At 37.4% G+C, this 57,671-nt stretch carries 60 protein-coding genes and 1 other RNA gene (1 of these 61 running past the window's edge); 52 read left to right on the top strand and 9 right to left on the bottom strand.

All coding sequences use genetic code 11. The features are described from left to right. The 5 genes from dhaL to KUA55_RS16810 all read left to right on the top strand — a co-directional run. A protein-coding gene (dhaL, locus tag KUA55_RS16830; protein ID WP_218327562.1) for a dihydroxyacetone kinase subunit DhaL crosses the window boundary here: on the top strand, window positions 1–110 show its 3' end. The gene continues 1,006 nt to the left of window position 1, outside the view; the window shows 110 of its 1,116 coding nt (coding positions 1,007–1,116); its start codon lies beyond the left edge, outside the window; it ends in the stop codon at window positions 108–110. Between the two features lie 15 nt (window positions 111–125). Continuing rightward, on the top strand, window positions 126–902 hold the full coding sequence (locus KUA55_RS16825) for a triose-phosphate isomerase family protein (protein WP_218327561.1): 777 nt from the start codon (window positions 126–128) through the stop codon (window positions 900–902). A gap of 27 nt (window positions 903–929) precedes the next feature. Beyond that, on the top strand, window positions 930–1,967 hold the full coding sequence (locus KUA55_RS16820; protein ID WP_218327560.1) for an aldose epimerase family protein: 1,038 nt from the start codon (window positions 930–932) through the stop codon (window positions 1,965–1,967). A 14-nt stretch (window positions 1,968–1,981) separates the two neighbouring features. After that, entirely contained in the window at window positions 1,982–3,478 is a 1,497-nt protein-coding gene (xylB, locus tag KUA55_RS16815) for a xylulokinase (protein ID WP_218327559.1), read from the top strand. A gap of 104 nt (window positions 3,479–3,582) precedes the next feature. Continuing rightward, complete coding sequence (locus KUA55_RS16810; protein WP_218327558.1) at window positions 3,583–4,056, top strand: S-ribosylhomocysteine lyase; 474 nt, start codon at window positions 3,583–3,585, stop codon at window positions 4,054–4,056. A gap of 229 nt (window positions 4,057–4,285) precedes the next feature. On the opposite strand, the gene KUA55_RS16805 is transcribed toward KUA55_RS16810, so the two are convergent. Continuing rightward, on the bottom strand, window positions 4,286–5,104 hold the full coding sequence (locus tag KUA55_RS16805; protein ID WP_218327557.1) for a PrsW family glutamic-type intramembrane protease: 819 nt from the start codon (window positions 5,102–5,104) through the stop codon (window positions 4,286–4,288). Beyond that, window positions 5,101–5,967 carry an RluA family pseudouridine synthase gene (locus tag KUA55_RS16800; protein ID WP_218327556.1) on the bottom strand — a complete coding sequence of 289 codons (867 nt, stop codon included), beginning with the start codon at window positions 5,965–5,967 and terminating at the stop codon, window positions 5,101–5,103. The genes KUA55_RS16805 and KUA55_RS16800 overlap by 4 nt, the downstream gene beginning before the upstream one ends. Before the next feature lie 183 nt (window positions 5,968–6,150). On the opposite strand from KUA55_RS16800, the gene KUA55_RS16795 reads away from it, so the two are divergent. From KUA55_RS16795 to KUA55_RS16695, 21 genes are all read left to right on the top strand, one after another. After that, window positions 6,151–8,331, top strand: a complete 2,181-nt coding sequence (locus KUA55_RS16795) for a PBP1A family penicillin-binding protein (RefSeq protein ID WP_218327555.1) — start codon at window positions 6,151–6,153, stop codon at window positions 8,329–8,331. Window positions 8,332–8,394: 63 nt separating this feature from the next. Further along, window positions 8,395–8,736 carry a YlbF/YmcA family competence regulator gene (locus tag KUA55_RS16790; protein WP_218327554.1) on the top strand — a complete coding sequence of 114 codons (342 nt, stop codon included), beginning with the start codon at window positions 8,395–8,397 and terminating at the stop codon, window positions 8,734–8,736. Between the two features lie 140 nt (window positions 8,737–8,876). Further along, a complete protein-coding gene (locus tag KUA55_RS16785) occupies window positions 8,877–9,317 on the top strand; it encodes a LytTR family DNA-binding domain-containing protein (RefSeq protein WP_218327553.1) in 441 nt (146 codons plus the stop codon). After that, window positions 9,314–9,721, top strand: coding sequence for a hypothetical protein (locus KUA55_RS16780; protein WP_218327552.1), 408 nt, complete (start codon window positions 9,314–9,316; stop codon window positions 9,719–9,721). Before KUA55_RS16785 ends, KUA55_RS16780 begins: the two co-directional genes overlap by 4 nt. 104 nt (window positions 9,722–9,825) lie before the next feature. Then, complete coding sequence (locus KUA55_RS16775) at window positions 9,826–10,773, top strand: sugar-binding transcriptional regulator (protein ID WP_218327551.1); 948 nt, start codon at window positions 9,826–9,828, stop codon at window positions 10,771–10,773. Window positions 10,774–10,937: 164 nt separating this feature from the next. Further along, window positions 10,938–11,738, top strand: a complete 801-nt coding sequence (locus KUA55_RS16770; RefSeq protein ID WP_218327550.1) for an SDR family oxidoreductase — start codon at window positions 10,938–10,940, stop codon at window positions 11,736–11,738. Window positions 11,739–11,749: 11 nt separating this feature from the next. Further along, a complete protein-coding gene (locus tag KUA55_RS16765; RefSeq protein WP_218327549.1) occupies window positions 11,750–12,163 on the top strand; it encodes a PTS sugar transporter subunit IIA in 414 nt (137 codons plus the stop codon). Between the two features lie 2 nt (window positions 12,164–12,165). After that, the gene (locus KUA55_RS16760; RefSeq protein WP_218327548.1) at window positions 12,166–12,654 is read left to right on the top strand and encodes a mannose/fructose/sorbose PTS transporter subunit IIB; all 489 of its coding nucleotides are present in this window, start codon (window positions 12,166–12,168) and stop codon (window positions 12,652–12,654) included. A gap of 18 nt (window positions 12,655–12,672) precedes the next feature. Continuing rightward, window positions 12,673–13,485, top strand: coding sequence for a PTS mannose/fructose/sorbose transporter subunit IIC (locus tag KUA55_RS16755; protein ID WP_218327547.1), 813 nt, complete (start codon window positions 12,673–12,675; stop codon window positions 13,483–13,485). A gap of 12 nt (window positions 13,486–13,497) precedes the next feature. Further along, complete coding sequence (locus tag KUA55_RS16750) at window positions 13,498–14,361, top strand: mannose/fructose/sorbose PTS transporter subunit IID (RefSeq protein WP_218327546.1); 864 nt, start codon at window positions 13,498–13,500, stop codon at window positions 14,359–14,361. Window positions 14,362–14,380: 19 nt separating this feature from the next. Beyond that, entirely contained in the window at window positions 14,381–15,607 is a 1,227-nt protein-coding gene (locus tag KUA55_RS16745; protein ID WP_218327545.1) for a zinc-binding dehydrogenase, read from the top strand. A 124-nt stretch (window positions 15,608–15,731) separates the two neighbouring features. After that, entirely contained in the window at window positions 15,732–16,859 is a 1,128-nt protein-coding gene (locus KUA55_RS16740; protein WP_218327544.1) for a serine hydrolase domain-containing protein, read from the top strand. 81 nt (window positions 16,860–16,940) lie between these two features. Beyond that, entirely contained in the window at window positions 16,941–18,116 is a 1,176-nt protein-coding gene (locus KUA55_RS16735; RefSeq protein ID WP_218327543.1) for a metallophosphoesterase family protein, read from the top strand. After that, a complete protein-coding gene (locus KUA55_RS16730; protein ID WP_218327542.1) occupies window positions 18,106–20,721 on the top strand; it encodes an ATP-binding protein in 2,616 nt (871 codons plus the stop codon). The genes KUA55_RS16735 and KUA55_RS16730 overlap by 11 nt, the downstream gene beginning before the upstream one ends. 1 nt (window position 20,722) lies before the next feature. Beyond that, window positions 20,723–21,667, top strand: a complete 945-nt coding sequence (locus tag KUA55_RS16725) for a 3'-5' exoribonuclease YhaM family protein (RefSeq protein ID WP_218327541.1) — start codon at window positions 20,723–20,725, stop codon at window positions 21,665–21,667. A gap of 18 nt (window positions 21,668–21,685) precedes the next feature. Then, complete coding sequence (locus tag KUA55_RS16720) at window positions 21,686–24,082, top strand: HAD-IC family P-type ATPase (protein WP_246601583.1); 2,397 nt, start codon at window positions 21,686–21,688, stop codon at window positions 24,080–24,082. Window positions 24,083–24,170: 88 nt separating this feature from the next. Then, window positions 24,171–25,670: a phosphohexomutase domain-containing protein gene (locus KUA55_RS16715; RefSeq protein ID WP_218327539.1), complete on the top strand. Its 1,500-nt coding sequence runs from the start codon at window positions 24,171–24,173 to the stop codon at window positions 25,668–25,670. Window positions 25,671–25,733: 63 nt separating this feature from the next. Next, a complete protein-coding gene (locus KUA55_RS16710) occupies window positions 25,734–26,087 on the top strand; it encodes an iron-sulfur cluster biosynthesis family protein (protein WP_218327538.1) in 354 nt (117 codons plus the stop codon). A 77-nt stretch (window positions 26,088–26,164) separates the two neighbouring features. Next, complete coding sequence (sapR, locus tag KUA55_RS16705; RefSeq protein ID WP_218327537.1) at window positions 26,165–26,836, top strand: two-component system response regulator SapR; 672 nt, start codon at window positions 26,165–26,167, stop codon at window positions 26,834–26,836. A gap of 9 nt (window positions 26,837–26,845) precedes the next feature. Beyond that, on the top strand, window positions 26,846–27,862 hold the full coding sequence (locus tag KUA55_RS16700; protein ID WP_218327536.1) for a sensor histidine kinase: 1,017 nt from the start codon (window positions 26,846–26,848) through the stop codon (window positions 27,860–27,862). An 11-nt stretch (window positions 27,863–27,873) separates the two neighbouring features. After that, entirely contained in the window at window positions 27,874–28,737 is an 864-nt protein-coding gene (locus KUA55_RS16695) for a GRP family sugar transporter (protein WP_218327535.1), read from the top strand. Between the two features lie 36 nt (window positions 28,738–28,773). Here the strand turns inward: KUA55_RS16695 and KUA55_RS16690 are convergent, their stop codons facing one another. Further along, window positions 28,774–29,808 (bottom strand): lyase family protein, encoded by a 1,035-nt coding sequence (locus tag KUA55_RS16690; protein ID WP_218327534.1) that lies wholly within the window; start codon window positions 29,806–29,808, stop codon window positions 28,774–28,776. A 146-nt stretch (window positions 29,809–29,954) separates the two neighbouring features. Between KUA55_RS16690 and KUA55_RS16685 the strand changes: the two genes are divergently transcribed. After that, the gene (locus KUA55_RS16685; protein WP_218327533.1) at window positions 29,955–30,392 is read left to right on the top strand and encodes an Lrp/AsnC family transcriptional regulator; all 438 of its coding nucleotides are present in this window, start codon (window positions 29,955–29,957) and stop codon (window positions 30,390–30,392) included. Window positions 30,393–30,432: 40 nt separating this feature from the next. Here the strand turns inward: KUA55_RS16685 and KUA55_RS16680 are convergent, their stop codons facing one another. After that, window positions 30,433–31,674, bottom strand: coding sequence for an aspartate aminotransferase family protein (locus KUA55_RS16680; RefSeq protein ID WP_218327532.1), 1,242 nt, complete (start codon window positions 31,672–31,674; stop codon window positions 30,433–30,435). 282 nt (window positions 31,675–31,956) lie between these two features. On the opposite strand from KUA55_RS16680, the gene KUA55_RS16675 reads away from it, so the two are divergent. From KUA55_RS16675 to KUA55_RS16665, 3 genes are read left to right on the top strand one after another with little or no spacing between them, the layout of a single operon-like run. Further along, entirely contained in the window at window positions 31,957–32,784 is an 828-nt protein-coding gene (locus tag KUA55_RS16675) for a substrate-binding periplasmic protein (protein WP_218327531.1), read from the top strand. Between the two features lie 11 nt (window positions 32,785–32,795). Next, the gene (locus KUA55_RS16670) at window positions 32,796–33,515 is read left to right on the top strand and encodes an amino acid ABC transporter permease (RefSeq protein ID WP_218327530.1); all 720 of its coding nucleotides are present in this window, start codon (window positions 32,796–32,798) and stop codon (window positions 33,513–33,515) included. Beyond that, window positions 33,502–34,236: an amino acid ABC transporter ATP-binding protein gene (locus KUA55_RS16665; RefSeq protein ID WP_246601582.1), complete on the top strand. Its 735-nt coding sequence runs from the start codon at window positions 33,502–33,504 to the stop codon at window positions 34,234–34,236. Before KUA55_RS16670 ends, KUA55_RS16665 begins: the two co-directional genes overlap by 14 nt. Before the next feature lie 42 nt (window positions 34,237–34,278). Here the strand turns inward: KUA55_RS16665 and treR are convergent, their stop codons facing one another. Then, a complete protein-coding gene (treR, locus tag KUA55_RS16660; protein ID WP_218327529.1) occupies window positions 34,279–35,001 on the bottom strand; it encodes a trehalose operon repressor in 723 nt (240 codons plus the stop codon). A 314-nt stretch (window positions 35,002–35,315) separates the two neighbouring features. Here treR and treP point away from each other — a divergent pair, with 314 nt between their 5' ends. The 12 genes from treP (at window position 35,316) to KUA55_RS16600 (ending at window position 46,696) form a co-directional block, all read left to right on the top strand. Next, the gene (gene treP, locus KUA55_RS16655; protein ID WP_218327528.1) at window positions 35,316–37,262 is read left to right on the top strand and encodes a PTS system trehalose-specific EIIBC component; all 1,947 of its coding nucleotides are present in this window, start codon (window positions 35,316–35,318) and stop codon (window positions 37,260–37,262) included. A gap of 15 nt (window positions 37,263–37,277) precedes the next feature. Further along, window positions 37,278–38,900 carry an alpha,alpha-phosphotrehalase gene (gene treC / locus KUA55_RS16650; RefSeq protein ID WP_218327527.1) on the top strand — a complete coding sequence of 541 codons (1,623 nt, stop codon included), beginning with the start codon at window positions 37,278–37,280 and terminating at the stop codon, window positions 38,898–38,900. Window positions 38,901–39,018: 118 nt separating this feature from the next. After that, a complete protein-coding gene (locus KUA55_RS16645; protein ID WP_218327526.1) occupies window positions 39,019–40,452 on the top strand; it encodes an MFS transporter in 1,434 nt (477 codons plus the stop codon). Then, window positions 40,442–40,903 (top strand): YbaK/EbsC family protein, encoded by a 462-nt coding sequence (locus KUA55_RS16640; RefSeq protein WP_218327525.1) that lies wholly within the window; start codon window positions 40,442–40,444, stop codon window positions 40,901–40,903. The genes KUA55_RS16645 and KUA55_RS16640 overlap by 11 nt, the downstream gene beginning before the upstream one ends. A 116-nt stretch (window positions 40,904–41,019) precedes the next feature. Then, entirely contained in the window at window positions 41,020–42,351 is a 1,332-nt protein-coding gene (locus KUA55_RS16635) for a DRTGG domain-containing protein (RefSeq protein ID WP_218327524.1), read from the top strand. Window positions 42,352–42,378: 27 nt separating this feature from the next. Beyond that, window positions 42,379–43,332 (top strand): DHH family phosphoesterase, encoded by a 954-nt coding sequence (locus tag KUA55_RS16630; protein WP_218327582.1) that lies wholly within the window; start codon window positions 42,379–42,381, stop codon window positions 43,330–43,332. Between the two features lie 80 nt (window positions 43,333–43,412). Beyond that, window positions 43,413–44,126 carry a zinc metallopeptidase gene (locus KUA55_RS16625; protein ID WP_218327523.1) on the top strand — a complete coding sequence of 238 codons (714 nt, stop codon included), beginning with the start codon at window positions 43,413–43,415 and terminating at the stop codon, window positions 44,124–44,126. A 59-nt stretch (window positions 44,127–44,185) separates the two neighbouring features. Then, window positions 44,186–44,521, top strand: coding sequence for a hypothetical protein (locus tag KUA55_RS16620; RefSeq protein WP_218327522.1), 336 nt, complete (start codon window positions 44,186–44,188; stop codon window positions 44,519–44,521). Window positions 44,522–44,592: 71 nt separating this feature from the next. After that, the gene (gene tadA, locus KUA55_RS16615; RefSeq protein ID WP_218327521.1) at window positions 44,593–45,096 is read left to right on the top strand and encodes a tRNA adenosine(34) deaminase TadA; all 504 of its coding nucleotides are present in this window, start codon (window positions 44,593–44,595) and stop codon (window positions 45,094–45,096) included. A 21-nt stretch (window positions 45,097–45,117) separates the two neighbouring features. Next, window positions 45,118–45,216, top strand: an RNA gene (gene ffs, locus KUA55_RS16610) — signal recognition particle sRNA small type. Window positions 45,217–45,317: 101 nt separating this feature from the next. After that, window positions 45,318–46,184: an SPFH domain-containing protein gene (locus KUA55_RS16605; protein ID WP_218327520.1), complete on the top strand. Its 867-nt coding sequence runs from the start codon at window positions 45,318–45,320 to the stop codon at window positions 46,182–46,184. Window positions 46,185–46,195: 11 nt separating this feature from the next. Next, a complete protein-coding gene (locus tag KUA55_RS16600) occupies window positions 46,196–46,696 on the top strand; it encodes an LURP-one-related/scramblase family protein (RefSeq protein ID WP_218327519.1) in 501 nt (166 codons plus the stop codon). Between the two features lie 18 nt (window positions 46,697–46,714). On the opposite strand, the gene KUA55_RS16595 is transcribed toward KUA55_RS16600, so the two are convergent. Continuing rightward, window positions 46,715–47,179 (bottom strand): methylated-DNA--[protein]-cysteine S-methyltransferase, encoded by a 465-nt coding sequence (locus KUA55_RS16595; protein WP_218327518.1) that lies wholly within the window; start codon window positions 47,177–47,179, stop codon window positions 46,715–46,717. A gap of 82 nt (window positions 47,180–47,261) precedes the next feature. Here KUA55_RS16595 and KUA55_RS16590 point away from each other — a divergent pair, with 82 nt between their 5' ends. From KUA55_RS16590 to KUA55_RS16560, 7 genes are all read left to right on the top strand, one after another. Next, on the top strand, window positions 47,262–48,641 hold the full coding sequence (locus KUA55_RS16590) for a bifunctional metallophosphatase/5'-nucleotidase (protein WP_218327517.1): 1,380 nt from the start codon (window positions 47,262–47,264) through the stop codon (window positions 48,639–48,641). Window positions 48,642–48,675: 34 nt separating this feature from the next. Then, a complete protein-coding gene (locus KUA55_RS16585) occupies window positions 48,676–49,281 on the top strand; it encodes a YutD family protein (protein ID WP_218327516.1) in 606 nt (201 codons plus the stop codon). A gap of 4 nt (window positions 49,282–49,285) precedes the next feature. After that, on the top strand, window positions 49,286–50,053 hold the full coding sequence (locus tag KUA55_RS16580) for a TIGR01457 family HAD-type hydrolase (protein WP_218327515.1): 768 nt from the start codon (window positions 49,286–49,288) through the stop codon (window positions 50,051–50,053). Next, complete coding sequence (locus tag KUA55_RS16575) at window positions 50,034–50,687, top strand: TIGR01906 family membrane protein (RefSeq protein WP_218327514.1); 654 nt, start codon at window positions 50,034–50,036, stop codon at window positions 50,685–50,687. The genes KUA55_RS16580 and KUA55_RS16575 overlap by 20 nt, the downstream gene beginning before the upstream one ends. 94 nt (window positions 50,688–50,781) lie before the next feature. Beyond that, entirely contained in the window at window positions 50,782–51,504 is a 723-nt protein-coding gene (locus KUA55_RS16570; RefSeq protein ID WP_218327513.1) for an ABC transporter ATP-binding protein, read from the top strand. Further along, window positions 51,497–52,237 (top strand): ABC transporter permease, encoded by a 741-nt coding sequence (locus KUA55_RS16565; protein WP_218327512.1) that lies wholly within the window; start codon window positions 51,497–51,499, stop codon window positions 52,235–52,237. The genes KUA55_RS16570 and KUA55_RS16565 overlap by 8 nt, the downstream gene beginning before the upstream one ends. 5 nt (window positions 52,238–52,242) lie before the next feature. Further along, window positions 52,243–53,049: a MerR family transcriptional regulator gene (locus KUA55_RS16560; RefSeq protein WP_218327511.1), complete on the top strand. Its 807-nt coding sequence runs from the start codon at window positions 52,243–52,245 to the stop codon at window positions 53,047–53,049. Window positions 53,050–53,090: 41 nt separating this feature from the next. On the opposite strand, the gene KUA55_RS16555 is transcribed toward KUA55_RS16560, so the two are convergent. Beyond that, the gene (locus tag KUA55_RS16555) at window positions 53,091–53,600 is read right to left on the bottom strand and encodes a phosphatidylglycerophosphatase A family protein (RefSeq protein WP_218327510.1); all 510 of its coding nucleotides are present in this window, start codon (window positions 53,598–53,600) and stop codon (window positions 53,091–53,093) included. Window position 53,601: 1 nt separating this feature from the next. Then, window positions 53,602–54,600, bottom strand: a complete 999-nt coding sequence (locus KUA55_RS16550) for an NAD(P)/FAD-dependent oxidoreductase (protein ID WP_218327509.1) — start codon at window positions 54,598–54,600, stop codon at window positions 53,602–53,604. Window positions 54,601–54,710: 110 nt separating this feature from the next. Here KUA55_RS16550 and KUA55_RS16545 point away from each other — a divergent pair, with 110 nt between their 5' ends. Further along, a complete protein-coding gene (locus KUA55_RS16545) occupies window positions 54,711–55,295 on the top strand; it encodes a peptidylprolyl isomerase (RefSeq protein ID WP_343214738.1) in 585 nt (194 codons plus the stop codon). A 71-nt stretch (window positions 55,296–55,366) separates the two neighbouring features. Here the strand turns inward: KUA55_RS16545 and KUA55_RS16540 are convergent, their stop codons facing one another. Beyond that, window positions 55,367–56,527, bottom strand: a complete 1,161-nt coding sequence (locus KUA55_RS16540; protein ID WP_218327508.1) for a MalY/PatB family protein — start codon at window positions 56,525–56,527, stop codon at window positions 55,367–55,369. A 150-nt stretch (window positions 56,528–56,677) separates the two neighbouring features. On the opposite strand from KUA55_RS16540, the gene KUA55_RS16535 reads away from it, so the two are divergent. Both KUA55_RS16535 and KUA55_RS16530 read left to right on the top strand, forming a co-directional pair. Next, complete coding sequence (locus tag KUA55_RS16535; RefSeq protein ID WP_218327507.1) at window positions 56,678–57,076, top strand: CvfD/Ygs/GSP13 family RNA-binding post-transcriptional regulator; 399 nt, start codon at window positions 56,678–56,680, stop codon at window positions 57,074–57,076. A gap of 78 nt (window positions 57,077–57,154) precedes the next feature. Next, a complete protein-coding gene (locus KUA55_RS16530) occupies window positions 57,155–57,511 on the top strand; it encodes a hypothetical protein (protein ID WP_218327506.1) in 357 nt (118 codons plus the stop codon). Window positions 57,512–57,671 lie beyond the last annotated feature (160 nt).

Below are 57,671 nucleotides of genomic sequence, written 5' to 3'. Positions count from 1 at the left end.
TTGACTCAGCTAAATTATTGTTAGCAGAGTACCTATCTCACACCTTTGAACCAGGGACACGATCAGAACCAAAGATTAATCAAATCAGTCAATATGAAGCAAAAAAATAAATGTGAGGTAAATTTATGCGGAAACCTGCGATTGGCATTAGTTTTAAAATATACAAAAATAAAAAAACGGACATGGAGACATATCTGGGCGAGTTAAAAAAATCGTGTGTTGGAACCATTGAGGCGGATTTATTTGTTTTTCCAAGCATGGGAACATTAGCTGTAGCTAGTGATTATCTAGTTAATACAGAAATCCATTTTGGTGCACAAAATATTGCACCGATTGCTAATGGTGCATTGACAGGAGAATTATCAATCGAGTCTTTAATTGATTGGCAAGCCGATTTTGTTGAAGTCGGTCATGCTGAAAGACGCCAAGAGCTAGGCGAAACAGATAAGTGTATTGCTAAAAAAATTAAATTGGCTTTAGCTAATCAAGTTACACCAGTAGTATGTATTGGTGAAGACGAAACACAAAAAAAACGATTACGAGAACAACTAAATAGACAATTAAGGGCCGATTTGTCAGACATTCCTGAAGAACAGTTAAAAAAAGTTATTCTAGCTTATGAGCCAATTTGGGCGATTGGTCAAAAAGAGGCTGCTTCAGCAGATTATGTGCACCAAGCCCATCGAATTATTCGTGAAGAAATGATTGATTTGTTCAGTGATGAAGTTGCTCAAGCAGTTAGAATTATTTATGGTGGCTCGGTAAGTAAAGAGAATACTGAAGCGATCGTAAAAGATGAAAATGTTGATGGTGTTTTTGTTGGGCGTTTTGGTCATGATCCACAAAATTTTAAAGAAATTGTTGACTTAGTTTTGAAAATTAAAAATGAAGTGAAGGAATAAGCTAATTTCCAGAAACGGAGAATAAAAATGACGATTTTTCAAAAACAAATAAATGACGACTTAGTGGAATACATCATAGACAACGGCTGGATGAGTATCTCTGTTTTAAACTATGGTGCAGTCATTACACGTATTAAGGTTCCTGATAAAAATGGCGACAAGTTTAATTGTGTACTCAATTATGCTGACTATTCAAATTATTACGAAAATCCTTTATTTCTTGGTGCGGTCATAGGCCCTGTAGCTGGCAGAATTGCAGCTGGCACTTTCGAATTAGATGGTACTAGCTATCAACTAGAAAAAAACGAAGGTGATAATCATTTGCATGGTGGCTTTAGTGGTTACCATAAACAATTTTATCAAGTAGAAACAGTAACAAATGAACAGGAGGATCATTTGATTCTTTACTTAACTAACCATCAAACAAAAGGCTATCCTGGAAAAATTGATTTTTCAGTGACTTATTCACTAGATTGTAACAATTCTTTTAAAATTTTATATCAAGCAAAAGCCGATGCAAAAACAATTTTTAATCCGACAAATCATACCTATTTTAATCTTAATCCGAGAACCGAATCTGTCAAAAATCACAGCTTAAAAATAAATGCAGAGAAAGTTCAGGAAATTAAACAAGGAACATTACCGACAGGTCATTTATTAAATCTCACGGTTGAAGGGAATCAAAGGTTACAGTTGCAAGGTGGAAGACTTGAAGAGACATTTAATGATGAGCATGAACAATTGACACTTGGTTCTCAAGGAATTGATTTAGCCTACCTGATAAATACTGATTCTCCTGAAGGGGCAATCTTAGAAAATGAAGAAACGGGAATAATGATTAAATTAACAACTTCAGAAGAAAGTATTGTAGTCTATACGGGAAATAAGCTACCGAATCAGATATTTTTAGCAGAGAATGGTTGGCTGTCTAAACACAGCGGTGTGACCCTAGAAACACAAAACCTGCCAGATGCTATTCATCAAGCTGATCCAAAAATAATTTTAGAACCAAATAAAACATATTCTAGCAAAACTGTGTTTGAATTTTTAAATACAAATAAATAATAGGGGAGAGCACATTGACATATGTATTAGGTTTAGATCTTGGAACAAGTAGCTTGAAAGGATTATTAGTGAATCAACAGGGAGAAATGATTGTTTCAGCTAGTGCAGATTATCCTTTGAGTAATCCTCATGCTGGATATAGCGAACAAAATCCTTTAGGATGGGTTGCTGCAGCTAAAACAGTGATTCAAAAACTTATTTCTGAAAAACCGCAAGCCATGGATAAAATTAGTGCAATTAGTTTTTCAGGACAAATGCATAGCTTAGTTTTATTAGACAAAAAACAAAATATTCTAAGACCTGCTATTTTATGGAATGATGTTCGCACAACAAAGGAATGTCAATACATTATGGAGCATGCGGGGGAACTTGTTTTAGAACAAACTAAGAATCGCCCATTAGAAGGATTTACCTTACCTAAAATGTTATGGGTTAAAGAGCACGAGCCAGATATTTGGGAACAAGTAGCAACCTTTTTACTACCAAAAGATTATCTAGGTTATTGGATGACTGGCAATATTCAAACCGATTTTTCTGATGCTGCAGGTACATTGCTACTGGACGTGATTCATCAGACATGGGACTGGAAAATTGCAGATATTTTTGAGTTACCTAAAAATATTTTTCCTAAACTTGTAGATGCTACAGAAATTATTGGTACAATTCGTCAAGATTTAGCTAAAGAATTAGGATTGTCTCCTAAGATTAAAATAGTTGCAGGAGGAGCAGATAACGCTTGTGCAGCTCTTGGTGCAGGGATAGATTCTGAAGATAAAGGTCTAGTGAGTGTCGGCACATCGGGTGTATTCCTTACATTTGAAGGCGAGAATATTCGCGACTATCAAGGGAAATTACATTTTTTTAATCATGTTATACCAAACGCTTACTATTCAATGGGTGTTACTTTAGCAGCTGGTCAGAGTTTAAATTGGTTTAAACAAAACTTTGCAAAAAAAGAAATCTTCACTGATTTTTTAGCTGAAATTGAAAATGTTCCAGCAGGATCTGAGGGGTTATTGTTTGCTCCCTACATCATGGGAGAGAGAACACCTTATGTGGATAGTCAAATTCGTGGAAGTTTTATTGGATTAGATAATCGGCATCATCAGGAGCACTTTGTTCGTGCCGTTATTGAAGGGATAACATTTTCTTTGAAAGATAGTCAAATGATTATGGAAAGCATCCAACAAAAACGTTTAAAAAAAATCGTTTCAATTGGTGGTGGTGCTAAAAATAAAGTATGGCTACAAATCCAAGCGGATATTTTTGAAACAGAAATTATCACCCTGCAAACGGAACAAGGACCAGGTCTAGGTGCAGCAATGCTAGCAGCTTTGGGATGTGGCTGGTTTAATTCAGTTAATGAAATGATTCAAACTTTTGTTCAATATGGTCCAAGTTATTTTCCAACTGAAACAGCCAATGTTTATAAAAAGTATTATGTACTTTATAAAAAAATTTATCATGCCACAAAAGAATTGAGCCATGAGCTTCAAAATCTTAATACCTAAAAGAATCAAATAACTATTTGTTGAATGCATAAAATAAATTACTTGAAAGAATCTCTAAATCATGAGAAATTATAAATTAAAGATTGATGAGGAGGTATCGGCAAATGGCAGAAGTTGAAAGTTTTGGTTTGGATCATACAAAAGTTAAAGCACCTTATGTTCGTCTGATTACGGTGTCGCAAGGAAAAGAAGGAGATAAAATTTCTAATTTTGACCTACGATTGACGCAACCGAATGAAACAGCATTACCAACAGCGGCGATTCATACGATTGAACATTTATTGGCAGATTTATTACGGGAAAGATTATCAGGTGTGATCGATTGTTCACCATTTGGCTGTCGGACAGGCTTTCATCTAATTACTTGGGGAGAACCGACTGCGCAAGAAGTGGCGTTGGCATTTAAAGCAGCTTTGATTGAAATTGCCGACAAAGTGACTTGGGATGACGTGCAAGGCGTAGATATCAGAAGTTGTGGCAATTATCGGGATCATTCGCTCTTTTCGGCTAAAGAATGGTCTAAAAAAGTTTTAGCAGAAGGTATTTCTGAAGATGCTTTTGAAAGAAAAGTCATTTAAAAACAGCTGTAACGGGGACAGAAGAATCTGTTTCGTTACAGCTGTTTTATTTTAGTGGGTTAAGTAAGCATAAAATACATCAATTACAGCAATGGAACCAGTGCTAAGTAAGAGCCATTTACGTTCCTGCCATTTTTCTAGTAGTCGTTGTTTCATGTAAAACCATTCCCTTATTACTTTATTAATTTGTCATACAGAATAAAAATAATAACGGGAAGTGCCAGTTCTGTCAACCAATTAAACTGCTTTTTTCTTGTTGCCAAAGCTGATAGATAATCTGAAAAATTAAAAATAAACTAAAGGCGGTTAAACTGTCAGCAACGATAGAAAGTTCACCAAGTTGGAAATCATTTATTGGTGTATCCCAAACAAAGTGTAGCAATACGGCTGCGATTACCCAGAAAAAGCCCCATTTTTTACTAAACAGACGATTTTTACTATAGATAGTGAATACACCTAAAGAGACGAGTCCGGTATAAATCCAGTGAGAAGCTAAGGCACCAGAAAGGCGTGAAAAGGCAACGGCAAAAATTTGCGAAAAATCCTGACTAGCTTGATTAACTAAATAAGAAACATCTTCTGAAAACTGAAAGCCTAATCCGACTGCCATACCTAAAACAAAGACAGCTGCCGAACGTCTAACTTTTAACAATTTCAATAAAAGAAAGACCACTAAAAATTTAACACTTTCTTCTACTATCGGTGCAGTTAGTGCATCTTGCCAAGCTTTAATAAACTCTCCATTACCAAAAACCAGATGCAAAATTTCGACACCAGCTTGATTGCCGTAAGCTGCCAACCAACCAGGCATGAAATAGCCACAAACAAAAGCTAGTGGAAAAAAATAATAAGGTAATTTAAATTTCTTTTCTAGCCGGTAAAATAAATAAGTCGCCGGAATTAAAAAAAGTGCCACTAATAGAAAGGAGACGAGCAAAATCAAATATTGTTGATTCTTAATTGGTAAGGCAGCTAACCCTAATAATTCATAATCAAAACCGACGGCGAATAGGAACAGTGCAATCACTAAAATTAGCTTATTTTTCATGTGCTTTCCTCCGTGAAAATACCTGGTTTCGCCGTAACAGAAATTTTTTCTTGTGTAAAAGGGTGAGTCAAATGAAGTTGCCAGGCGTGTAGCATTAAACGACCAGTGGCGTCTTTACTGTATAGCGGATCCCCAACTAAAGGATGCCCGATACTAGCCAAATGCACGCGAATTTGATGAGTGCGACCAGTTTCTAACTGGCAATAAATTGCAGTTTGTTTTTTTAAATGTTGGGCGACTGTGACGTGGGTAATGGCTGGTTGTCCATTTTTTTGATCAATTCGGCGTTTCCGACGGTCGTGACGATCACGCCCAATTTTTTGGTTGATTGTTAAATCATTGGTGATGTTTCCCCAAACAAGCGCTTGGTAGCGACGATAAATTTGTTTGCTTTCTAATAATCGCCCCAAAATTGGTAGTACGAATTGATTTTTTGCAAATAAGATAGCGCCACTAGTTTCTTTATCTAAGCGATGGACCACATGGGGCTGGAAATCTGGCGCTAAATAAGCAGCTAAATGATTCAATAAAGTATCTTGTTCTGCTGGCTGATTAGGATGAGTTTTCATACCAGCAGGTTTATTTACAATGATGAAATGTTGATTTTCATATAAAGGCTGCACTAGTTTGGCATCGCCTAATAAAATGTTACGGACAGGATAATCGCTGTCAGCAATTTCTAAATCAATTTGGTCGTGGGCTTTTACTTGGTCTTGGAAATGCACTGGTTGTCCATTGACTAAAATACTTTTTCGAGTTCGGATAAAATGACGGACTTTTCTAGGAACCAGCCATTCTTCTTCCAATAATTCTTTGACCGTCATAGTTTTAAAATCTTCTGCTAATGTCATAGTAAATTCCATTTTATTTCACCTCATATCTTGGATATTGTATCATTTAACGATTATTTAAGGAAAATATTAATTTTTTCTACTTTTCTCGTGGTAAAATCGTGTCATTATGACTCTCGGTCTTAAGACTCAGGTCAAACAAAATATAAATATGCTACACTTTTGAATAGAATTTATAGAAATGGAGATCGATTGATGGATTTTCAAACGATTTTAGACAAACTAAAAGCTTTTTTTAGCTCTATCGGACGTGGTCTAGGGATTTTTTGGCGCTGGTTGAAACCACATTTAATTACTTTTCACCACTGGCGCAAACGAATTTGGAAAAAGTTTTATATCAATAAAATCTTGCTGCTTTTAGCATTGGTAGGGATTTTGGTTACCAGTATTTACCTTTTTGTTTTAGCCAAGTCAGTTGATGTAGAAACTTTGGAGTCTAGCTTAAAACAGTCCACGGTGATTTATGATCAGGATAGTCAAAAGGCGGGGACTTTATACGGTCAAAAAGGAACCTATGTTGAAGCAGATCAAATATCTGACTCAGTAAAAAATGCGGTGGTTTCGACTGAAGACCGAAGATTTTACGAGCATCATGGATTTGATATTAAAGGGATCGCCCGAGCGGCCTTAGGAATTGTGACTAGTGGTCGGATTACCGGCGGTGGTTCCACCATTACGCAGCAGTTGGCTAAGAATGCCTATCTCAGTCAAGATCAAACTTTTCAGCGAAAAGCCAAAGAATTATTCATGGCACTGGAAATCGAAAAAAAATACAGCAAAGATGAAATTCTGACGATGTATTTAAATAATTCTTATTTTGGTAACGGAGTCTGGGGTGTCCAAGATGCAGCCCACAAATATTTTGGTGTAGATGCTAGTCAATTAACTGTGGGAGAATCCGCGACAATTGCCGGGATGTTGAAGGGACCAAGTATTTACAATCCGATCGATAATTTAGAAAATGCCACCAATCGCCGCAATACGGTCTTAAGTTTAATGGCAGAAAACGGCAAAATTAGTGCCGAAGAACAAACTCAGCAAGCTAGTGTTGATTTAGGCAGTTTGTTAAATGATACTTATTCATCGGAAGAAGCCGGATATACTTACCCATCTTATTTTGATGCGGTTATTAATGAAGCTGTTGATCGATATGGCATTAGCGAAAAAGCATTATTAAACAACGGTTATCAAGTTTATACTGCGTTGGATCAAGATTATCAAAAACAAATGGAAAGTACTTATGATAATGATTATAACTTTCCTGCCGCTGCTGATGATGGTGTTGCACCACAATCCGCTTCAGTTGCCTTAAATCCGCAAAACGGAGGCGTTCAAGCATTAGTTGGTCGTCGTGGCGAGCACGTCTTTAGAGAATTTAACTTTGCTACTCAAATGCGCCGTTCACCAGGTTCAACTTTGAAACCACTGAGTGTTTATGCGCCAGCTTTAGAATCTGGTTATACTCCTAGCAGTACTTTACAAGACTCACCATTAGATTATTATGATGTGAAAAATTATGATGGCACCTATTCTGGGGAAGCCGCTATGTATCAAGCGGTAGCTCAAAGTTTGAATATTCCAGCCGTTTGGTTGCTGCATGAAATGGGGATTGAGAAGGGCTTTAATAAAGTTGAAGAATTTGGGATTGATTTAGATGATTCCGATAAATATTATGGCTTGGCTTTAGGTGGATTAAAAACTGGTGCTTCGCCCCTTGAAATGGCTCGAGCTTATGGTGCTTTTGCGAATGAAGGAAAAATGTATGATCCTTATTTAATTACTAAAATTATTGATTCGACCGGCGCAGTGATTGTTGATAATACGAAACCGAAATATGAACAAGTGGTGTCGAAAAAAGTAGCTAATGAAATGACCAGTATGTTGTTGGGTGTCTTTAGTAACGGAACCGGCGTAGAGGCTGCACCGTATGGTTATACTGTGGCAGGAAAAACGGGTACGACAGAAACAAACTTTGATGCCACTAAAGTTAACGACCAATGGATTGTCGGTTATACACCGAATGTGGTGATTTCGACTTGGTTAGGCTATGAAAATGTTAGTGAATCCCATTACTTAACCGGTACAAGTGGACAACAAGTCGGTCAAATTTTCAAATCAGAAGCAGAAGGCATCTTACCTCATGTCGAGACAGCCAATTTTGAAGTAGCAGATGCATACGTGACTGGCGGTGAAGTAATGACACCTGATGAAGTCAATGAACAAGCCGTTGATCCAAATACTACTGATGGTGGAACGACTGATTGGGAAAACAAAATAAAAGAATTCGGCGATAAAGCTAGTGAAGGGATTGATTCGGCTGTCGACAAGGCTCGTCAAGGAATCAATAATTTTTGGCAAAGGATACAAGGAAATTAGCCGATAAAGCAGTTTCATGTTACAATCAAGTGTAAATTTCTTTAAGAAAAGGTGGATATAAGCATGGCAAACATTTATGATTCAGCAAATGGATTAGAACAAGAATTACGAGAATTAGACGAATTTAAAGCATTAGAAGCAGCTTTTGCAACATTACAAGCAGACGAAGCAGCTTTCGCTTTATTCAAAGAATTCCAAGAAATGCAACAAATTTTACAAGAAAAACAAATGAATGGTGAAACTTTCACTGATGAAGATGCAGACAAAGCGCAAGAAATCGCAATGAAAGTCCAACAAGAAGCATTAATCAACAGCTTGATGGAAAAAGAACAAGCATTCAGCGTAATTATCAACGACTTAAATCGCATCATTATGACACCGATTCGTGATCTTTACCAAGGCTAAGCAAAACTTTTGTAAGACTAGGACATTTTTGTTCTAGTCTTTTTTTGTTGCAACAAAGGAAGCATCTTTTGCAACAAACTAAAAAACAGAAGCTTCTGGTTTAGTTTAATGCTAAATTATCAATACAGAGGGGGAGCAAGATGAAAATTAATTGGTTGTGGGATAAAAATTATCCAAAAGAAGAACTGGGAGTAACGTTACATCCAGTCAATGAAAAGTTGACCAACAAACTTCAGTCATTGTTTACAAAAACGGTTGAATTAGAAGTCATTCAACCAGTAAATGAACGACGCTTTAAAATAGATTCTCAAATGATCTTTATGATTGAAGCGATGGACCAGTTATCAAAAGTTTATACAAATGATGATCAAGTGTTTTATTTGAAAGGTCGTTTGAAAGATTTTACTGATTTACAAGCAGTTCAACTTTTTCGGATTAATAACTCAGTCATTTTAAATTTGGCGCAAGTGACTAGTTTCAAAAATGGTCAGTATGCCAGGCTAGAAGTATTTACTAAAAATGGACAAACTTTTTCAGTCAGTCGCCATTACGCAAAACAAATCAAGGAGGCATTACAATGAAAAATTTAAAAAATCAGTTTATGCAAGCAGCGTTTTTAACTACGGTATGGTTATTAATCATCATCAATCTCGGCTTTGGCAATCCACAAGTACAATTTTCCTATTTTTGGCATATTATTGTTATCGCAATAATTATCGGTGGTGTTTTTGGCGTAATTTATCCTTATCTTTGGAATTTTGGGACATGGTCGGCACCGGTGAATATTGTGATTACAACTTTGATAAATTTTGCTGCTGGTTATTTAGCAGTTTATCTATTCTCAGTGGAAATGTTTCAAATTATCTTGCCATTTTGGGGATTATTTTTATTGATTAATCTAGTTTTACACGTAATTGGTTTTTATTTTTACCGTAAATTTCAAAATAAAAAGATAGTGGAAGAATTGAATCAGTTAACTAAATGATAAAAAAAGGCTTGGCAGTTCGAACAACTTCACAATTGTGCAATAAAAAGGTATAATCACATTAGTTACAATTATGCACAAACGTGAAAAGGTGGGATGTCGTTTTGAGTACGGAAGAAGATAAATTATTGGTTAGAATTGCCGAAATGTATTACCAAGAAGATAAAAATCAAAATCAAATTTCTAAAGAACTAAATATTCACCGTAGTACCATTAGCCGTTTATTAAAACGATCGAGAAATGAAGGAATCGTGAATATCTCCATCAACTATGATAAGGCTGGTTCCTATCACATTGAAAAAGAGTTACAAGAGAAATTTGGATTAAGAAAAGCGATCATTGTACCAGCGGCGAACGACTTAAGCCGCGGACAAAAGGATCTTTTATTGGCTGACGGTTTGGATTCCTATTTGAAGGAAATTATTGCTGATGATATGATTATCGGGTTTTCATGGGGCGAGACCATGTCTGCCATTCCTTCGGGGTTGACGGATCATCATGCTTCAAATATTTTATGTGTACCTATGATTGGTGGGCCCTCTGGCAGATTAAGTAGTGATTTTCACGTTAACACTATCACTTATGAAGCTTCCAAAAAATTAAATGGACGAGCATTATTAATTGATTCACCGGCTTTTCCTGAGACGGTCTCACTAAAAAAAGCGTTGATGGAAAATGAGTTTAATCAAGAGTTAATTACCTATTGGCGCAGAATTGATATTGCTATTTTAGGAATTGGCTCACCTAGTTTAAAAGCTAGCGAAAGTTGGAAACAATTTTATGGCGAAGATGTGCTAGCTTATTTGGAAGGAAAAAAAGTTATTGGTGATGTGGTATCTCGGTTTTATAATATTGCTGGTGAACATATTGAAAATGAATTAGACGAGCGTCTGATTGGCATTGATGGAACAGATTTAAAACGTGCTGCTTATCGAATTGGCGTTGCCGAATCTGTGGAAAAAGCGGACTCTATCGCTGCAGCTTTAAAGGGTGATTACATTAATGTTTTGGTGACTACCGAAGAAACAGCCAAAGAAGTTTTAAAGAGATGAGTGGTCTAAAAAACCGCTTATTTTTTTTTGCCTAAATCTGCACTTTTGTGATTTAAGAATAAAAAAAGTGAAAATAGTTATTGACAACGATTACATAAGGGATTAAACTAACTTATAACAAATGTTAAAACAAAATCACAAATGTTAAAAAGGTGGGCAAAAAAATGGATTGGTTAGAAATTAGTGGGAAAACAGCGATTGTGACAGGCGGTTCTTCAGGAATTGGTGCATCGATTGTAGAAGAATTATGCGAGTTAGGGGTTAACGTGGTAAATGCCGATATCCAAGCAGGCAAGTTTAGCCATGAAAATTTATTATTTAGCCAAACGGATGTGACTCTAGCTGATTCAGTCAATCAAACAGTTGATCTAGCCGTGGAAAAATTTGGAAGAATTGATGCCTTAGTTAACAATGCAGGCGTAAATATTCCAGCACTTTTGGTAGATGAAAAATTAACAGACGATGGCAAGTTTCAAGTGAATGAACGTATTTTTAGCAAGATGGTTGATATTAATTTAAAGGGTGTTTATTTAATGGCACAAGCGGTCGGTAAGGTTTTAGTGAAACAAGGTGATGGCGTGATTATCAATATGTCTTCTGAATCTGGTCTGGAGGGTTCTGAAGGTCAAAGTGTGTATGCCTCAACCAAAGCGGCAGTAAATAGTTTGACACGGTCATGGGCGAAAGAATTAGGAAAAAAAGGTGTACGAGTAGTCGGAATTGCTCCTGGCATTATGGAAGAAACAGGTTTAAGAACCATTGATTATGAGACGGCCTTAGCCTACACCAGAAGTATTACAGTAGAAGAATTACGAGCAGGCTATACCAATACCAAGACAATTCCTTTAGGACGAGATGGAAAATTATCTGAAGTTGCTGATTTAGTTGCTTACTTTATGTCCAATCGTTCAAGTTACATCGCTGGAGTGACCGTCAATGTAGCTGGAGGAAAAACCAGAGGATAAGGAGTTTAATTATGAATAAAGTCATTTTAGTTGCCCACGGAAAATTGGCACATGAAATGAAAAATTCAGCCGAAATGATTTTTGGTGAATTAAAAGATTTTCAGACAGTCGAGTTTCTAAATGGCGATGGTTTACAGACCTTACAGGAAAAAATTAAAGAATCAATGACGGACGCAGCCAATTATTTAATTCTATGTGATTTATTTTGTGGGACACCGTATAACGCCAGTTGTGGATTAGCGTTAGAACAGCCCGATCGAAAAATTGAAATTGTATCTGGAATGTCATTACCTTTAGTTTTAGAAGCAGCTAGTATGCTGGAAAATAGTCAGTTATCAGAAATTGTTACTCACCTGACGACTATTCCTAGTCAAACAGTTCAAGCTTTTAGTCAACAAGTAATCGAAGATGAGGAGGATTTTTAAAAATGAAAATTAAACTATCAAGAATTGATGATCGCCTGATCCACGGGCAAGTTGCCACCGTTTGGGCAAAAGAAGCGGGAGCTGGTCGCATTATTGTAGTCAGCCAGGAGGTTAGTGAAGATGATATTCGTAAAACCTTAGTGAAACAAGCAGCACCACCGGGAATTAAGGTGAACATTGTCGATCCGGAAAAAGCGGTAAAAGTATACAACAATGCTAAATATGCTGACGAGACGGTTTTCTATTTATTTACCAATCCAATGGAAGTGGTAACTATGATTGAAGCGGGAATTCCAATTCAATCAATTAATATCGGAGGAATGCAATTTAAAACAGGTAGAACACAAGTTACAAAAGCTGTTTCAGTGGATGAAACAGAAGTGGCAGCCTTTAGAAAATTAGCAGAAATGGGTGTTGAACTAGATTTACGAGTGGTGGCAACTGATCCAAAGGGAGATTTTGAAGGGAAATTAAAAGAAGCGGGGCTTTAATCAGAGGAGGAAGTGTAAATGGAAGTATCAACTCTACAAATTGTACTTATTTTTATTTTTTCATGTATCTGCGGAATGGGCAGTGTGTTAGATGAATTTCAGACACATCGACCACTGATTGCTTGTACGATTGTTGGTTTAATTTTAGGGGATGTCCAAACAGGAATTATTTTAGGCGGTACGCTGGAATTAATTGCGCTAGGTTGGATGAATATCGGAGCAGCTCAATCACCCGATTCTGCGCTGGCTAGTGTCATTTCAACGATTTTAGTAGTAGTAGGGCAGCAAGATATTCAATCCGGCATTGCGATTGCTTTACCGGTCGCAGCAGCTGGTCAAGTCTTGACGGTAATTGCCCGCACTATCACAGTTGCATTCCAACACGCAGCAGACAAAGAAGCTGAAAAAGCCAATTTTAATAAAATTATTTTCATACACTTTAGCGCCTTATTTGTACAAGCGTTACGGGTTGCAATTCCAGCTACTATCGTGGCGACCTTCGTTAATGCGCAGATGGTGACTAAAATGTTAGATATGATTCCAGATGTTATTACTGGTGGTTTGGCCGTTGCCGGTGGCTTTATCGTAGTGGTAGGTTACGCGATGGTCTTAAATATGATGAGCGTTGCTTATTTGATGCCATTCTTCTATCTAGGTTTCGTTTTAGCTGGTTATCTTGACTTTAGTTTGTTGGCATTTGGGGTTATCGGATTAATTACAGCTTTGATTTACATTCAATTAAATCCTAACTTCAAGAAAAATGAAGTACAAGGAAATTACGTAGCAGCCGTTGTCGCAGGCGAATTAGCTGACGATGAGTTAGAAGACTAGGAGGAAGATCAAATGGAGATAACCGAAACAGTAAAAACTAAAAAAAATATTTATTCGCAATCACAATTAACTAAAAAAGATTTAATGACAACTTTTGTTTTTTCAAACTTCCAACAAGCCTCTTTTAACTACGAACGAATTCATGCATTAGCTTTTTGTGTTGATATGATTCCGACAATCAAACGAGTTTATCACACGAAAGAAGAGCAGGCTGAAGCTTTGCAGCGACACATGACCTTCTTTAATACGACACCAGCTGTCTGTGGACCAGTAATTGGTGTGACGATGGCGATGGAAGAGGCCAAAGCAACTGGGGCAGATATTGATGCGGGTACCATTAATAGTTTGAAAGTTGGTTTGATGGGGCCTTTAGCAGGGGTAGGCGATCCACTTGTGTGGGGAACTTTACGGCCGATTACAGCAGCATTGGGTGCTTCACTAGCTTTAAGCGGAAATATTATGGGACCAATTTTATTCTTCTTGGCCTTTAACGCTGTTCGATTATCGATGAAATGGTTTGGTTTAACTTATGGTTTCAGCAAAGGAATGGACATTGTTAAAGATTTATCGGGAAATTTATTACAAAAATTAACCGAGGGTGCAACTATTTTAGGACTATTTATCATGGGTGTCTTGGTAACTAAATGGACAACGATTAATATTCCATTGGTGGTTTCTCGAACACCAGGTACCGATGGAAATACGGTAATCACAACTGTTCAAAATGTTTTAGATGATTTGGTGCCAGGTTTGCCGGCATTAGGCTTAACATTGTTAATGATGTATTTATTGAAGAAAAAAGTCAGTCCGATTGTTTTGATTTTTACATTATTTGCTGTCGGGATTATTGGTTACTGGTTAGGTATTTTAGCATAAAAAAATGGGGGATTTAGTCATGAAAACAAAAGCAGTTCGCTTATATGGAAAAAAGGACTTGCGTTTAGAAGAATTTGAATTACCTGAAATTAAAGAAAATGAGATTTTAGCTTCAGTTGTGACAGACAGTATTTGTATGTCCACTTGGAAACTGGCCAATCAAGGAGCAGATCATAAAAAATCACCGAACGATTTGGCTGAAAACCCCATTATTATTGGACATGAATTTTGTGGGGAAATTCTAGAAGTTGGGGGTAAATGGTCTCACAAATATAAAAAAGGTGAACGTTACGTTGTTCAGGCAAATTTACAACTGCCAGATCGACCAGATTGTCCTGGTTATTCTTATCCTTATACGGGTGGTGATGCGACGTATATTGTTATTTCAGAAGATGTGATGAATCAGGATTGTTTAATTCCATATAATGGAGAAACTTATTTTGAAGGGTCATTAATCGAACCGTTGTCTTGCGTAATCGGTGCTTTTGAAGCAAATTATCATACTAAAAATGGTAGCTATGAACACCACATGGGAATCAAACCCGATGGAAATTTGTTAATTATGGGTGGAACCGGTCCAATGGGATTATTGGCGATTGATTATGCACTAAATGGACCAGTCAAATCTAAAAAAATTGTAGTGACTGATCAACATGACGATAAATTAAATCGTGCGGCTAAATTGTATCCTAGTCAAAATGGTATTGAAGTTAGTTATGTAAATGTAAAAGACTTACCTAATCAAGCAGAAAAATTATCAGAAATTGTTGGCGGCGGCTTTGATGATATTTTTGTGATGATACCTATCGGTGAAGTGTTGACGGAAGCGACTAAAGCATTGAATCCTGACGGCTGTTTAAACTTTTTTGCCGGACCACAGGATAAAGAATTTACTGCAACGGTGAACTTTTATGATGTTCATTATTCAGCAACGCATTTTGTCGGTACATCTGGTGGAAATACAGAAGACATGCGAAAAGCGGTGGCTTTGATTGAAAATAAACAAGTAAAAGTTGCCAATGTAGTGACTCATATCTTAGGTTTAAATGCAGTGGCAGAAACTACATTAGATCAACCAGCTATCGGTGGTGGAAAAAAATTAGTTTATACCCACAAAAAAGCTGATTTAACTAATCTGGCAGAATTACCAGAAAATAGTCCATTGGCAGAAATCTTAAGTCAAACCGATGGTATCTGGAGTAAAGCGGCGGAAGAATATGTATTAGCCAACTATCCAGAAATTTAAAGTGAACGCTCTTACTACGGTAAGGGCGTTTTTTAACGAACATTTTCGTCACTTTGATGGTTTTTGGGCTGTTAAAAATTTTTCTTGTGATAGGATAAGGAAAATAGTATAAAGAGGCTAGATTATGCGTGGGATAAAAATTTTTTTGACGACATTGACTTTGTTAGGGATGATTCTTTTAGCGGGGATGTTTTTTGCATATCATCCCAAAAAGGAAGTCACCTTAGCGAAAACTGAGCAGACGGAAGAGAAGAAGAGTGAACCTAAGTCTGAAGTGGTTGAGAAAAAAGAAAAAGACAATACGATTGCAGCAGTAGATAAAGCACCAGAGTTAAGTGATTATTTGACGCAACAACATTTTTCTGGCACCGTTTTGGTTGTGAAAAATAATCAAGTCTTGTTGAGTAAAAGCTTTGATTTAGCCAATCGTGAAACAAGAGAAGAAAATACAGTGGCAGACGGTTATTATATTGGTTCTGCGCAAAAAGCGATTGTGGCTACGGCCTTATTACAGTTAGAAGAAGCAGGCAAATTAAAAATTACTGATCCGATTGGAAAATATATTCCTGATTTTCCTAATGGAGACAAAATTACATTAAAAAATTTGTTGAATCACACTAGTGGTATTAATGGTCGTTCTGAAGGCAGTCTAGCAGTTACTCCACAACAAGTTGTGTCAGAAATTGCAGCCAAAGGAATTAAAGAAGAACCAGGAAATTGGTCGTATACAGATAGTAATTATGCTTTGGTAGGCTATATTGTACAAGTTGTTAGTCAGATGGATTTAAAAACATATATTCAAGAACATATTTTTGATAAAGCCAAGATGCAACATGCTGGTTTTGGTGAAGCACCAAGAGATTTACCGGCACCTGTAACTTCCTATCGGGTAAAAGATGGTCAGTATGATCAACAAGTTATGCCAGATATGAGTCAATTATTTGGTGCAGGGGATATGTTTATGACGGCGACAGATTTATATTTATTCGATCAAGCTTTGATGAAGGGAACTTTAATCGATGAAAAAGAACGTACGGAGATGTTAACTTCTGGCAGCAGCTCCACTTACGGAGCAGGATTTTATGCTGAACCGACAAAATATACATCTCATGGGGTTATCGGTGGATTCAATACGATGAATAGTATCAGTCGAGATGGGAAAATTTATGTTGTGCTGTTGGGAAATACTAACCAGACGGATTTAGGTGCTGTAAACAATCATTTATTCGAATTATTGTCAGAAAACCGCTAAATTTAGCGGTTTTTTTCTCGATAAAAATACGAACAAGTTTTCGTTTTTTGTGGTAAAATATATCAGATTGGGGGGATTAGGATGAAATTTTTACACGGGGCAGATTTGCATTTAGACCGTTCATTTGAAGGGTTAACCAATGTAAAAAACGCCTTTCAACCTTATTTAATGGAAGCAAATCAAAAAATGTTGGAAAATATCGTCGACTTGGCGATTGCTGAGGACGTGGATTTTGTTTTATTGGCGGGGGATACTTTTCACCAACATCGTCCTACTTTAAAGACACAACAACATTTTTTTGCTCAAATGAATCGTTTAGCGGAAAAAAATATTCCAGTGGTGATGAACTTTGGTAATCACGATTATTATCAAAGTCAACGGTATTGGTTTGATTTCCCTGAAAATATGCAGCTGTTTACTGATGAAACAGTAGCCACTAAAAAACTACAATTAAAAAACGGACAAGAAATTGCTATTAGCAGTTTTAGTTTTGACGGTCCCATCATTGAAGCTGAAAAAATTGATCAGTTTCCTAGAAAAACAAGTAACTTTCATATCGGTATGTATCATGGAGGTCAATTTCCTTATGCGCCTTTTACTACCTCAAAGCTAGCGGAAAAAGGTTATGATTATTGGGCACTGGGCCATATTCATGTACCACAAATGGTTTCTGAAATGCCTCCAGCTTATTATTCGGGAACACCATTAGGTCATACTAAAAAAGAGAAAAATCTAGCAGGTGTATTGTTAGTTGAGGAGCTGGCAGGAAAAATCAAGTTACAAAAAGTACCAGTCGCACCTGTTGTGTGGCAGGAACTGACTATTTCCTTAAAAGAAATTCGTCGTAGTAATCAATTATTACCTTATTTAGTGAGTCGAATAGCGATGACGCAACCGACCCTAATTCAACTTAAATTAACCGATAATCCGACACTGGCAGAAGAAATTCAATATCAATTAGCCTCTGGCGAATTATTGGAAACCTTAAACACTTCTTTACCGGCAGAAATTTTTGTGACTGAGGTTGCATTCACCTCCACGACAAATGAGCGACATTATTTGGCAGTCGATGAGTGCTTAGTGGATCAATTGTTAACAACTTATCAGTCGGAGGCAGTTTTTACAGAACAGTTAGCGGAAGTTAATCCTAAATTACAGGAACTTTTGACAGCTGATTTCCAAACAGAAGTGTTACAAAATGTTCAAGAAAAAATCAAGCAGGCCTATCGCTTCAGGAGGGAAAAAGATGTGGATTAAAAAAGCGGAAATTACTAGTTTTGGTAAATTAAAACAGCAGAAATTTCTCTTTGAAGCGAATAATCAGCTGGTTTTTGGTTTAAATGAAGCAGGAAAATCCACATTATATCAATTTATTCAAGCAATGCTTTTTGGTTTTCCAACAAAGAAGAAAAAAGGTGCTGATTATTCACCTACTGACGGAAGTGGTTTTGGTGGTAAGCTGACGATTGTCCATAGCACTTTAGGAGAAATCCAAATTGAACGTTTTAAAAATAAAAATAAAGGCAAAGCACAATTACGTTTTGCTGATGGAACAGTCGGAGATGAGGGGCGTTTAGTGCAACTGTTGTATCCTTTAAACATCAACTTATTTCAAGATGTATTTACTTTTCAACAGGAACAGTTGCAACAATTAGAGCAGCTGCAAGAAAATAAATTGCATGATGCGCTGATTTCTCTAGGATTATCAGGTAGCAATCAATTGTTCACCCAAAAAAATCAGTTACAGCAACAAGCCGAAACCCTTTATCGACCAAGAGGACGCAAATTACCATTAAATCTTGCCTTGGAAAAACTGGAACAACTAACAGAAAAGATCCAACAAAAAGAGCAACAGGAAAAAAATTTCCAAGAGTTGGTAGTCGCGGCTGATGAAGCTAAAAAACAAGTAACGCATTTATCAACCACTGACCAGGAGTTGCGAAAAAAACAAGTAACACTTGAGCAACAAAGACTGAACTTTGATAATTATCAAGAATTACGTCAATTGCAGCAAACAGATCTTTCTTTGACTAGCACTCCAGCTGAACAGACGGCTTTGCAGGAGTATTATCAAACCTACCAGCAATTAATGAAAGAGCAAGAACAACTCCATCAAGCTTTGCAAAAATTCAGTGGCAATCAAGCGTCAGCTCGCTATTATTTTTATTTAGAAAATGAGACAAAAATCAAAGAATTATCGGCGCAACAACTGCCAGTTAATCGTCTGATAGATGAACAAAGTCATAATCAGCAACAGCTAAGAGAAACAACCGACCCTTTCTGGCAGACGGATCTGCCAGAACCTTTTGAAAATGACACAGCCGTATTAAACTTCTTAAAACCAGTAAAAGCGGTGAATCAAGAATTACAAGAATATCAAATTCGGTTAAATTTACTGACAGAACAGCAACAAACAGCGGAAGAGCAGCTAAATGCTTACGAGAAAAAACATCCTGAAGTCTTTAAACCTAAGAAAAAACAACCATGGGGATTTTTGTTAGCTGGTGTGAGTGTGTTAGCCGCGGTATTTTTACCGTCTCCTGTTCGCTTTGTGTTTATTGCAATGGCACTAGTTGCCATTATTTTTGCAATTAAGCCGAAAGTCGCTAGTGGAAATAAAGAAACTTGGCAAGATCGCTTAAATCAATTGGATTTAATCAATGAACAGCTAATGACTGTGAAAAAGCAAGTCGCTATTTTAGCTGAACAACAGAGTAATTTAGTAGCAAATGCTCAGCAGGAATTAAAGCGGCGAAATCTTTCAACAGAATTGGAAGAAGTTCGTTTATTAGCCAGTAATCAAAAAGCGCTGCAATTTTTAAGTCAACGACAAAAGCAAACCAACTTAAAAAAACGTAATCATGAAATTAATCAGCAGCTGTTACAGCTAACTGCACAATTTCAATTTCTGACAGAGTGGTTACCGCTGCAAGATAAACCAATAGTGGCCCAATTTCAACAATTGAATGATTTTGCGCAAGAAATGGAACAAATTCGCTTTGCGGAAACGTATCAAGAAAATGCAGTCTTACAGCAACGGATTCATCAAAATCAAAAAGAGCAACAATTGTTGTTAAATCAGCACCAGCAATTGTTAAAGAGTAGCGAGTTAAGCTATCCAGCTGAGATTAATGATTATTTGGCGCAGCAACAAAAAATTATGCAGCAGCAACAACGTTTACAAGATTTAAGTCAGACAGTAGCGCCATTGTTTCCAGAAACAGTTGATTTGATACAAATAAATCAACAAATGATAGCTGTACAACGACAGTTAGAGGAAACTCAGTTGAAGTTGCAACAAGCCCAAGAAAAAGAACAACGCTTGAGAATTGAAATTCAACAGATGCAAAAGGATGGTACGCTGGATCAGTTGTACCAGCAACAAAGTCAACAACAAGCAGTCATCAGCGACTTGTTAAAAGAATATGCGATAGCAAAAATTGAAGGACAGTTGCTGCAAGATATCGCGACAGAGTTATCTCAACAGCAGTTACCAGAGTTAGTTACTAAAGCAGCGGAATACTTCCAAATTTTAACTGGTAAAAAAGCCCGTTTAGATTTTTATGAGGGAACATTGACAGTCAATCAACGTTCAGTTTATCAATTGTCGACAGGTACTAAAGATCAGCTTATTATGGCTTTTCGTTTTGCTTATTTGGCAGTCGAATCAGCAGATCCAGTGGGGCCAATTATCATTGATGACGGCTGGTTACATTATGATCACCAAAGAAAACGACAATTAGCCGAACTTTTAGCAAAATTTAGCCAAAAATATCAAGTGATTTGTTTGTCATCTGATCAAGAAATGGTAAGCTATTATCAAGAACTCCATCAGACAGTTTGGGAATTGAAGGGAGCATGACATGAAAAAAATTAAAGAGTTGACGGTAGATGAAACATTTGAGATGTATGTCTTAATTAAAAATGCCGATGTTCGATTAGCAAAAAATGGGAAAAAATTCATCGCCTTTACTTTCCAAGATACTTCTGGCAGCATTGATGGTAAATTTTGGGATGCGTCAGAAGATGAAATTACCCGCTTTAAAGCTGGTTTAGTAGTGGCTTTGAATGGTAAACGAGAAGTCTACCAAGGCAATCCTCAAGTCAAAATTTTACATTTACGGCTGACGCGTCCAGATGAACCAAGTGATCCAGGCTTATATATGGAAAAGGCACCTGTCAAACGAGAAGAAATGGAAGAAGAATTCAATCAAACCTTGTTTGAAATCACGAATGCTCATTGGAACCGAATTGTCCGCTTTTTGTTGAACAAATATCAAAAAGAATTTTTCGACTTTCCAGCGGCAAAGCGTAACCACCATGCTTTTTCTGGCGGATTGGCTTTTCACACATTGACTATGTTGCGCTTGGGTAAATCTATTACCAAAGAATACCCACAAATTAACGCATCATTGTTATATGCGGGTATTATTTTACATGACTTAGGAAAAGTGTTGGAATTAACCGGTGCAGCAGCTACTGAATATACGGTGGCAGGAAATTTAATCGGTCATTTAGTATTGGTGGACGAAGAAATCACGAAGGCCTGTCTAGAATTAAAGATTAGCGAATTTGATGAAGATGTCGTAGTTTTACGGCATATGGTTTTAGCTCATCATGGCTTATTGGAATATGGTTCTCCGGTACGACCAAGAATTATGGAAGCAGAAATCTTACATCAAATTGATAATATTGATGCTTCAATGCAGATGATGACTAGCGCAGTCAAAAATGCAGAGCCGGGAACATATACGGAAAGAATTTTTGGTATGGATAATCGTAGTTTTTATGTTCCTAAAGATGTTTAAGAAAATGGAGACATGAAGATGGATAGTGAAAATGTAGAGAAAAAAACAGAAACAGAAGAACGTGTAAAAATCGATATTGCTTCACTGTCAGCTGATGAGGTGAAGGAAAAGACGGATGCCGGTCAGACTAACCAAGTCAAAGAAGATCTCTTGAAATCTGACCGCCAAATCATTCAAGAAAATACGATTAACGTATTTAACCTATTGAACTTAGTCTTAGCAGCATTGGTTATTTTTGTTGGTTCTCCTAAAAATGCGCTGTTCTTTGGTGTAGTAATTATCAATACGTGTATTGGTGTCTTCCAAGAATTAAAAGCCAAACACACCATTGATAAGTTGTCAGTCTTAGCCAAAGCTCAAGCTACCGTTATTCGAGATGGCTATGAAACCTTGGTGGATCAAAATGAAATTGTTTTAGACGATACGCTACTCCTACGAAATGGCGATCAAATTCCAGTTGATGGCAAAATTATTCAGACAGAAGGTTTAGAGGTCGATGAATCTTTACTAACTGGTGAAAGTGATCGGGTCTCAAAAAATATAGAAGACAAAGTTTTTAGTGGTAGCTTTGTGACAGCGGGAACAGCTTTTTATGAAGCGACTGCAGTAGGAAAAGATAATTTTGCCCAAAAGCTCACCCAAGCAGCCAAAAGTAAAAAAAATACTTCTTCGGATTTAGTTAAAATTTTAGGCCGAATGATTGCAGTATTAACGGTTTTAATCGTACCTGTCGGTTTAGGGATGATGTATTCCCAATATTTAAGTACAGATTCTTTCAAGCAAGCGGTCTTAGGTACAGTGGCTTCATTAGTTTCCATGATTCCAGAAGGATTGATGTTGTTAACGAGTGTTGCTTTTGCCGTTGGGGCAGCCAATCTAGCGCGACGAAAAGTCTTGGTGCAATCAATGTCTTCAATTGAAACCTTGGCGCGAGTAGATACGATTTGTCTCGATAAAACTGGGACGATTACAGATGGTACCTTGAAATTTGAAAAAGCCATTTTAGAAAAAGTTAGTGGGCAACGTTTTGAACAAATTATGAATGCCTTAATGACCCAATTACCAGATACGAATGCGACAGCCAATGCTTTACGAGAACGCTTCAAGCAAAAAAGTAATTGGTACAAGAAAAAAATTATCCCCTTTTCTTCTGCTCGTAAATGGAGCGGCGTTAGTTTCGAAGATGATGGCAGTTATGTGATTGGTGCACCAGAATTTGTTTTTACTCGGGTACCGGCGATTGTCTATGAACATGCCCAGTCTTTTATGGAAGAAGGCTATCGGATTCTAGTTTTAGCGAGTTATCCGAAAACTTTAACAACTGAATTAACTGAACCAGTCGAATTATTAGCAATTTTAATTATTTCAGATAATTTACGAGAAAATGCAGCAGAAACTTTCGGCTATTTTGAACAACAAGACGTGACTTTAAAAGTTATTTCGGGAGATCATCCATTAACCGTTTCTAAAATTGCACAAAAAGCTGGCATTAAAGATGCTGATAGCTATATTGATATGTCGAATTTATTAGGTAGTGAAAGCTATCAAACCTTGGCACGAGAAAATACTGTCTTTGGTCGAGTATCACCAGAACAAAAACAGCGTTTGGTGGAAGCTTTACAAAAACAAAAACATACGGTTTGTATGACTGGAGATGGGGTCAATGATGTCTTGGCACTTCGCCAAGCAGATATTGGTGTGGCGATGGCGAATGGCAGTAGTGCTGCCCGAGCCGCATCAGATGTCATTTTACTAGATTCTGATTTTAAAAAGATGCAGGATGTTTTAAAAGAAGGCCGGCGCGTGATTAACAATATCGAGCGTGTAGCTTCGATGTATCTAGTCAAAACAATTTATTCCGTCATTTTGGCAGTGATTTTCATGCTAGTGACGTGGCCGTATCCATTTGAACCGATTCAATTAACGCCAATAAACGCGTTAACAGTAGGTATTCCGTCCTTCTTCTTAGCTTTGAAACCTAGCTACGAACGAATCAAAGGCGATTTCTTAAATAATATTTTGCGGGTCTCGGTTCCTGGAGCGGTTACGGTGGTCGTAGGAATTATGCTGGCACAATTGGCTGGCTGGTCGTTTAATTTAACGACGTTGTCTACTTCAACGATTTCCGTTTTCTTTACTGGGTGCGTAGGATTATTTGTACTTTACACCGTTTCAAAACCATTTGATCAAAATAAAGTCTTGTTAATTGTAGTCATGTCAGGACTATACTTGGCTTGCTTCTTAGTATTTAGAGATTTCTTTAATTTTGACCAGTTATTGGACCGTGATTTATTTTTTGTCATTCCATTGGCATTTGGCGGATTCTGGTTCTTTAATTTCTTAACTAGCATGATGCATCACGTGGTGAATTGGCGAGGACGCTGGCAACGAAGAAAATTCCGACCTTTCACTTAAAACAAATCAAGTCAGGAGAACAGAAAATGTTTTCCTGGCTTTTTTGGTATGATATACTTAAAAGAAAAAATGCCTAGGAGGCACGCAGATGACTTTAGCAGATTTACAAAATGGTTCAGATATTCGTGGAATTGCAATCACAACAGAGGATTTAGAAAAAAACCTGGGAGAAAATGAAGCCGCTTTAGTTGCAAACGGAATTGTTCATTGGCTAGAAAATAAAGGGGTTAAAAAACCTTTTAAAATTGGGATTGGTCATGATAGTCGTTTAACTGGACCCAGCTTAAAACAAGCAATGATAGATGTTTTTGTAGCCGCTGGTGTAGAAGTATTGGATTTTGGTTTAGCTACCACACCTGCTTTATTTATGGCGACTCAGTTTGATGAATTTGCTGTAGATGCTGGTATTATGCTAACAGCCAGTCATTTACCTTATTATTTCAATGGGATCAAAATATTTAGTCAAACGGGTGGTGCTGAAAAAGAAGATATCGCTTATATTTTAACTCACACGGAAAGTTTACCAAGCGGCGATGGAAAAGTGAGCCAAGCTGATTTGCTATCTCGCTATGCCCAAGATTTAGTGGAAAAAATCAAAGCTGGAATTGATTCTGAGACCGATCAACCACTAAAAGATTTTAAAATTATTGTGGATGCTGGAAATGGCGCTGGAGGCTATTTTGCAGAGAAAGTCTTAGCTGTTTTAGGAGCCGACACAACTGGTTCACAATTTTTAGAACCAGATGGCAATTTCCCTAACCATATCCCAAATCCTGATAACAAAGAAGCGATGGCTAGTATCAAAGCTGCTGTTTTAGAAAATGAAGCTGATTTAGGGGTCATTTTTGATACTGATGTGGATCGTTCTGCCATCGTTTCAAAAGATGGTCAAATGATTAATCGCAATAATTTGATTGCCGTTTTAGCAGCGATTGTTTTACAAGCAGAACCGGGTGCAACAATTGTGACCAATTCTCCAACGACAGATCATTTGAAAGATTTCATTGAGGCAAAAGGCGGCAAACAATACCGCTATATTTCAGGGTACCGCAATGTAATTAATAAAGGAATGGATTTAAATGCAGCTGGTATCAATACACCATTGTCGATTGAGACAAGTGGACATGCGGCTTTTAAAGAAAATTATTTCTTAGATGATGGTGCCTATGTTATTGCCAAAATTTTGATGTTGTTACCTCAGTTACAAAAAGATGGTCAAACGTTAACGGATTTAATGGCTGAATTGGTCCAACCAGAAGAAACCTTGGAAGTTCGTTTCAAGATTGCTGGAGAAGATTATAAAAATACCGGCGTAGCAATGATTGAAACCTTCAAAAATGAGTTGGCAAAAGTTGAGGGCTTTGCCGTTAATCCAGAAAATGAAGAAGGGGTACGATTTAGTGTCAGCGCACCTTTTGGTCAAGGTTGGTTATTGTTGCGGATGAGTCTCCATGAGCCGTTATTGGTTTTACAAGTTGAAAATGATCAAGCTGGACAAATTGAAAAAATCTTACCAATCTTACGAGATATTTTAGCATCAGACAAACAGATTGATTTAACTAAATTAGACGCAATCATCAAAGGCTAAAAAGCAATTTTCTTGCATTTTTTTGTTAGGCGATTCATCATAAGATTTGAAAAGAGGGATTTTATGAAAATTACGCTAGATGAAGGTGCAAAAGCTAAAATTACCGCTCATTTGTCACCAGATAAATTGGTTTTATTAACCTTTGAAGATGGTGTGGGCGCTTATTCGCAACATGCGATGATTCATATGCAAACACAGTTTAGTATCAATATTATTTCTAAAGATATGGATAAAGCCGGATACGATGAAACAATTCCTACAAATATCGGTGATTTTTGGATTAAAGGTTATTCAAAGGAAGATTTGCAAGAATTAATGACGATCAAATTAAATCAACGTTTAGACAATCTCATTTTAAGTGGAGAAGTTGGCGTGATTGATGATAATCTAGGTTTTATTGATTTTACTGAAAAATAAGGTAAGGGAGTGTTAGGCACTCCTTTTCTTTTTTGGCTTTTTTTTGATACTATGAATATGAAATAGGAGGAAAGAAAATGGCGAAAATTATGATTGTGGAAGATGAAGCCGTCATCGCTGGCTTGATTCGCGATGAATTAATAAAGTGGCGCTATGATGTTTTTCAAGTCACGCAATTCAATGATGTTTTTGCAGATTTTGAAATTGAAGAACCTCAGTTGGTTTTATTAGATATTAACTTACCGGTTTATGATGGTTATTATTGGTGTCAAAAAATTCGTGAAGTCTCAAAAGTACCGATTATTTTTATTTCTTCGCGAAATACCAATATGGATCAAATTATGGCGATGAATATGGGAGCCGATGATTATATTACGAAACCTTTTCAAGTGGATATTTTAATGGCTAAAATCAATGCCTTATTGCGTCGTTCATACAATTATGCCGAGAGCGGAGAAATCATGAGCCACAATGATATCACCTTGAATTTAGACAATAGCAGTATGGAAATTAATGGTGAAATGATTGATCTGTCAAAAAATGAATACCGGTTATTGTATATTTTAATGAAGCAACATGGAAAAATCTTGAGCCGGGATAAATTATTGCGGGCATTATGGGATGATGAGCGATTTGTAGATGATAATACGTTAACGGTAAATATCAATCGTCTCCGTCGGAAAATTGAAGATGCTGGAATCAAAGATTATATTGTGACGAAAGTAGGTCAAGGCTACATCGTGCCTTAGGAGAAAATCATGACTTTTTTGAAGTATTTGAAAGACCGCTATTTGATTTTTATTGGCTGGTTGGTGTTGAGTCTATTGTTAGTCCTAATGGTTTGGCTGACACCAGAGGTCAATAATTTTTGGGATAATCTGTTTTATTTATTTGTGTTGCAGTTCTTTTTTTTGATGGTTTTTTTAGCAATTGATTATTATCGTAAGAAGCCATGGTATGACCAATTTCAAGCAGAGGATAGTTTGCAGCACTTTGTTGAAAAGGCGCAAACCAATGAAGAAAGATGGCTGCAAAGTTATTTGAATCAGCAAGTCAGTGAGCATCATCAGACCTTAGAACAGGTTGTCGCTCGCCAAAGTGAACAAAAGGATTATATGGATTCTTGGATTCATGAAATTAAAGTTCCGCTGGCAGCTGTTGATCTATTGTTGCAGCGTATCGAGTTTGAGATTGAGGACCAACAATTTGTTACTTTGCAAAATGAAGTACAAAAAATTGATGAATATGTCGAGCAAGTGCTTTTTTATTCTCGTTCAGATGAGTTTATCAATGATTATTTGATTCAGGAATATAGTCTGAAGAAAATGATTCAGCCAATTATTTCTAGTCAAGCCAATTACTTTATTCAAAACAGTTTACAATTGGTGATGCCGGAAAATGATGCAAAAGTCTTAACAGACAGCAAATGGCTAGGTTTTATTTTTCGTCAATTATTAAGTAACGCGATTAAATATACACCAGCTAATGGAAAGATCACTATCGAAATTGTCCCGCAAGAAAAAGGGGCCACACTCAAAATAAGTGATACTGGGATTGGTATTCCAAAAGAGGATTTAGGCCGAATTTTTGATAAGGGTTTTACCGGCGAGAATGGGCGTAGAGCACAACAGCATTCAACCGGAATTGGTTTGTATTTGGCTAAAACATTAAGTCAAAAAATAGGCGTAGAGTTGTCAGCCACTTCTCAACAAAATGTCGGAACCACCATGACATTATTTTTTCCTCAGTTAAGTTATTTTCAAGAAGAACGTTAAGGAGTAGATGAATGGCAGTATTAATTGCATTAGTGCCCATGATTGCATGGGGAAGTATTGGCTTGGTAAGCGGAAAATTAGGTGGCGACGCCAACCAACAAACATTAGGCATGACGATTGGTGCCTTTGTTTTTGCCATTGCAGTATTTTTTATTAGTGGCGTGACTGTGGGCCCATGGATATTTTTGATTAGCTTTTTATCAGGTGCTTTTTGGAGTGCTGGGCAAAATGGTCAGTTTCATGCCATGAAATATATGGGAATTTCTGTTGGACTGCCTGTATCGACTGGTTTTCAATTGATTTTAAATACGATTGCCGGTGCCGTTTTCTTTGGCGAGTGGCGGGGTAGCAGAGATTATATTTTAGGTCTTAGTGCCTTAGCATTATTAATTTTTGGCGCCTACTTAACTGCCCGTAAAGATGATGATTCAGGTGTGGCAACTAGTGACGGGATGTTAAATTTTGGTCGTGGCATTCGGGCCGTAATTTTTTCAACTATTGGTTTTGGCGCTTATACGATTGTGATTACTTGGGCTCACTTAGACCCTTTAGCAATTGTTTTACCTCAAAGTTGCGGCATGTTAATTGGTGCTGGCTTCTTTGCCTTTAAAAAAGTAAAAATCGATCGTTTTGTGGCCCGGAATATTTTAACCGGCCTTTTATGGGGTGTCGGAAATATTTGTATGTTACTGACCGTTCGTAGCATTGGTTTAGCAATTGGTTTTTCTCTGTCACAAATGGGGATTATCATCTCAACTTTGGGAGGTATCTTCTTATTGGGAGAACGAAAAACAAAAAAAGAAATGGTCTACGTCATTTGCGGTTGTCTCGCAATTATCCTCGGTGGGGTTTTATTAGGGGTTATGAAAGCTTAAAGAGAGTCAAAAGTTGAAAAACTTTTGACTCTCTTTTTAACTAGATTTCTTTTGTTGTTGCTGAATGATTTCGTCTTGTAAATCACTAATTTGACTCTTAAGAAAATTGACTTGATGGAGACAACTGATTAAATCTAGTTTGGCAATTTTATCGGTTGCTGTTTGGAACAAATTTTCGGAAATCAAAGTGGTTAACACTTGAGAAAAATCCTCATGAATAGCAAATAGTCGGTGATAGCTATGGGCTTCAATATTTTCAAACGGCAGACTTAGTTCGCGCATCACACCGATATTAGAAGTAATGCGAGTAGTCAAAAAGTTTAAGACTGCTTCGGTAACTTCTGCCAAAACGGCTAAATAAGGCAATGGCGTGTAATCCACGATTTGTTCAGCAGGAAATTTTAGCTTAATTTTTCTCACTTGATTTAATTTTTCTAAATAAATCGTTGACCAAATCGGATCTGCTTGTTTCAGTTGAATTATCGGAATAAAGGTTGTCTCGAAACGAGCATCCTGTAAGAAGTGCAAAGCTTTTTGCAATTCTGCTAAGGTCGTGGCATTCATTTCTGGTAATTTATTTACGTATATAAAAAACTGATGGAGTTTTTCAGCTAATTGCTGTTGATAAGCCAAACTAGCTAGAATTACACCTGTGGTATACAGCATTTGGCTGGCCTGATTGTGATTAACCTGATCAAGGGGGAAGTCTTGATAGGCACCTTTATTTTTACCAGCCAGCTCCAAACTGCGATTGGCTAAAATTTCATTGATATTTTGATTTAATGCTTCAGCCGTGCCTTGCTTTGTTGCCGCCACAAGGACTTCTTGATTAAATTGTCCATGTTTCATTTCTTGGCTGCTTTGTTCTAATAAAAGATAGTCTGCTGCTGCTAATTTTCCTGTTTTAAAGTTAGCAAAAGCTGCGGCTTGTTTGATTGCACCATAAACTTGAATCAGTTTTTGATCAACTGCCAATTCTTTTTTTCTACGTTGTCGATAACTAGTAATACCATAATAAGCTTCTTGATAAATCGGCATTTTTCCAAATTGGTCCTCTTCCATTCGCATCATCGAATACCACTCCTTTAATATATGTGATAAAATATCACATAAGAGTTTGGCTGACTAGTCAAATTGAGCAATTGTTTGTTTAAATCGGGATTTTAAACAAACTGCTTTGTTAAACAAAGTAAAATAAAAAAGTGAAGGTGAAGTAAATGGATCAATTAGATCAGAGAATCATGAATCTTTTGCAAGTAGATGGCCGTCTATCGATTAAAAAAATGGCAGAAAAATTATTTATCAGTGGGCCAGCAGTTTCTCAACGACTGCGTCAGCTGGAAGAGGCAGGGCTTATTCAACAATATCAAGCACAGTTAAATTATGCTAAAAATGATTTGATGATTAAGGCTTATGTTCGTTTGAATCTGGATCCGCAAGACAAAACGGAATTTTATCCTTACATTGAAAAGATTCCTAATATTTTAGAATGTGATTGTGTGACGGGATCCTATTCGATTTTGATGAAGGTTATATTTTGTAACACGGAAGAGCTGGATCATTTTGTGAATCAAATGCAACATTTCGGACCAACCAATACCCAAATTGTTTTTTCCACACCGTTAGCCTCGCGGGGTTATCAATTTGAAATATAAAACACCTGTGATTTCAATTTTGAAGTCACAGGTGTTTTTGCTAGGCTGATTTTCTTTTTTCTTCCAGTTTTTCCAAGGCAGTATGGCTGGACTCCATCAAAATTGCTAAAGCCTCATTACAGTCTTCTACAGTAGCGATCAAAGGGGGCACTAAACGAACTGTATGTTCACCGATTGCGGTGACTAATAACCGGTGATCAAAGGCGTGATGTTTTACGTCATAAGCAATCGGATCTTTAAATTCAATCCCAATCATTAAGCCGCGCCCCCGCACTTCTTTTACGCCAGGTAAATCAGTTAATTTAGCCATAAAATCTTTGCCAACTAAATGTGCATTGATAGCAAGATTTCTCTCAATAATCTCGCTAACGGCTGCTAAACTAGCGGCGCAACATAGTGGACTACCGCCAAAAGTTGAACCATGAGCGCCATGAGAAAATGCTGTTGCCACTTTTTTTGTGGCGCAAATGGCTCCGATTGGCGTTCCACCACCCATAGCTTTGGCCATCGAAACAATGTCAGGCCGAATATCATAATGCATGTAAGCCATTAATTCCCCCGTTCGCCCCCAACCAGTTTGGACCTCGTCTAATAAAAGTAAAATATTTTTTTCGTCACAAAAATTACGAACACCTTGTAAATATTCCAATTCTGCTGGGTTAACGCCGCCTTCTCCTTGAATAGGTTCTAACATAATCCCGATGACATTTTCGTTATAGCTTTCTTTAATAGCTTTCAAATCGTTGAAAGGAACATAAGAAAATCCTGGCACACCAGGCAAATAACCTAATTGGTTGGCTGAATCTGGTTGACCGGTGGCAGATAATGAGCCAAATGTACGACCGTGAAAGCTATTTGTGGCGGTAATGATTTGGAACTTATTTGGTCCAAAATGATCTGTACCATATTTTCTAGCTAACTTAATCATGGCTTCATTGGCTTCAGTTCCTGAATTTTGAAAGAAAATCTTATCCATCTTGATGGCTTCGCAAATCGTTTTTGCCAATAAAGCCTGAGGAATCGTATAAGGATAGTTAAAAGTATGAGAAAGGTCTTGGGCTTGATCGATAATCGCTGAAACGACACGTTGATTAGAATTACCGACACTGTTAACAGCGACGCCGCCATAAAAATCTAAAAATGCTCGTCCAGTCTCATCGTAAAGATACATTTCACTGGCTGATTCAGCCATAAAATCAAACCGTTCATAAGTTTCCATCAAATATTTGTCTGTTAAAGCCATAATTTCTTCTGCGGTGTAAGAAGTATCCTTCAATTTCATATCATCATCCAACCTTTCATGAGAAAAATATTTTGTATGTTAAAAAAAGTAACATCTTTTAAAATGACAGTCAAGGGAATTATTTTTTATTGTATACTTTCTATTTATGCTTATATACCGCTTAATGATGCTTATTTCAAAAAAATAAAAAATGATATTAAGTAGAAGACTAAATAAAAAATGGCAAAATGATGAAAAAATTACTAGAAAAACGAATATTTCGTGTTATAATATCTAACATAAATTTAAAAAATACTTTTAAAGAGGAAAAGGGGACCTTCGATGAAAAGAATTCAAAAGATGATGAGTGGTTTTATTTTATTTAGCGCGGCATTATTTGTTACTGGTTGCAGTGCGGGAAATGCAGATAGTGAAAATAGTGGTGAAAAAATTACCAAAGAAAATGTTGAAGCATCGATGGAAGGAGAAAAGATTACGATTGGGACTTCAGGCGTCTTTGCACCTTTTTCTTATTATGAAGCAGATGGGACAACTTTGACTGGCTATGATATTGACTTGTTAAATGAACTGCAAACTTTACTAGGTTATGAAGTGAAGAGTGGAGAATATCAAGTCCAAGATTATGCACCTTTAGTTACTTCTTTGACCCAAGGGAAAATTGATGTAGCGGCAGCTGCCTTATGTGCGACTTCGGAACGACAAAAAGTGATGGATTTTACAGAACCTTATTTAAATTCTGGTCAAAAGGTCATGATAAATAATCAAGCTGATACAGGAATTACTGGGGTCGATGATTTGTCAGGAAAGACTGTGGCAGTTGAAAAAGGGACTGCTTCTCATACTTATGCACAAAAAAATCTATCTGATACTGAACTTTTAACTTATGACAAAATATCCGGAGCTTACGAAGCATTAAATCAAAATAAAGTCGATGCGGTGATTCAAGATGCACCAAATGTAACTTATTACGTAAAAACCAATCCTGATACAACATTAGCTGGTGTGGGTGATGAATTTAATAAAGAAGAAGCGCCTTATGCCGTGGCCTTAGCGCAAGATAGTCCTTATAAAGAAAATTTTGAAGTAGCATTAGAAGTATTAGCAGAAAATGGTACCTTAGCTAAACTGCAAGAAAAATGGTTAGAATAGAGGATGATTAGATGGATTTGACCTTAACAACTTTAGTACCCCTTTTATTGAATGGCTTACGTTTAACACTGTTAGTTGCAATTATTGGTATTGGAATTGGCTTTTTAATCGGTAGCCTTACCGGTATCGCATTAAATGCTAAAAATAAAATATTACGCGGCGTAGCGAGTGTCTATATCTGGATAATTCGTGGCACACCGCTGATTGTGCAAGCTTTGTATGTTTATTTTGTTATTCCCAACTTATTGAATATCGATTTAAATAATACGTCTGCAGGAATTATTGTGATTGCTTTAAATTCTGGTGCTTTTATTTCGGAAATTGTCCGAGGATCATTGGCTGGTGTCGATCCGGGACAATGGGAGGCAGGACGTTCTCTTGGAATGACAGATGGTCAGATTTTGTTTCATTTTATTATTCCGCCGGCATTTCGCTCTGCTTTACCTGCACTAGGCAATCAATTTATTACTTCAGTCAAAGATACCTCGCTATTAACCGTTATAGCAGTGGGTGAAATGACTCAGCAAGCGATGAACTATGCATCTTTGAGTTTTGATTATGTGAATACTTATAGCGTGCTAGCAGTCTTTTATTTAGCTTTAATTAGTCTGTTGATTTTAGGGCAAAAGCAATTAGAAAAACGTCTAAACTTACCCGCTCGTAAGAAAAGTATCCGTTTGAAAAAAATTCAGTTACTGGCAAAGGAGGAAAAGCGTCATGTCAATTCTTGAAATTAAACATTTAAATAAAGATTTCGGACCAGATAAAGCTGTTCTAAAAGATATTTCTGTCGCGATTGAATCTCAGACAGTGACTTGCATTTTAGGGCCATCAGGGGCTGGGAAAAGTACATTTTTAAGATGTATCAATCAGTTAGAAGCTCCTAGCGAAGGTGAAATCTTTTATAATCGGGAAAATACTATCGCTACAGAATATGATGTCAGAAAGATGCGAGAAGAAATTGGGATGGTTTTTCAATCTTTTCATTTATTTCCTTTAAAAACTGTCCTAGAAAATGTGCTGATGCCACTGGAAATTGTTAAAAAAATGTACAAACCCCTCGCCAAAAAACAAGCTTTAGCCATGCTGGAAAAAGTCGGTTTAGCAGATAAGGCGGATGATTTTCCTGATGAATTGTCAGGTGGACAAAAGCAACGGGTAGCAATCGCCCGTAGTTTAGCTATGGATCCTAAAATTATGCTATTTGACGAACCAACCTCTGCCTTAGATCCTGAATTGGTCGGAGATGTCTTAGATGTGATGCAAGATTTGGCTGAAGAAGGCAAGACCATGATTATCGTCACCCATGAAATGGGTTTTGCTAGAGAAGTCGCCAATCGGATCTTATTTATGGTAGACGGTGAAATTGTGGAAGATAGTTCGCCAGAACGATTCTTTGATTGTCCCGCAACTGAACGAGGGCAAAGTTTTATAAAACGATCTTTAAAATAAACAGAAAATCTTATTGAGTAGAGAAATACTCAATAAGATTTTTTACATAGTTGAAGGATGGCGTCTGGCAAAATCAAAGAAGCGGAATTTATCCACTTGATGGCGGCTTTCGGTATATTGAAAATGCTTGGCATCATTGGTAAAGACACGACTCTTTACCGAAACAATATTGATGTCATGCTGATTCAGATCCAATAGTTCGCGGTCTTCGTCGGTTAACGCGTCGATGGTAATTTCTTTTTCAGCAAAAGCGATATTTAAGCCTAATTGATTTTCAAAAAAGCGATAAATTGAATCCTTAGCAATTTCAGTGTCTAATTCCGGTACGAGCGTAGTTAGCAATAAATCCTTATCAAGGATTACTTTTTTCTGGTCAATCGCCCGCGTCCGAATCAATTCCCAACAAACCGCACTTTCCTCAAAACCAGTTATGCGACTGTTTTTTTCATCGATCGTGATTTTTTTTAGACTGACGACTTCAGTGTTGCTATCGTAGCCGTAAGAGTTTTGCAATTCTTTGTAGCTCGTTAAACCAGATACTGGAAAACGTAATTGTTCCCTCTTTAAGACTAGAGACCCTTTACCTTGGATTTTTTGAATATAGCCATTAGCCATTAAAAGTGACAAGGCTTTACGAATCGTATCACGGGAAACATGATAGGTTTCTCGCAATTTATTTTCACTAGGTAAAAATGTTCCCGCCTCATAATTTCCTTTTAAAATACCTCGTTCAATCGCCTGATAAATTACTTCATAACTTTTCATCCAATCCTCCTAACTTGTCCGTATATGTATGTTATTATACAAGTAAAATTTTTATATGGCAAAATAGAATTAAAAATATAAATGAGAAAATTTTTATTTTAGCGGGAACTTGTAGGGGATACTACCAACCTGTTGGTAAACTTAATACCGACAAATTGCGTAATGTTTAAAAAGATTTTCAATTAAATGAGAATTTACTAATAATTGAAAAGAAGTCGGAGCTGTAAGCGTTTTACAAATCAAGAGACAGCGTTTATATTTAATCCATAATAAAAACTTGTCCATACAAGTTAACTAAATTCGGAGGAAAAAAGATGGGGAAATATGAAAAGGATACAAAAGACTTGCTGGCAGCAATTGGTGGAAAAGAAAATGTTTCAGCAGTCACACATTGTGCTACTCGGATGCGGTTTGTTTTAAATGATCCTAAAAAAGCAAACGAAGAACAGATTGAAGAAATTCCTAGTGTGAAGGGGACTTTTACCAACGCTGGTCAATTTCAAGTCATTATCGGAAATGATGTTTCGGTTTTTTACAATGAATTTAAGGGTGTATCAGGAATCGAAGGCATCTCCAAAGAAGCTGCTAAATCTGCAGCTAAACAAAATCAAAATTTAGTCCAACGGGGAATTGCCGTATTAGCAGAAATTTTCACGCCATTATTACCTGCCATTGTTGTCGGTGGTTTGATTTTAGGTTTTCGTAATATTTTAGAAGCGGTACCGATGGGCTGGCTGAATGGTCAGACAATTGTTGAAGTTTCACAATTTTGGAGTGGTATTAATAGTTTCTTATGGTTGCCAGGAGAAGCGATTTTCCATTTCTTACCAGTGGGGATTACTTGGAGTATTGCCCGCAAAATGGGTGCTACCGAAATTCTTGGAATTGTCTTAGGGATTACGTTGGTTTCACCACAGTTATTAAATGCCTATGCGGTAAATGGTACGACTGCTGCAGAAATTGCCCGCGATTGGACTTGGAACTTTGGTTTCTTTACAGTTGATAAAATTGGGTATCAAGCGCAAGTCATTCCAGCAATGTTAGCTGGGTTCCTACTAGTTTATCTAGAGCGTTTCTTCAGAAAACATATTCCTGAAGCTGTATCAATGATTTTTGTTCCATTATTATCATTGATTCCTACTATCATGGCTGCTCATTTAGTTTTAGGACCAATTGGTTGGCAAATCGGAACTGCTATTTCTAATGTAGTGAATGCAGGGTTAACTTCTAACTTTAGTTGGTTGTTTGGTGGATTGTTCGGGGCGCTGTATTCACCGATGGTTATTACTGGATTGCATCATACGACGTTAGCGATTGATACGCAGCTGATTGCTGATTTTGGTTCAACGAATTTATGGCCGATGATTTGTTTATCCAATATTGCCCAAGGGGCCGCTGTTTTAGCTGTTGTATTTGAACACCGCGGCAACAAAAAAGAAGAACAAGTATCGATTCCTTCAGTCATTTCTGCTTGGCTAGGAGTCACTGAGCCGGCGATGTTTGGGATCAATTTAAAATATGCTTACCCATTTTTAGCTGCCATGATTGGTAGTGGGATTGCTGGTTTGTTTATTACTTTATTTAAAGTTCGGGCTTTGTCTATCGGTGTCGGCGGACTTCCTGGAATTCTAGCAATTCTACCGCAAAACTATTTAATTTTTGCAATAGGCATGGTGATTGCCATTGTCGTTCCATTTATTTTAACGATTGCTTTTCGTCGAATGGGTATCTTTAATAAAATTGACCGGATTGAAGCAGCTAATGTACCAACTTTAGATAATGAAGCACCTAAAAAAATGGGCGCTATCGTTGATTTATTTTCACCATTGGCTGGTAATTTAGCACCATTAAGTAGCGCCAAAGATCCCGTCTTCGCTGAAGGATTGATGGGACAAGGTGTGGTTATTGATCCAAGTGAAGGGAAATTATATGCGCCATTTGATGGCAACATTAGTTTATTGTTCCCGACTAAACATGCGATTGGTTTGATTAGCACAGAAGGCACCGAAGTATTGATTCACATCGGGATCGATACCGTTCAATTAGATGGAAAATATTTTACTAGTCATGTGAGTCAAGGAGACACTGTTAAAAAAGGTCAGTTATTAATGGAGTTTGATGTTGCAGCTATCAAAGCCGCTGGTTATGAAATTCAAACACCAGTCATCGTTACTAACGGAACGGATTTCCAAGTAGATTCTTTAGTAGCAGATGGACCAGTTACAACCGATGAAAAAATCTTAACGGCAACTGCCTTATAAAAACTGGAGGAAAATATGAGTTTTAAAGACAAAGTCATTTATCAAATTTATCCCAAATCCTTTTTAGATACCAATCAAGATGGTGTCGGGGATTTGTTAGGGATTCAAAAAAAATTACCTTACCTAAAAAAATTAGGGGTGGATATGTTATGGTTGAGCCCAATCTATCCTAGCCCTCAAAATGATAATGGCTATGATGTTGCAGATTATACGGCGATTAATCCGTTGTTTGGTACTATGGAAGATTTTGAAAGCTTGATGGCAGCCGCAAAAGACTTGAATATTGAAATTATGCTGGACATGGTTTTCAATCATGTCTCGACAGATCATGAGTGGTTTCAAAAAGCCTTGGCGGGTGAAAAAAAATATCAGGATTATTTTATTTTAAGAGATCAGCCAACGGATTGGGTATCAAAATTTGGTGGCAATGCTTGGGCACCATTTGGTGATACCGATCAATATTATTTACATCTATACGATGAAACGCAAGCTGATTTAGATTGGCATAATCCAGCAGTACGGGATGAACTATTCAACGTTTTACGTTTTTGGTTGGATAAAGGCGTCAAAGGATTCCGTTTTGATGTGATTAATGTGATTGGTAAAGATCAAGTCTTACAGGATTGTCCTGAAAATGATGGCAAGCCAGCCTATACCGATCGCCCGATTAATCACGAATTTATTCATATGATGAACCAAGCTACTTTTGGTCATGATCCTGAAGTGATCACTGTTGGAGAGATGAGTTCAACGACAATTGAAAATTGTATTTTGTACACAGAACCCCAACGGGAAGAATTAAATATGACCTTTAATTTCCATCACTTGAAAGTTGATTATCAAGACGGTAAGAAATGGACGCAAATGCCCTTTGACTTTGAAAAATTAAAGGAACTATTCCATAGCTGGGGCACACAAATGAGTGTTGGAAATGGTTGGAATGCACTTTTCTGGAATAATCATGATCAACCACGAGCGTTGAATCGTTTTATCGAAGTGGCAGAATATCGGGTTGCAGGCGCCAAAATGTTAGCCAGTGCCATCCATTTAAATCGTGGTACGCCATATATTTATATGGGAGAAGAAATCGGCATGCTAGATCCTGATTTTGATTCTATGGCAGAATATGTCGACGTAGAGAGCTTAAATGCTTATCAAGAATTAATCGCTGCTGGTAAAACGGAAAAAGCAGCGTTTGAAATCGTCAAAGCTAAATCCCGTGATAACTCTCGGACGCCAATGCAGTGGGATCAAACCACTTACAGTGGTTTCTCAGAGACAACACCGTGGCTACCGCTAGGTAAAACGGCAGACAGCATCAACGTAGAAAAAGAGCTGACAGAAGGATCAATCTTTAGTTATTATCAGCAACTGATTCAATTACGAAAAGAATATCCAGTTATTTCGGAAGGAACCTATCAAGCCTTCTTAGCAGAGCATCCAGCGATTTATGGGTATCTTCGTAGCTATCAAGACCAAGAATTACTGGTGTTAAATAACTTTTTTGCTGAAGCAGTCGTGATTGAACTCCCAGAAAGATTTATGAAGGGTGAAGTCCTGATTAATAATTATCCAGCGGCAGAACTGACAAAAGAATTAGTTTTAAAATCATATCAATCATTGGCGATTTATCGTTAACAAAAAGCAGGAGAATCCGTTTTCTCCTGCTTTTTTTTGTTTTTCACAATTTATTACTAGCAATAATTAGAAATTTAGCGATAATATGAAAGGGAATGAATTTGAAAGGAAGTTTTTCATGGGCACTTATCAAGAAGATACCAAAGTCCAAAAAAATCGTTGGTGGATTTTGGTATCAGTGGCGTTATTTACTTTTATGTCGACATTGGATGGAAGTATCGTTAACATTGCTTTACCTACCATGTCGAAAGATTTAAAGGTACCAATGAATCAAGCGGAATGGGTTGTCTCAATTTATTTGATGGTGGTCTGTTCTTGTCTATTATTATTTGGGAAAGTCGGCGATAGCTTCGGTAAAATTAAAGTCTATCGAGTAGGCACGATTATTTTTACGATTGGTTCATTATTATGTGGATTCAATCATTCGTTGGCCTTTTTATTGTTTGGACGGATTGTTCAAGCAGTCGGCGCTAGCATGACGATGGCGACCAATTCAGGTATTATTACTGAAATTTTTCCAATGAATGAACGAGGTCGCGCATTAGGTTCCATTGGAGCATTTGTTTCGTTAGGTTCGATTGCCGGTCCGGGACTTGGTGGTTTGATTTTATCTCAGTTACCGTGGTCATACATTTTTTGGATCAATGTTCCAGTGGGTTTGATTACTATTTTAGTTGGTAACTATTTCTTACCGAAAGATTTAACGATGTCCCGCAAAAAAATTGATTGGCTGGGCTTTATGACTTTTTCTGTAACCATCATGACCTTTTTTGGCGGAGTGTTTATCGGACAAGAAGTCGGTTATTTACACGCTTTACCAGTGAGTTTAGTGGTTGTTGCGGTGATTGCTTTTGTGGCATTCATCCAAATCGAAAAGAAAAAAGCCAATCCATTAATTGTTTTCAGTATTTTTAAAAATAAAATGTTCACCATTAGTTTGATTACAGCTGTCTTGATTTTTTCATCAAACTTCTTTATCAACGTCGTGTTGCCGTTTTATTTACAAGATGCCCGCGGTTTAAGTGCGAGTTTTGCTGGATTATTAATGATGGTCTTTCCTGGATTGATGATTATTGGTTCTCCTTTGAGTGGCTATTTGACTGATAAAATCGGTCCTAAAATGTTAATCCTAACGGGTTTGGTTTTACTGTCGGCAGCGCAATTAATGTATAACTTTATGGATGTTAAAACGGCGTTGTGGTATTTCACCATTACCACTGCGTTGATGGGTCTAGGTAACTCATTATTCCAGTCACCTAATAATACAATGGTGATGAGTAGTGTCACCAAAGAAAATCTAGGCGTAGCTGGTAGTTTGAATTCTTTTGCCCGTAATTTGGGGATGGTGATCGGGGTTTCTTTATCTACCACGATTTTGTATAGCGGCATGAGCGCAGCTTATGGTCAAAAAGTAACGACTTATCTGACCAATCGTCCCGACATTTTTATTTTTGGGATGCGCGTCACTTTCACTGCTTCCTTTGTTTTGTGTTTTGTCGCATTGATTTTATCAATTTTCAGATTTAGAAAGGGTGGAAAAGATGGCCAATGAAGTTGAAACTTATTTAATTGAAAAAAAGATTCCTTTCACAGCAATCACACTACCAGTTGAAGATGAAGAATTAACTGAAGTGCCAAAGGATGCTGAAAAAATCTTTAAAACGTTAGTCTTAAAAGGGGATAAAACCGGTGTCGTGATTGCTTTAGTACCTTGGCAAGCCCGATTAGATTATAAGAAAGCAGCTAAAGCAACGGGAAATCGCAAAATTGGTTTTCCGCCAATGGATTTTGTCTTAGAGCATACCGGCTATGTTCACGGAGCCAACACACCGATTGGTATCCAAATGCACCATCCTGAATATACGTTGTTAATTGACCAAAGTATCAAGGATTATCCGTCAGTCATTATTTCCAGTGGTGAATTAGGTCACGCTGTTGAAATTGCTGTGACTGATTTATTAGAACTGTTACAATCGTCGGTGGTTGATTTATTAAAAGTCTAAAAAGAAGTTAATCGCTACCATATCGATGGCGATTAACTTCTTTTTTTGTATTACTTCTGTTATACTATATTCGCAAAGCTGTACTATTTTCATGAAATAGAAATCAGGGGTGGATTATGGCAACAAAGCACGATTTAATCTTAGAACACATAGAAAGCTTACCAGTCGGCGAAAGAATTTCAGTCCGTGGAATAGCAAAAAATTTACAAGTCAGTGAAGGAACAGCCTACCGTGCTATTAAAGATGCGGAAAATATCGGATTGGTTTCAACCATTCAACGGGTAGGAACGATTCGGATTGAGAGAAAACTTAAAAAGAATATTGAACGTTTAACTTTTGGTGAAGTAGTTAGAATCATCGAAGGGGATGTTTTAGGCGGAGCCAGTGGTTTAGACAAAGACTTACATAAATTTGTGATTGGTGCCATGACAGAAGAAGCTATGGAACGCTACATTACGCCAGGCGCTTTACTGATTGTGGGGAACCGTCTAGGTGCGCAGCGTTTGGCTTTAAAAGATGGTGCCGCTGTTTTAATTACCGGTGGATTTGATACGTCAGCAGAGATTGCTGCTTTAGCCGATGAATTAGAATTACCCGTATTACGGACTACTTACGATAGTTTTACGGTAGCGACGATGATTAACCGGGCTTTGAGTGACCAGTTAATCAAAAAAGATATCATGCAAGTCAGTGATATTTTTATGCCATTAGAAAAAACCTCTTATTTACAATTAGGCGATACGATTGCTGATTATAATCAAACATCTGATTTAGTGGGACATTCACGTTTTCCAGTAGTGAACCGAAACTTGCGAGTGATGGGTGTCGTTACCGCAAAAGACGTGATTGGAAAACCGGAAAATCAATTAATCGATCGAGTCATGACGAGAGACCCTTTGACCGTTAAAGGAAATACCAGTGTCGCTTCAGTCAGCCATCAAATGATTTGGGATGGCTTAGAAATGATGCCAGTAGTAAAAGATGATTTAACCATCATTGGGATGGTTTCTCGGCAAGATGTCATGAAGGCGATGCAGCTAGTCCAAAGACAGCCGCAAATGTCTAATACGATTTCCGATCAAATTATTGGGGATCTACAAACAATCGATACCGACCGCGAGGGCAATTCTTTAGAAACACCTTACTTCAAATTTGATGTGACACCTCAGATGGTTAATAGTGTCGGAACGATTTCGTTTGGCGTATTAAGTGAGTTAGTCGCCAATGTAGCCCAACGTTCGATTTTTATGGACCAACGCCGCAATACTATGATTGAACAGATTAATTTACATTATTTACGCTTGATTCAGTTGGAAAGTGAGATTGAAATCCATCAGAAAATTTTAGAATTAGGACGTCGTTCGGGGCGTTTAGATGTCGAAGTGTATATTGATAAAATGATTGTAGCTAAAGCCATTGTTGTGATGCAAGTAATGGAACGGAGTTAATATTTTTTGAGACAGAATGGAGAACGTATGGAAATTTTAGAAGAGATTTTTAGCAAGATAAAAGAATATCAACGGATTATTATTCACCGTCATCAACGGCCTGATCCAGATGCTTTAGGCTCACAAGTCGGATTGGCAGAAGCGATTCGTTTTACTTTTCCGAATAAAGAAGTCTATCAAGTCGGTGGACCAGTAGAAGGCTTAGAATTTTTAGCGGAAATGCAAGAAATTCCTGATGATTATTATCAAACTGCCCTAGTGATTGTGACTGATACAGCCAATACTCCGCGGGTCAGCGACCAACGTTATCATACCGGGGATTTTTTAATAAAAATTGACCATCATCCCAATGATGAACCTTATGGAGATATCCATTGGGTTAAGACGAGTGCCAGTAGTAGTAGTGAAATGATTGCAGATTTGATTAATCAAACAGATTTAAATATGTCGGAAAATACCGCGCGATTACTTTATGCGGGAATTGTTGGTGATACCGGACGATTTTTATACCCAGCGACCACTAGTCATACTTTAAGAATAGCCGCGGAGCTTTTAGATTATGGGATTGATGCCGCAAAACTAAATCGTGAAATCGAGCAAATCTCCTTTAGTGTAGCGAGACTTTCAGGTTATCTGTATCAACATTTAACCGTTGATGAAAATGGGGCAGCTTATGTCTATTTAACCAAAGAAATCATGACGGAATATGGGATTATCGATGCCGATACTTCAGCGCTGGTACCATTACCAGGTGTGATCGATGAAGTCTTGGCTTGGGGTGTTTTTGTAGAACAGCCGGAAGGTTATTATCGTGTGCGATTACGTTCTAAAGGACCAGTGATTAACCAATTAGCCAAAAAACATCACGGTGGTGGACATCCATTAGCCAGTGGTGCCAATGCCCATGATAAAAAAGAAGCCCAAGAAATTTATCAAGAAATTCAAGCCTTGTGTCGGGACTTTAAACAAAGCAATTCTTAGGAAACAGTTCACAATAAGTTCACTAAAAAATGATAAATTAGTCGTCAGAGGATTAGTGAAGAATAGGAGAGTGACAAGTTATGTACGGTGGTTATGGATTATTTAGTCTTTTTGATCCAACCTTTATTTTAGTGATTATTGGTTTAGTCATTACCGGTGCTGCTTCCGCTTATGTAAAATCAACATATGCAAAATACGATGAAGTTCGTAGTCGCAAAGGCGTGACTGGGACAGAAGCTGCTCGCTATATTTTACAAAACCAAGGAATCAATGATGTCGGTGTGACCCAAATTTCGGGAGATTTAACCGATAATTACAATAGTGGCAATAAAATGTTGAGTTTGTCGGAATCAACCGCACAATCAACATCAGTTGCAGCGATTGGTGTAGCCGCTCACGAGTGCGGTCATGCGGTTCAGGATGCTAAACATTATATACCGATGAAGATTCGTGGTGCGATCGTTCCTGTTGCAAACTTAGGATCTACCTTGGCCTTTCCTTTGATTTTAATCGGCGTGTTTATGAGCTGGAATCAAACCTTGATCAATATCGGGATTTTTGCTTTTTCATTGGCTTTATTATTTCAAATAATCACTTTGCCAGTGGAATTTGATGCTTCAAGAAGAGCCTTGAAAATTTTAGGTCAAGGGGATTTGTTAGATAGTGAAGAACTAGCAGCAGCCAAAAAAGTACTATTTGCGGCAGCTTTGACTTATGTCGCTGGTGCGATGGCGACTTTCTTGCAGTTATTGCGGCTAGTCATATTATTTGGCGGTAACAATCGCCGAAATTAACACTGAATTTTTTTACAAATTTCAAACCTGTGGTATGATGAAAAAGAGGGGCGAAAACTATGAAAAATTCAACAAAAATCAAAATTGGTGTCAGTGCTTTAGCTGTTGTCGGTGTCGCAAGTGTTGCAGTGGTTTCTGGGAAGGTCATTGAAAAAGCCCATCATCTGTCAAACCGTTGTAAAGTGAAACGGTTCGTCAATGATAAATTCGATGGTAGCGAAAGACTTCTAGGAATCGTGGATAAATTATCAGATGAAGATTTAGAAAATCTGATGAATATCCTAGCAAAGATAAAGGTCGGCAAAAAACGTGTATCTGTTTATGGTGAATCCATCAAAGACAGTACAGAAGATTTAAAAGATCGTTTGTTCCAATTTGTTGATAAAATGATGTAAAATTTTGAACCAGTGGATAATTTCCATTGGTTTTTTTGTTATAGTAAAAGAAAATGATTATTGGAGTTTTTATGGAAAGAATCAGTTCGTTTAATCAAGCAGAAAAAGATTTTTTTATGATGGAAGCCATCAAGGAAGCAAAAAAAGCGGAAGCCATCGCCGAAGTTCCCATCGGAGCAATCGTCGTGTATCAAGGTGAGATTATCGGTCGCGGACATAATTTAAGAGAGCACAGTCAAGATGCCACCAGCCATGCTGAAATGTTTGCGATTCAAGAGGCTTGCCGAAAAATTGAAAGCTGGCGCCTAGAAGAGTGCCAACTTTTCGTGACGCTAGAACCTTGTCCCATGTGTAGTGGCGCAATGATTTTGGCACGAGTGGAGGAAGTTTATTTTGGGGCAGCCGATCCGAAAGGTGGAACTGCCGGAACCTTGATGAACTTGCTGACAGATCAGCGGTTTAACCATCGAGCATATGTAGAAGGCGATATTTTAGCTGAAGAATGTGGCACTTTATTGACCAATTTTTTTAGACAAATTAGAGCTAAGAAAAAAAAGACTGGTCAAAAAGAGTAGTTTTTGTTATACTAACTTTTGCCGAAAGGCTAGGGCAATGGCAGGCTTGTGAATTGTGTCAGATCCGGAAGGAAGCAGCACTAAGCAGGATCTGCTATGTGCCTGATTATATTGTTGATTCAGCATCTTCGTTGGAAGGTGCTTTTTTTGTTGTACAAAAATTTGAAAGCTACATGAAAGAGGCGTAGAATTAAGGGCAACTTAAGAGGAGGGTTTTGAAAATGCAAGAGAAAAAAGCTTTTCATATGAATGGATATGTTGGTTTGTTAGGCTTGGTGATATTATTTGTTGCCGGGGGCTTATTGTTTTTACGGGGAACCTTGAGTGAAAGTAGCAGCTTGGTAGTTATCGGGATTGTTTTGTGGATTATTACAGTTCTGTTTTTAAGTTCGTTAACGATTGTCGGACCGAATCAAGCCAAAGCAGTTTTATTTTTTGGAAAATATTTAGGCACGATTAAGGATAATGGCTTGTTTATCACAACTCCTTTGACCCAAAAAACCAATATTTCAATGAAGGTACGTAACTTTAATAGTTCATTGTTGAAGGTTAATGATTCTGACGGTAATCCAGTTGAGATTTCAGCAGTGGTTGTGTTTAAAGTAGTCGATACGGCGAAAGCTTTGTTTGATGTTGATTACTATTTAGATTTTGTCGAAATCCAAAGTGAAACAGCGATTCGTCATATTGCCACTCAATATCCTTACGACACCTTTGATGAAAATGATTTAACTTTGCGGGGAAATACTGAAGAAGTTTCTGAAAAATTGGCGTTAGAATTACAAGAACGTCTAGCAATTGCTGGTGTAGAAGTCGTGGAAACCCGCTTGAATCATTTGGCTTATGCTACTGAGATTGCCAACGCAATGCTTCAACGTCAGCAAGCCAAAGCAATCTTATCTGCACGACAAACAATCGTGGAAGGTGCAGTGACCATGACGCAAATGGCTTTAGAACAAATCGAAGCTGGTCAACAAATCGCTTTTAGCGACGATAAAAAAATTCAATTGATTAATAATTTACTGGTGTCTATTATTACCGATAAAGGAACTCAACCAGTGATTAATACTGGCGATGTGGACAATTAGCGAGGTGACCAATGAAAACTTTATACATTAAGCAAAAAGTCTTTAGTATTGGCGAAAAATTTACTGTCACTGATGAAAATCAGCAACCACGATTTTACGTGAATGGTAGCTTTATGAAGATTCCAAAAACTTTTGAAATTACCGATGAACAAGGCCGAGAAGTCAGTAAGATCACTAAGAAAACCATCAGCCTATTACCAAAATTCTTTGTTGAAATTGACGGTAAAGAAATGGTGGAGATTCAAAAGAAACTGACTTTTTTAAAAGCCAAGTATGAAATTAATGCTGATGGTGTCAGTGTTGATGGCAATTGGTGGGACATGGATTTTAGCGTTGAACGTAAAGGAAAAACCTTGGCAGAAATTCACAAAAAATGGGTTTCGTGGGGCGATACCTACGAAATTAAAATATTTGATGAAGACTATTTAATTATGATCTTGTCGATTGTAATTGCCATTGATCGGGTAAAAGCAGATGAATCAGCGAATAGTAGCTCAGGTTCTAGTAGTTAGAAATAGCCGGGAAAGTGATTAGCTTTCTCGGCTTTTTTCGATCTTTAATAATTGGGCTTTGATGGCTAAACCTTTTTCACCAGAACCGGAATAGCCAGTTAATTGACCATTTTTTCCTAGGACGCGGTGACAAGGGACAATGATTGCCAGGGGATTGTTGCGATTGGCTTGACCGATCGCTCGGACAGCTTTTGGTCGGTCGATATTTGTCGCTTGTTCTTGATAGCTGCGGGTTTCTCCATAAGGAATGGTTTGTAATTCCCGCCAAGCAGCTTGTTGAAAAGGCGTGCCACTTAAAAATTTTATTGGTACGCTAAAGTCAATTCGTTCGCCAGCTAAGTAGCCGATGATTTCATCTTTGGCTTGCAATAGAATCGCTTGATTAGCCTCAGCAGTTTCAGGAATTTCACTGTAGGAAACCTGCGTCAAGCTAGTTTCATCAGCATCTAACCAAATCGGACCAAGAATAGAAGAAAATTTCATGGCAATGGCTCCTTTACTTCGGGATTTTTATAACTCTATGGTACTATAAAAACAGTTTAAACTAGTGAGAAAGAGGCTTGTTATGGAAAAAATTAACATTTTACATACGAATGATTTGCACTCCCATTTAGAAAATTGGCCTAAAATTCGCCGCTTTTTATTGAGTCGTAAACAAGCGGAAACTACCGATGGTCCAATTATTACCGTGGATTTAGGTGATTTTGTGGATCGCTGGCATCCTTTAACTGAAGCAACCAATGGTCAGGCGAATGTCCAGCTAATGAATCAGATTCATTATGATGCTGCCACCATCGGTAATAATGAAGGGGTGGGCAATTCAAAAGCGGAATTAAACCATCTATATGATGAAGCAAATTTTGATGTTTTATTAGATAATTTATTTGATAAAAATACGTTACAACCGCCGGAATGGGCGCAACCAAGTAAAATAATGACGACAGAAAAAGGGACCAAAATTGGCTTAATCGCTTTTACTGCGCCTTTTCCATTGACTTATAATCCCAATGGCTGGGATATTCGCCAAGAAACGGATATTTTACCCCGCTTGGTGGCAGATATGCGTCCGAAAGTGGATGTACTAATTTTGCTGAGCCATTTAGGGATTAGTGTCGATCGCCGCATTGCGGTAGAATTTCCTCAAATCGATTTGATTTTAGGTTCTCACACCCATCATTTATTTGAAAAAGGCGAAAAAATCGGCAATGTTCAGCTGGCGGCTGCTGGAAAATTCGGTCAGTATGTCGGTGAAGTCGATCTCTACTTAGATGATGATCATAAGATTGTTAAGACCAAAGCCGATACTTTTGCGACAGCTGATATGTTGGCATTACCAGAGGATGAAGAAGAAATTGCTGGCTATTTTGCAGAAGGGCATCAGTTATTAGCAGAAAAGACCGTCGCTAAGATTCCTTTTGAGATGACCCAAAAACCTTTTGGCGATCATCCCATGATTAAATATGCTTTGAAGGCAGTGGAAGAATCCGCAAATACAGAGGCGGCTATTTTGAATACCGGTTTATTTTTAGCAGATTTACCTAAAGGGGTCGTCAACCAAGATCAGCTCCATGAAGCTTTGCCTCATCCGATGCATTTAATCAAAGTAACTTTTAGCGGCAGTGATTTGATTCGTTTGATTTTTGAAATGGAAAAGAATCGTCATTTTCTAATTCAATTTCCTGTGATGGGCATGGGCTTTCGTGGAAAGGTTTTTGGTCATTTGGTGTATGACGGTATCGAATATGACGCCGTTAATCACCAAGTCCGTTATTTAGGTGAGCTGGTGGATCCGGCTGGTACGTATAGTATTGTTACGGTGGATCATTTTATGTTTGTCCCCTTTTTCCCAACGATTGAAATTGCTGGTGATTATCAATTTTTATTTCCGGCTTTTATTCGGACAGTTCTGGGAGACTATCTCCATCGTTACTACCCAATCCAATAAAAACAAGGTATAATAACTTTCAGGTGGTGAGAAGATGTCAGAAACAAAAGAAAAAAATGTCACAGATGAAATGACATCTGTACTTGAAGAAATCGTAGAAACCCCCGTTGAAGAAAAGAAAAAAGGTGAGTTGGTAACCATGGTAGACGACAAAAATCTACTGGTAGGCGAACGCCAATATCAACTAGTAAAAAATTATCGTGACGGCTTTGATGCCGACATGTTAGGTGAACGCTTCAGCGATGTCTTGAGTCGCTATGATTATGTCGTAGGTGACTGGGGCTATGAAAAATTACGTTTAAAAGGTTTCTTTAGAAGTGATGATCGTAAAAGCAATCCCGAACAACGGATTGATACGTTAGAAGACTATTTATATGAATATTGTAACTTTGGCTGTGCTTTTTTTGTGATTGAGCGGACTGGTGGTAAAAGAAGTAATGCCAATCGTAAGAAACGTAAACGACCAAAAAATAAAAAAGTGACTAACCAAGCCTACACAGAAGAAAAAAAGGTGGCTGTTAGTAATCAATCCAAGAAAAAACCAGTGATAAAAAATCGCAAACCGAAAAAAGAAACAACTAGTAAACCAAAAGAACAAGATAACCAAGGTCGTTTTGTGATTCGACAAAGAGAAGAGTGAGTATGTGAAATATCAAGGGTATTTAATTGATTTAGATGGAACCATCTATCGCGGAACAGAGCCGATTCCAGCGGGACGCCGCTTCGTAGAAAGCTTACAAAAACAAGAAATTCCGTTTTTATTTTTAACCAATAACACAACGAAAACTCCAGCGATGGTGGCTAGTCGTTTGAAAAATGAATTTGCGATCAATGTACCGGAGGAAACGGTGTATACCGCTACTTTGGCAACGATTGATTATATGAAGGATTTACATTTAGGCAACAAGGTTTATATTATCGGTGAACCCGGTTTGGTTGAGCCGATTTTGGCAGCTGGTTTTGTTTGGGATGAAGAAACTCCAGACTATGTAGTAGTTGGCCTAGATACAGAATTAACGTATGAGAAATTTGTCAAAGCTACTTTAGCCATTCAAAAAGGCGGGAAATTTATCGGCACCAATCCAGATAAAAATATTCCGACAGAACGTGGACTTTTACCAGGAGCTGGTTCTGTGATTGCCATGGTGGAAGCTTCGACGCAACAAAAAGCGACTTACATCGGTAAGCCTGAAGCCATCATCATGGATAAAGCCATCGAAATTCTCAATTTAAAAAAATCAGAAGTCTTAATGGTAGGGGATAACTACACGACGGATATTCTAGCAGGAATCAATAATCAAGTTGATTCACTTCTTGTCTTATCAGGCTTTACTCAAAAAGCTGAAGTAGCCACTTTACCAGAAGCACCGACATATGTAGTGGATTCTTTAGATGAGTGGTCATTTGAATAGCTGGAAATGGCTGGAGCGATTAGGTTTAATTTGTTGGATTTTTACCTTGTTGACTTTAGCGATTACTTTAACGATTAATGCTCGTTGGTTATATAGCTTTTCGGTGGATCATTTAAATGTGTTGGACTATGTAACTTTTTCAAAAAATCAACTGATGAAAAACTTCGATCAGCTGATGCATTATTTGAATTTACCTTGGGTAGATCAATTAAAGATGTCTGATTTTCCAGTCTCTGAAAGTGGTGCCGTGCATTTTGTAGATGTGAAAAAGTTATTTCTACTGAATTATGGTGTGTTAATTGTGACCATCATTCCCAGTATTTTTTATTTGCGTCATTTAGTGAAGACGAAGCGTTTATGGACCATGCAGCGACCCTTTAAAATTGCTTTTGTCATTCCTTTGGTAATTGCAGCTGTTGGTGCGTTGAATTTTAATCAGTTCTTTGTCTTATTCCATGAAACGTTTTTCAGTAATGATGACTGGATATTTAATCCGGTGACTGATCCGATTATCAATGTGCTACCAGAAGATTTCTTTATGTATTGTTTTATTTTATTTTTTGTATTACTAGAGGTATTTTTCTTGGTGCAGATTTTCATTGGCAAACGTTCTTTAAAAAGAGATGTCTTGTAAGCGACGAATTTTCGTTGCTTTTTTTTTGCAAAAAATCGGTTGACCCTCCACTTAGGGGAGATTATATCCTAGTAAATGAAAGGGGCGGTCGATGATGACAATCTGTGTCGAAGCAAAAAATCTAACCAAAAAATATGGAGGGAAAATAGTTGTAAAGGGCTTAAGCTTTTCAGTCAAGGCAGGAGAAGTTTTTGGGTTGTTGGGACCTAATGGCGCTGGGAAATCTACTACAATTGAATGTCTCCTAGGTATTCGCAAACTGGATGCTGGAGAAGCTAAAATTTTCGGTAGCAATCCTAGAAAGAATCGTCAGACTGTTTTTCAAAAGGTCGGGGTTCAGCTGCAATCATCCAGTTATCAGGACATGATTCGGGTGCAAGAATTGTGTGAAGAGATGGCTAGCTTGTACGAAGCGCCAAGAGACTATCGAGAATTGCTGACATTATTTGGTCTTGAACCATTCTTGAAACAAAAAGTAGCAGATTTATCAGGTGGACAAAGACAAAAACTTTCAATTATTTTAGCCCTCATTCCGCAACCGCAAGTGATTTTTCTAGATGAGCTAACGACTGGCTTAGATACTGAAGCGCGGCGAGAAGTTTGGCAAACGTTGTTAGATCTAAAGAAGCAAGGCTTGACGATTATTTTGACAACTCATTATATGGAAGAGGCTGAAATGTTGTGTGATCGGGTATTTTTAATAAAGGATGGGCAAAAAGTGATCACGGGTGAAGTGGAGGAAGTCATTCAACAAACAATGTACGACAATTTAGAAGAGGCGTATCTTTTTTATATGGGAGGGAACAAGCATGCATAGTTTATTAACCTTAACAAAAATTCAAGGGAAATTAGCGACGCGAACATTGGATGGCATTATTTTTGGGATTGGTATGCCTGTTTGTGTATTACTTTTGATTGAGATGATTGCTGGCAATCATTCGGCAAACGGTGCGGATTATACTTTTTTAGACAGTAGTTTTGCGTCTTTGTTGGCTGTCGGTATCTGTGCAACAGCTTTTATGGGGATTCCGCTGACGATCTGTGATTATCGGGACAAAAAGATTTTGAAACATTTTTTTGTGACGCCGGTTTCTCCGCTGGTAGTTATATTGGCGCAATTTATCGTAGCAGCCTTGACCGCGATTGCTTCAGCGGTTATCGTGATATTTGTAGGGATTGTCTTCTTGAATTATCAAATGCAGGGCAGTTGGCTAAAATTAATTGGCGGCTACTTTTTAGTGATGTTCAGTATGTATGGTTTAGGTTTATTGATTGCTAGCTTGTGTAAAAATTTGAAGATTGCTAACGTTGTTTGTACTTTTGTTTATTTTCCAATGTTGTTTTTATCGGGAGCGGTGATTCCTTTTGAATTATTTCCTAAGGTAGTTCAACAGGTCGCTACTGTTTTACCTTTAACCCAAGGTATCAAACTTTTAAAGAGTATCACTTTGGCGCAGCCGTTAGAAAATCAAGGGATGATCATTAGCTACCTAGTCCTTCTAGGTATTCTCACCTTCGTTGTGGCAATCAAAATTTTTCGTTGGGAGTAGATGAGATGGAAGAAGAAAAATTATATCGGATCGGCATGTTTTCTAAAATGAATCAAGTGACGATTAAAACATTGCGCTATTATGATGATATTGGCTTGTTGAAGCCACGTTTTATTGATCCTGATAATGGTTATCGCTATTATAGTGCAGGTCAAGTAGGACAGTTGCATCAATTATTGGCACTAAAAAAGATTGGTTTTTCGATTGAAGAAATTCAAGCCAGCACCCAGGGGAAAGCAGAGAATAATTTGCTGCAGCACAAAAAGGTCCAACTTTTACGGGAAATTGCCGAGAAGACTCAAATGTTATCGATGATTGAAAGCTATATGCAACAAGATTATTTGCAGACTTATCACATGGTGGAAAAGAGACTGCCAGAAGTGATTATTGCTTCCGTTCGCAGAACAGTCAATACTTATCAGGAACTTTTAACCGTTGTGCCAGAAATGGGGCGCTTAATGGAACAAGCTGGTTGTGAATGTCGGATTCCTGAATATTGTTTCAACATTTATCACGATCAGGAATATCGCGAAAGTGAAATTGATTACGAAATTTGTGAAGCGGTCACCGAAATGAAGGCCGATTTTGGCGAGTTGAAATTTAAGATAATCGAAGAAGTGCCACGAGCTGTTTGTACGATGCATCGAGGCGCTTATGAAAATCTACCACAAGCCTACGCAGCGATATTGAATTATATTGAAGCCCATGGTTTCGAAATAGCTGATTTGCCGCGAGAAAATTATATTGACGGTATCTGGAATAAAGAATCGACTGAAGAATGGCTGACAGAAATTCAAATACCAGTAAAATAAAAATGAGACAGCGCTAGAAAAAAATCTAGTGCTGTCTCGTTTTATTTCATTGAGCCATCTAATTTTTGTGGTTCTTCGTGGGCCAAACGACTGGCCGCCGCCGCCGCAATTGCGCCCACTAAGTCATCTAAAAAAGTATGAACATGAACACCATCATGGCTGTTTAATTTTTCTAAAATCCCTGGTTTGACTTTGTCGATATAGCCATAGTTAGTAAAACCAATAGAACCAAACACATTGACGATCGATAACGCCATGATTTCATCAATGCCATACAAGCCCTCATCTTCCTCGATGATTTCCTGCAAGGGTGAGTCTAGTTTTTTTTCTTCGGCTAATTTATCCAGTTGCACACCGGTAATAATCGCATTGTGGACTTCTCGTTTAGTCAACACTCGATCAACGCTGTAAGCACATTGTTCAAGGGTTAAATCCACCACATAATCTTTTTGTAAAAAGAAAACCAATTCGGCGATGTCGTTGATTGAAACACCTCGTTCTACCAATAAACCGCGAGCAAATTCTTCTAAATGATCTGTCTCAAAAACCATATCAATTCTCCTGTTCTTTTAGTTTTGGAAATAAGCTGGTACTGTGGACGGGTTGACGTCTTGTTTTAGGATCATTATAAAATAGCGCATTGTTAATGGCTGTCGGTGCTTCACCAAAACCAGTAGCAATTAGTTTTACCTTGCCATCATAGTCGACAATATCACCAGCAGCAAAGACGCCTTTTAAGGAAGTCTCCATATTTGAAGCCACTTCAATCCCACGGCGAGAATTGTCAATTCCCCAAACTGTCAAATGATCCAATGAAGAAGTAAAACCATAATTGACCATCAAAGTATCGACGTCTAAAGTTTCAAACTCATCTGTTTTAGCTTTTTGCAAAGTAATTCCCGTTAAATTTTGTTCACCATGGAGTTCTTTAATTAAATACGAGGTATATAGCTTAACAGTTGAATTTTTTAATTTTGTCACACTGTGTTCATGCCCCCGAAATTCTGGGCGGCGATGAATTAAGGAGACTTCTGCAGCAATTGGTTCTAGCATTAAAGCCCAGTCAATCGCCGAGTCACCTCCACCAGCAATCGCAACTTTCTTGCCAGCATATTGCATCAAATCATTTATATAGTAAGCAATCCCATTATTCTCAAAGTAATCCGCTTTTTCCACTTGTAATTTTCGTGGCTGGAAAGAACCGTTTCCTAAGGCAAGGATGACCGATTTACTATAATGAACGTCTTTATTGGTGGTCAAGATAAAGTAATCTTCTTTTTTTTCTAAATGTATGACTTCTTCAGCTAAACAATAAGTATGAGAAAAAGTTTGTAGCTGTTCTTCTAAATTATGAATCAGGTCACCGGCTTTAATTGCAGGAAATCCTGGGATATCATAAATATATTTTTCGGCATAGAGTGTGGTTAACTGTCCGCCAAGCTGTGGTAAAGAGTCGATGATTTTAGTTTTTGCTTGTCGAATTCCAGCGTAAAAAGCGGCATACATACCGACTGGTCCGGCTCCGATAATTGTTACATCATATATTTCCATAGCAAACTTCCTTTCGAGCTCTTATTGTAACAAATCTTTTATGAGAAATGAATTAATGTGAAATCTGGCGAAAATCTGATAAAATATAATCAGTAAAATTAAAGGAGGAAATTAATTTGTTTCCACAATTAAACATTGATGCTCATTTTGGTCCAAAAGCAACAATCAAAACCAATATGGGAGATATTAAAGTCGCATTATTTATCGACGAAGCACCAAGAACAGTTCAAAACTTTATTGAATTAGCTAACAAAGGTTACTACGATGGTGTAATTTTTCACCGTGTTATTCCTGATTTCATGATTCAAGGTGGCGATCCAACCGGTACTGGTATGGGTGGCGAAAGTATCTATGGTGCAAAATTTGAAGATGAATTTTCACAAAAATTATTTAACGTTCGTGGTGCATTATCGATGGCAAATGCTGGTCCAAACACTAATGGTAGCCAATTTTTCATCGTAAACAACCAAAATGTACCAGATAATATGTTAGGTCAATTGGCTGATGCTGGTTTCCCAAATGAAATTGTCGAAACTTATAAAGATGGTGGAACACCTTGGTTAGATGGTCGCCATACTGTTTTCGGTCAAGTCATTGATGGAATGGACGTTGTCGACGCCATCGGTGCAGTGAAACGTGGACCACAAGATAAACCAGTCAACGATGTAATCATCGAATCAATCGAAGTAGAATAAAAAATAATGCCCCTCAAAAGTTGGTTTTTAAGTCAGCTTTTGAGGGGCATTTTATTTAGATGAATTAATTTTTACAAACATTTCTTGATGCGCTCTAAACCTGCTTGCAATGTTTTTAGCGGACAAGCAACATTTAAACGCATATGATGGGCGCCACCAGAACCATAGCTAATCCCCGGATTTAAAACGACTTTTCCTTCATGAACCAATTTATTTTCTAATGCCTCATCAGTTAAACCATATTCAGAAAAATCTAACCACAAGAGATAGGTTCCTTCCGGCTGCATGATCTTGACTTTTGGAAGATTTTCAGCAAAGAATTCTAAAGTATAAGCAATGTTTTTCTTTAAATAAACCAGCAATTCGGCTAGCCATTCTCCACCGGTTTCATAGGCGGCTTGCATGCCCACCATTCCAAAAGTATTGACCTCGTGTTGGAAGTTCATCTGTTGATATTGTTCCAAGCGTGTCTTCAAGGCAGGATTTTTAACGATGGCTACAGCACTTTTGATGCCAGCTAAATTAAATGTTTTAGTGACTGAAGTAAATTTAATCGCAAAGTCATCGAAGGAACCGGCTGTCAGAAATGAAGTCATTTCGGCTGGTTTAAATACTAGATCTTGATGAATCTCATCTGCCAACACGATAACATGATATTTTTTACATAGTTCGCCTAATTGTGTAAGTTCCGCTTTCGACCAGACACGTCCACCGGGATTATGGGGGTTACATAGAATAAAAGCTTTGATATTTTGCTTTTTGAATTTTTCTTCCATATCAGAAAAATCCATTTTAAATTGTCCCTTTTCTTCAATTAAACGACTACGGACCAATTTTCTTTTATTTCGTTTTACAATGTCAGCAAAGGGTGGATATACGGGATCGTGAATCAAAACAGCGTCATTTGCTTGTGTGAAGGTTTGAATCGCCGTTGTAATTCCTGCTAATACACTAGTGAAAAGTAAAATATTCTCAGTGGTTAATGATAAATTATATCTTTTCTTCTCCCAATTTATCAAAGCGGAAAACAAGTCATCACTGGCTGCTGTATAACCAAAAATTCCGTGATTCAATAATTTTTGATAGCTGTCAATCACCCCTTCAGGAGCTTTAAAATCCATATCGGCAATCCACAAAGGAAGTAAGCCACTTTCATTGTGCATCTTATTAATTTCGTCCCATTTAATACTTTGTGTTCCGGTCCGATTAATTTCTTGATCAAAATTTACCATAAAAAAAATCCTCCTATTCGTAACATGACCTCTCTCATTAACAGTATACGTTTTACAAGCAAGAAATAGTAATAAAAAATGCTTTCTTCTAAAAAACTATAATAAATTAAACTTTTCAAGTATAATGAAAAAGCGAAGAGAGGGAATCAAATGAGTTATAAAATAGGACAAGTTATCAAAGGAAAAATTACCGGTATTCAGCCATACGGTGCATTTGTATCATTAGATGATCAGACACAAGGACTAATTCATGTATCCGAAATCCAATCTGGCTACACTAAAAATATTCATCAATATTTAAATGTCGGTGAGACAGTCAAGGTTCAAATCATTGATATTGACGAGTATACTGAAAAAATCAGTTTGTCTTTACGAACTTTAATGACGCATCCAGCACCGCCATCTTTGCATCGAAAAAGATACTTTACCAACCGTAACAAGCATATCGGTTTTCGTTCATTAGCAGAAAACATGCCTATCTGGACAAAAGAAACCTATGAAGCATTACAAGAAAATGCTGCTGCGAAAATAAAAGATGGAAACCAATGATATTTTTCATTTGGAAATTCCATTTTTTCAGAAAAGATGTTACAATGTTTTAACCAGTAAAACTTAGAGGTGAATATTGTGACAAAACAAATATCTGGAACGATTATGTTACATCTGGAAGATGGTTCAAAACGTTTTTTAGTTCACGAAGATGGAAGTACGAAAGAATTCGCTCGCACGGATACCCAAACTGGAAACACTGTTTTAGCAAGCTTTTTGAACTTTTTGAAGGAAAAGTTGCTAATTGATGTCAACAATATTAATTTAATGGAGCTAACAAATACGCAAAGTAGAGGACAAAGCATGCCGCTTTATGTATTTGAAATGCAAGGTACAACCACCGCTTTACCCCAAGATTATTTTTGGGAAACACCAGATAGTTTGAGAGAAATTTTAAGCAGTGTACAAATTGAAGGCGTACCATTATTTAAATAAAATACTGTGAAATCTGGAAAGAAAAATTTCTTTTCAGATTTTTTTATTTTTTCAGAAAAAAACTATTGACGGACTGTAAATGAAATGATAATCTAACTAAGCTGTCAAATGACGAAGGCAAACAATTTGAAATGATTTAAAAAGTTTCGAAAAAAATATT

Origin of the sequence: Enterococcus alishanensis (genome assembly GCF_019218635.1) — a bacterium.
GTDB classification, from domain to species: Bacteria; Bacillota; Bacilli; order Lactobacillales; family Enterococcaceae; genus Enterococcus_A; species Enterococcus_A alishanensis.
Note: the sequence above shows the minus strand (reverse complement) of the source record. Positions and strands in the feature narration are given on the sequence as shown.

What these genes read in the sequence shown, in the direction of transcription:
- KUA55_RS16825 (WP_218327561.1), top strand. Translation starts at nt 126, where the DNA reads ATGCGGAAACCTGCGATTGGCATTAGTTTTAAAATATACAAAAATAAA.
- KUA55_RS16820 (WP_218327560.1), top strand. Translation starts at nt 930, where the DNA reads ATGACGATTTTTCAAAAACAAATAAATGACGACTTAGTGGAATACATC.
- KUA55_RS16810 (WP_218327558.1), top strand. Translation starts at nt 3,583, where the DNA reads ATGGCAGAAGTTGAAAGTTTTGGTTTGGATCATACAAAAGTTAAAGCA.
- KUA55_RS16805 (WP_218327557.1), bottom strand. Translation starts at nt 5,104, where the DNA reads ATGAAAAATAAGCTAATTTTAGTGATTGCACTGTTCCTATTCGCCGTC.
- KUA55_RS16800 (WP_218327556.1), bottom strand. Translation starts at nt 5,967, where the DNA reads ATGGAATTTACTATGACATTAGCAGAAGATTTTAAAACTATGACGGTC.
- KUA55_RS16795 (WP_218327555.1), top strand. Translation starts at nt 6,151, where the DNA reads ATGGATTTTCAAACGATTTTAGACAAACTAAAAGCTTTTTTTAGCTCT.
- KUA55_RS16790 (WP_218327554.1), top strand. Translation starts at nt 8,395, where the DNA reads ATGGCAAACATTTATGATTCAGCAAATGGATTAGAACAAGAATTACGA.
- KUA55_RS16785 (WP_218327553.1), top strand. Translation starts at nt 8,877, where the DNA reads ATGAAAATTAATTGGTTGTGGGATAAAAATTATCCAAAAGAAGAACTG.
- KUA55_RS16780 (WP_218327552.1), top strand. Translation starts at nt 9,314, where the DNA reads ATGAAAAATTTAAAAAATCAGTTTATGCAAGCAGCGTTTTTAACTACG.
- KUA55_RS16770 (WP_218327550.1), top strand. Translation starts at nt 10,938, where the DNA reads ATGGATTGGTTAGAAATTAGTGGGAAAACAGCGATTGTGACAGGCGGT.
- KUA55_RS16765 (WP_218327549.1), top strand. Translation starts at nt 11,750, where the DNA reads ATGAATAAAGTCATTTTAGTTGCCCACGGAAAATTGGCACATGAAATG.
- KUA55_RS16760 (WP_218327548.1), top strand. Translation starts at nt 12,166, where the DNA reads ATGAAAATTAAACTATCAAGAATTGATGATCGCCTGATCCACGGGCAA.
- KUA55_RS16755 (WP_218327547.1), top strand. Translation starts at nt 12,673, where the DNA reads ATGGAAGTATCAACTCTACAAATTGTACTTATTTTTATTTTTTCATGT.
- KUA55_RS16750 (WP_218327546.1), top strand. Translation starts at nt 13,498, where the DNA reads ATGGAGATAACCGAAACAGTAAAAACTAAAAAAAATATTTATTCGCAA.
- KUA55_RS16745 (WP_218327545.1), top strand. Translation starts at nt 14,381, where the DNA reads ATGAAAACAAAAGCAGTTCGCTTATATGGAAAAAAGGACTTGCGTTTA.
- KUA55_RS16740 (WP_218327544.1), top strand. Translation starts at nt 15,732, where the DNA reads ATGCGTGGGATAAAAATTTTTTTGACGACATTGACTTTGTTAGGGATG.
- KUA55_RS16735 (WP_218327543.1), top strand. Translation starts at nt 16,941, where the DNA reads ATGAAATTTTTACACGGGGCAGATTTGCATTTAGACCGTTCATTTGAA.
- KUA55_RS16730 (WP_218327542.1), top strand. Translation starts at nt 18,106, where the DNA reads ATGTGGATTAAAAAAGCGGAAATTACTAGTTTTGGTAAATTAAAACAG.
- KUA55_RS16725 (WP_218327541.1), top strand. Translation starts at nt 20,723, where the DNA reads ATGAAAAAAATTAAAGAGTTGACGGTAGATGAAACATTTGAGATGTAT.
- KUA55_RS16720 (WP_246601583.1), top strand. Translation starts at nt 21,686, where the DNA reads ATGGATAGTGAAAATGTAGAGAAAAAAACAGAAACAGAAGAACGTGTA.
- KUA55_RS16715 (WP_218327539.1), top strand. Translation starts at nt 24,171, where the DNA reads ATGACTTTAGCAGATTTACAAAATGGTTCAGATATTCGTGGAATTGCA.
- KUA55_RS16710 (WP_218327538.1), top strand. Translation starts at nt 25,734, where the DNA reads ATGAAAATTACGCTAGATGAAGGTGCAAAAGCTAAAATTACCGCTCAT.
- sapR (WP_218327537.1), top strand. Translation starts at nt 26,165, where the DNA reads ATGGCGAAAATTATGATTGTGGAAGATGAAGCCGTCATCGCTGGCTTG.
- KUA55_RS16700 (WP_218327536.1), top strand. Translation starts at nt 26,846, where the DNA reads ATGACTTTTTTGAAGTATTTGAAAGACCGCTATTTGATTTTTATTGGC.
- KUA55_RS16695 (WP_218327535.1), top strand. Translation starts at nt 27,874, where the DNA reads ATGGCAGTATTAATTGCATTAGTGCCCATGATTGCATGGGGAAGTATT.
- KUA55_RS16690 (WP_218327534.1), bottom strand. Translation starts at nt 29,808, where the DNA reads ATGATGCGAATGGAAGAGGACCAATTTGGAAAAATGCCGATTTATCAA.
- KUA55_RS16685 (WP_218327533.1), top strand. Translation starts at nt 29,955, where the DNA reads ATGGATCAATTAGATCAGAGAATCATGAATCTTTTGCAAGTAGATGGC.
- KUA55_RS16680 (WP_218327532.1), bottom strand. Translation starts at nt 31,674, where the DNA reads ATGAAATTGAAGGATACTTCTTACACCGCAGAAGAAATTATGGCTTTA.
- KUA55_RS16675 (WP_218327531.1), top strand. Translation starts at nt 31,957, where the DNA reads ATGAAAAGAATTCAAAAGATGATGAGTGGTTTTATTTTATTTAGCGCG.
- KUA55_RS16670 (WP_218327530.1), top strand. Translation starts at nt 32,796, where the DNA reads ATGGATTTGACCTTAACAACTTTAGTACCCCTTTTATTGAATGGCTTA.
- KUA55_RS16665 (WP_246601582.1), top strand. Translation starts at nt 33,502, where the DNA reads ATGTCAATTCTTGAAATTAAACATTTAAATAAAGATTTCGGACCAGAT.
- treR (WP_218327529.1), bottom strand. Translation starts at nt 35,001, where the DNA reads ATGAAAAGTTATGAAGTAATTTATCAGGCGATTGAACGAGGTATTTTA.
- treP (WP_218327528.1), top strand. Translation starts at nt 35,316, where the DNA reads ATGGGGAAATATGAAAAGGATACAAAAGACTTGCTGGCAGCAATTGGT.
- treC (WP_218327527.1), top strand. Translation starts at nt 37,278, where the DNA reads ATGAGTTTTAAAGACAAAGTCATTTATCAAATTTATCCCAAATCCTTT.
- KUA55_RS16645 (WP_218327526.1), top strand. Translation starts at nt 39,019, where the DNA reads ATGGGCACTTATCAAGAAGATACCAAAGTCCAAAAAAATCGTTGGTGG.
- KUA55_RS16640 (WP_218327525.1), top strand. Translation starts at nt 40,442, where the DNA reads ATGGCCAATGAAGTTGAAACTTATTTAATTGAAAAAAAGATTCCTTTC.
- KUA55_RS16635 (WP_218327524.1), top strand. Translation starts at nt 41,020, where the DNA reads ATGGCAACAAAGCACGATTTAATCTTAGAACACATAGAAAGCTTACCA.
- KUA55_RS16630 (WP_218327582.1), top strand. Translation starts at nt 42,379, where the DNA reads ATGGAAATTTTAGAAGAGATTTTTAGCAAGATAAAAGAATATCAACGG.
- KUA55_RS16625 (WP_218327523.1), top strand. Translation starts at nt 43,413, where the DNA reads ATGTACGGTGGTTATGGATTATTTAGTCTTTTTGATCCAACCTTTATT.
- KUA55_RS16620 (WP_218327522.1), top strand. Translation starts at nt 44,186, where the DNA reads ATGAAAAATTCAACAAAAATCAAAATTGGTGTCAGTGCTTTAGCTGTT.
- tadA (WP_218327521.1), top strand. Translation starts at nt 44,593, where the DNA reads ATGGAAAGAATCAGTTCGTTTAATCAAGCAGAAAAAGATTTTTTTATG.
- KUA55_RS16605 (WP_218327520.1), top strand. Translation starts at nt 45,318, where the DNA reads ATGCAAGAGAAAAAAGCTTTTCATATGAATGGATATGTTGGTTTGTTA.
- KUA55_RS16600 (WP_218327519.1), top strand. Translation starts at nt 46,196, where the DNA reads ATGAAAACTTTATACATTAAGCAAAAAGTCTTTAGTATTGGCGAAAAA.
- KUA55_RS16595 (WP_218327518.1), bottom strand. Translation starts at nt 47,179, where the DNA reads ATGAAATTTTCTTCTATTCTTGGTCCGATTTGGTTAGATGCTGATGAA.
- KUA55_RS16590 (WP_218327517.1), top strand. Translation starts at nt 47,262, where the DNA reads ATGGAAAAAATTAACATTTTACATACGAATGATTTGCACTCCCATTTA.
- KUA55_RS16585 (WP_218327516.1), top strand. Translation starts at nt 48,676, where the DNA reads ATGTCAGAAACAAAAGAAAAAAATGTCACAGATGAAATGACATCTGTA.
- KUA55_RS16575 (WP_218327514.1), top strand. Translation starts at nt 50,034, where the DNA reads ATGAGTGGTCATTTGAATAGCTGGAAATGGCTGGAGCGATTAGGTTTA.
- KUA55_RS16570 (WP_218327513.1), top strand. Translation starts at nt 50,782, where the DNA reads ATGACAATCTGTGTCGAAGCAAAAAATCTAACCAAAAAATATGGAGGG.
- KUA55_RS16565 (WP_218327512.1), top strand. Translation starts at nt 51,497, where the DNA reads ATGCATAGTTTATTAACCTTAACAAAAATTCAAGGGAAATTAGCGACG.
- KUA55_RS16560 (WP_218327511.1), top strand. Translation starts at nt 52,243, where the DNA reads ATGGAAGAAGAAAAATTATATCGGATCGGCATGTTTTCTAAAATGAAT.
- KUA55_RS16555 (WP_218327510.1), bottom strand. Translation starts at nt 53,600, where the DNA reads ATGGTTTTTGAGACAGATCATTTAGAAGAATTTGCTCGCGGTTTATTG.
- KUA55_RS16550 (WP_218327509.1), bottom strand. Translation starts at nt 54,600, where the DNA reads ATGGAAATATATGATGTAACAATTATCGGAGCCGGACCAGTCGGTATG.
- KUA55_RS16540 (WP_218327508.1), bottom strand. Translation starts at nt 56,527, where the DNA reads ATGGTAAATTTTGATCAAGAAATTAATCGGACCGGAACACAAAGTATT.
- KUA55_RS16535 (WP_218327507.1), top strand. Translation starts at nt 56,678, where the DNA reads ATGAGTTATAAAATAGGACAAGTTATCAAAGGAAAAATTACCGGTATT.